The sequence below is a fragment of the Acinetobacter pittii ATCC 19004 = CIP 70.29 genome, from assembly GCF_000369045.1.
Taxonomy (GTDB): Bacteria; Pseudomonadota; Gammaproteobacteria; order Pseudomonadales; family Moraxellaceae; genus Acinetobacter; species Acinetobacter pittii.
In genome coordinates this window covers 1-57,671 of the sequence record NZ_KB849790.1, presented here as the reverse complement: position 1 = coordinate 57,671, position 57,671 = coordinate 1, and the positions used below count along the sequence as shown (strand labels likewise).

48 protein-coding genes are annotated in these 57,671 nt (G+C 37.5%); 12 read left to right on the top strand and 36 right to left on the bottom strand.

Features of this window, described 5'->3' with window-relative positions:
- Positions 1–3: 3 nt before the first annotated feature.
- On the bottom strand, positions 4–1,593 hold the full coding sequence (locus F928_RS12850) for a phospholipase D family protein (protein ID WP_019767813.1): 1,590 nt from the start codon (positions 1,591–1,593) through the stop codon (positions 4–6).
- 188 nt (positions 1,594–1,781) lie between these two features.
- Here F928_RS12850 and F928_RS12845 point away from each other — a divergent pair, with 188 nt between their 5' ends.
- From F928_RS12845 to F928_RS12835, 3 genes are all read left to right on the top strand, one after another.
- A complete protein-coding gene (locus F928_RS12845; RefSeq protein WP_080632707.1) occupies positions 1,782–2,216 on the top strand; it encodes a GFA family protein in 435 nt (144 codons plus the stop codon).
- Positions 2,217–2,404: 188 nt separating this feature from the next.
- The gene (locus tag F928_RS12840) at positions 2,405–2,860 is read left to right on the top strand and encodes a hypothetical protein (RefSeq protein WP_005076007.1); all 456 of its coding nucleotides are present in this window, start codon (positions 2,405–2,407) and stop codon (positions 2,858–2,860) included.
- An 832-nt stretch (positions 2,861–3,692) separates the two neighbouring features.
- Complete coding sequence (locus tag F928_RS12835) at positions 3,693–3,998, top strand: hypothetical protein (protein ID WP_002113703.1); 306 nt, start codon at positions 3,693–3,695, stop codon at positions 3,996–3,998.
- Positions 3,999–4,063: 65 nt separating this feature from the next.
- Here F928_RS12835 and F928_RS12830 read toward each other — a convergent pair whose 3' ends face one another.
- Positions 4,064–5,221 carry a catalase family protein gene (locus tag F928_RS12830; protein ID WP_005075999.1) on the bottom strand — a complete coding sequence of 386 codons (1,158 nt, stop codon included), beginning with the start codon at positions 5,219–5,221 and terminating at the stop codon, positions 4,064–4,066.
- A 183-nt stretch (positions 5,222–5,404) separates the two neighbouring features.
- Here F928_RS12830 and F928_RS12825 point away from each other — a divergent pair, with 183 nt between their 5' ends.
- Both F928_RS12825 and adhC read left to right on the top strand, forming a co-directional pair.
- Positions 5,405–7,276: a non-contractile tail sheath protein gene (locus tag F928_RS12825; RefSeq protein WP_005075997.1), complete on the top strand. Its 1,872-nt coding sequence runs from the start codon at positions 5,405–5,407 to the stop codon at positions 7,274–7,276.
- Positions 7,277–7,502: 226 nt separating this feature from the next.
- Positions 7,503–8,612: an S-(hydroxymethyl)glutathione dehydrogenase/class III alcohol dehydrogenase gene (gene adhC, locus F928_RS12820; protein ID WP_002113559.1), complete on the top strand. Its 1,110-nt coding sequence runs from the start codon at positions 7,503–7,505 to the stop codon at positions 8,610–8,612.
- Between the two features lie 57 nt (positions 8,613–8,669).
- Here adhC and F928_RS12815 read toward each other — a convergent pair whose 3' ends face one another.
- The 6 genes from F928_RS12815 to F928_RS12790 all read right to left on the bottom strand — a co-directional run bounded on the left by F928_RS12815 (position 8,670) and on the right by F928_RS12790 (position 15,509).
- Positions 8,670–9,641 (bottom strand): DUF4882 family protein, encoded by a 972-nt coding sequence (locus F928_RS12815; RefSeq protein WP_002113831.1) that lies wholly within the window; start codon positions 9,639–9,641, stop codon positions 8,670–8,672.
- Positions 9,642–9,745: 104 nt separating this feature from the next.
- Positions 9,746–10,768 (bottom strand): fimbrial protein, encoded by a 1,023-nt coding sequence (locus tag F928_RS12810; protein ID WP_002113594.1) that lies wholly within the window; start codon positions 10,766–10,768, stop codon positions 9,746–9,748.
- A complete protein-coding gene (locus F928_RS12805; protein ID WP_005075993.1) occupies positions 10,765–13,326 on the bottom strand; it encodes a fimbria/pilus outer membrane usher protein in 2,562 nt (853 codons plus the stop codon). Before F928_RS12805 ends, F928_RS12810 begins: the two co-directional genes overlap by 4 nt.
- Before the next feature lie 55 nt (positions 13,327–13,381).
- Positions 13,382–14,116, bottom strand: coding sequence for a fimbrial biogenesis chaperone (locus F928_RS12800; RefSeq protein ID WP_002113601.1), 735 nt, complete (start codon positions 14,114–14,116; stop codon positions 13,382–13,384).
- Between the two features lie 87 nt (positions 14,117–14,203).
- The gene (gene pilin / locus F928_RS12795) at positions 14,204–14,737 is read right to left on the bottom strand and encodes a fimbrial protein (RefSeq protein WP_002113678.1); all 534 of its coding nucleotides are present in this window, start codon (positions 14,735–14,737) and stop codon (positions 14,204–14,206) included.
- Between the two features lie 481 nt (positions 14,738–15,218).
- A complete protein-coding gene (locus tag F928_RS12790) occupies positions 15,219–15,509 on the bottom strand; it encodes a hypothetical protein (RefSeq protein ID WP_005069200.1) in 291 nt (96 codons plus the stop codon).
- A gap of 1,448 nt (positions 15,510–16,957) precedes the next feature.
- On the opposite strand from F928_RS12790, the gene adeT1 reads away from it, so the two are divergent.
- Entirely contained in the window at positions 16,958–17,953 is a 996-nt protein-coding gene (adeT1, locus tag F928_RS12785; RefSeq protein WP_005075989.1) for a putative multidrug efflux protein AdeT1, read from the top strand.
- A 167-nt stretch (positions 17,954–18,120) separates the two neighbouring features.
- Here the strand turns inward: adeT1 and F928_RS12780 are convergent, their stop codons facing one another.
- The 4 genes from F928_RS12780 to F928_RS12765 form a co-directional block, all read right to left on the bottom strand.
- Complete coding sequence (locus F928_RS12780) at positions 18,121–18,402, bottom strand: hypothetical protein (protein WP_005075987.1); 282 nt, start codon at positions 18,400–18,402, stop codon at positions 18,121–18,123.
- A 117-nt stretch (positions 18,403–18,519) separates the two neighbouring features.
- Positions 18,520–18,915, bottom strand: a complete 396-nt coding sequence (locus F928_RS12775; protein WP_005075985.1) for a hypothetical protein — start codon at positions 18,913–18,915, stop codon at positions 18,520–18,522.
- Positions 18,916–19,157: 242 nt separating this feature from the next.
- Positions 19,158–19,496: a helix-turn-helix domain-containing protein gene (locus tag F928_RS12770; protein ID WP_005075983.1), complete on the bottom strand. Its 339-nt coding sequence runs from the start codon at positions 19,494–19,496 to the stop codon at positions 19,158–19,160.
- A gap of 700 nt (positions 19,497–20,196) precedes the next feature.
- Complete coding sequence (locus F928_RS12765) at positions 20,197–20,745, bottom strand: TetR/AcrR family transcriptional regulator (protein WP_005075979.1); 549 nt, start codon at positions 20,743–20,745, stop codon at positions 20,197–20,199.
- Positions 20,746–21,552: 807 nt separating this feature from the next.
- Here F928_RS12765 and F928_RS12755 point away from each other — a divergent pair.
- On the top strand, positions 21,553–21,993 hold the full coding sequence (locus F928_RS12755) for an HD domain-containing protein (protein ID WP_005075975.1): 441 nt from the start codon (positions 21,553–21,555) through the stop codon (positions 21,991–21,993).
- Positions 21,994–22,027: 34 nt separating this feature from the next.
- On the opposite strand, the gene F928_RS12750 is transcribed toward F928_RS12755, so the two are convergent.
- From F928_RS12750 to F928_RS12690, 14 genes are all read right to left on the bottom strand, one after another.
- Entirely contained in the window at positions 22,028–22,672 is a 645-nt protein-coding gene (locus tag F928_RS12750; RefSeq protein ID WP_005075973.1) for a hypothetical protein, read from the bottom strand.
- Positions 22,673–22,683: 11 nt separating this feature from the next.
- Positions 22,684–23,655: a 5'/3'-nucleotidase SurE gene (gene surE / locus F928_RS12745; RefSeq protein ID WP_080632705.1), complete on the bottom strand. Its 972-nt coding sequence runs from the start codon at positions 23,653–23,655 to the stop codon at positions 22,684–22,686.
- A 232-nt stretch (positions 23,656–23,887) separates the two neighbouring features.
- On the bottom strand, positions 23,888–25,054 hold the full coding sequence (locus F928_RS12740; protein ID WP_005075969.1) for a hypothetical protein: 1,167 nt from the start codon (positions 25,052–25,054) through the stop codon (positions 23,888–23,890).
- The gene (locus F928_RS12735; protein ID WP_005075968.1) at positions 25,047–26,375 is read right to left on the bottom strand and encodes a TolC family protein; all 1,329 of its coding nucleotides are present in this window, start codon (positions 26,373–26,375) and stop codon (positions 25,047–25,049) included. The genes F928_RS12740 and F928_RS12735 overlap by 8 nt, the downstream gene beginning before the upstream one ends.
- Positions 26,372–27,958 carry a GH3 family acyl-acid amido synthetase gene (locus F928_RS12730; RefSeq protein ID WP_005075966.1) on the bottom strand — a complete coding sequence of 529 codons (1,587 nt, stop codon included), beginning with the start codon at positions 27,956–27,958 and terminating at the stop codon, positions 26,372–26,374. Before F928_RS12730 ends, F928_RS12735 begins: the two co-directional genes overlap by 4 nt.
- A complete protein-coding gene (locus F928_RS12725) occupies positions 27,955–28,743 on the bottom strand; it encodes a hypothetical protein (RefSeq protein WP_171057750.1) in 789 nt (262 codons plus the stop codon). Before F928_RS12725 ends, F928_RS12730 begins: the two co-directional genes overlap by 4 nt.
- A gap of 187 nt (positions 28,744–28,930) precedes the next feature.
- Positions 28,931–30,478, bottom strand: coding sequence for a DHA2 family efflux MFS transporter permease subunit (emrY, locus tag F928_RS12720; protein ID WP_005075961.1), 1,548 nt, complete (start codon positions 30,476–30,478; stop codon positions 28,931–28,933).
- 24 nt (positions 30,479–30,502) lie between these two features.
- Positions 30,503–31,564, bottom strand: coding sequence for an HlyD family secretion protein (locus F928_RS12715; protein ID WP_005075959.1), 1,062 nt, complete (start codon positions 31,562–31,564; stop codon positions 30,503–30,505).
- A gap of 730 nt (positions 31,565–32,294) precedes the next feature.
- Positions 32,295–32,417, bottom strand: coding sequence for a hypothetical protein (locus tag F928_RS22700; protein WP_000737387.1), 123 nt, complete (start codon positions 32,415–32,417; stop codon positions 32,295–32,297).
- A 168-nt stretch (positions 32,418–32,585) separates the two neighbouring features.
- Positions 32,586–33,980, bottom strand: a complete 1,395-nt coding sequence (locus F928_RS12710; protein ID WP_005075958.1) for a methylenetetrahydrofolate reductase C-terminal domain-containing protein — start codon at positions 33,978–33,980, stop codon at positions 32,586–32,588.
- A gap of 72 nt (positions 33,981–34,052) precedes the next feature.
- The gene (locus tag F928_RS12705) at positions 34,053–34,820 is read right to left on the bottom strand and encodes an ADPR responsive transcriptional repressor NtrR (RefSeq protein ID WP_005075956.1); all 768 of its coding nucleotides are present in this window, start codon (positions 34,818–34,820) and stop codon (positions 34,053–34,055) included.
- 60 nt (positions 34,821–34,880) lie between these two features.
- On the bottom strand, positions 34,881–36,374 hold the full coding sequence (locus F928_RS12700; RefSeq protein WP_005075954.1) for a nicotinate phosphoribosyltransferase: 1,494 nt from the start codon (positions 36,372–36,374) through the stop codon (positions 34,881–34,883).
- Between the two features lie 11 nt (positions 36,375–36,385).
- On the bottom strand, positions 36,386–37,270 hold the full coding sequence (locus F928_RS12695; RefSeq protein ID WP_005075952.1) for a phosphoribosyltransferase family protein: 885 nt from the start codon (positions 37,268–37,270) through the stop codon (positions 36,386–36,388).
- Positions 37,271–37,451: 181 nt separating this feature from the next.
- Entirely contained in the window at positions 37,452–38,255 is an 804-nt protein-coding gene (locus tag F928_RS12690; RefSeq protein WP_005075950.1) for a sulfite exporter TauE/SafE family protein, read from the bottom strand.
- A 97-nt stretch (positions 38,256–38,352) separates the two neighbouring features.
- Here F928_RS12690 and F928_RS12685 point away from each other — a divergent pair, with 97 nt between their 5' ends.
- On the top strand, positions 38,353–39,141 hold the full coding sequence (locus F928_RS12685; RefSeq protein ID WP_005075946.1) for an AraC family transcriptional regulator: 789 nt from the start codon (positions 38,353–38,355) through the stop codon (positions 39,139–39,141).
- Here F928_RS12685 and F928_RS12680 read toward each other — a convergent pair.
- From F928_RS12680 to F928_RS12665, 4 genes are read right to left on the bottom strand one after another with little or no spacing between them, the layout of a single operon-like run.
- Entirely contained in the window at positions 39,136–39,627 is a 492-nt protein-coding gene (locus F928_RS12680; protein WP_005075944.1) for a GNAT family N-acetyltransferase, read from the bottom strand. The genes F928_RS12685 and F928_RS12680 overlap by 6 nt on opposite strands.
- The gene (locus tag F928_RS12675; RefSeq protein WP_000614440.1) at positions 39,624–40,388 is read right to left on the bottom strand and encodes an ABC transporter ATP-binding protein; all 765 of its coding nucleotides are present in this window, start codon (positions 40,386–40,388) and stop codon (positions 39,624–39,626) included. The genes F928_RS12680 and F928_RS12675 overlap by 4 nt, the downstream gene beginning before the upstream one ends.
- The gene (locus F928_RS12670; protein WP_005075941.1) at positions 40,385–41,395 is read right to left on the bottom strand and encodes a FecCD family ABC transporter permease; all 1,011 of its coding nucleotides are present in this window, start codon (positions 41,393–41,395) and stop codon (positions 40,385–40,387) included. Before F928_RS12670 ends, F928_RS12675 begins: the two co-directional genes overlap by 4 nt.
- A 2-nt stretch (positions 41,396–41,397) precedes the next feature.
- The gene (locus F928_RS12665; protein ID WP_005075938.1) at positions 41,398–42,417 is read right to left on the bottom strand and encodes an ABC transporter substrate-binding protein; all 1,020 of its coding nucleotides are present in this window, start codon (positions 42,415–42,417) and stop codon (positions 41,398–41,400) included.
- A 323-nt stretch (positions 42,418–42,740) separates the two neighbouring features.
- On the opposite strand from F928_RS12665, the gene F928_RS12660 reads away from it, so the two are divergent.
- Positions 42,741–44,084 carry a PepSY-associated TM helix domain-containing protein gene (locus tag F928_RS12660; RefSeq protein ID WP_005075934.1) on the top strand — a complete coding sequence of 448 codons (1,344 nt, stop codon included), beginning with the start codon at positions 42,741–42,743 and terminating at the stop codon, positions 44,082–44,084.
- Between the two features lie 141 nt (positions 44,085–44,225).
- Here the strand turns inward: F928_RS12660 and F928_RS12655 are convergent, their stop codons facing one another.
- Positions 44,226–44,846, bottom strand: coding sequence for a TetR/AcrR family transcriptional regulator (locus F928_RS12655; RefSeq protein WP_002113753.1), 621 nt, complete (start codon positions 44,844–44,846; stop codon positions 44,226–44,228).
- A 166-nt stretch (positions 44,847–45,012) separates the two neighbouring features.
- Here F928_RS12655 and yhcA point away from each other — a divergent pair, with 166 nt between their 5' ends.
- Together yhcA and F928_RS12645 are read left to right on the top strand one after the other, a co-directional pair.
- A complete protein-coding gene (gene yhcA, locus F928_RS12650; protein WP_005075930.1) occupies positions 45,013–46,590 on the top strand; it encodes an MFS transporter in 1,578 nt (525 codons plus the stop codon).
- On the top strand, positions 46,587–47,672 hold the full coding sequence (locus F928_RS12645) for an HlyD family secretion protein (RefSeq protein WP_002113815.1): 1,086 nt from the start codon (positions 46,587–46,589) through the stop codon (positions 47,670–47,672). The genes yhcA and F928_RS12645 overlap by 4 nt, the downstream gene beginning before the upstream one ends.
- Before the next feature lie 57 nt (positions 47,673–47,729).
- Here F928_RS12645 and F928_RS12640 read toward each other — a convergent pair whose 3' ends face one another.
- From F928_RS12640 to aptA, 3 genes are all read right to left on the bottom strand, one after another.
- Positions 47,730–49,121: an amino acid permease gene (locus F928_RS12640; protein ID WP_005075928.1), complete on the bottom strand. Its 1,392-nt coding sequence runs from the start codon at positions 49,119–49,121 to the stop codon at positions 47,730–47,732.
- A 104-nt stretch (positions 49,122–49,225) separates the two neighbouring features.
- Entirely contained in the window at positions 49,226–50,794 is a 1,569-nt protein-coding gene (locus F928_RS12635) for a CoA-acylating methylmalonate-semialdehyde dehydrogenase (protein WP_005075925.1), read from the bottom strand.
- A 108-nt stretch (positions 50,795–50,902) separates the two neighbouring features.
- Positions 50,903–52,285, bottom strand: coding sequence for an omega-aminotransferase AptA (gene aptA / locus F928_RS12630; protein WP_023187880.1), 1,383 nt, complete (start codon positions 52,283–52,285; stop codon positions 50,903–50,905).
- A gap of 97 nt (positions 52,286–52,382) precedes the next feature.
- Between aptA and F928_RS12625 the strand changes: the two genes are divergently transcribed.
- Positions 52,383–53,300, top strand: a complete 918-nt coding sequence (locus tag F928_RS12625) for a LysR family transcriptional regulator (protein ID WP_002113672.1) — start codon at positions 52,383–52,385, stop codon at positions 53,298–53,300.
- Between the two features lie 155 nt (positions 53,301–53,455).
- On the opposite strand, the gene F928_RS12620 is transcribed toward F928_RS12625, so the two are convergent.
- Positions 53,456–53,917: a hypothetical protein gene (locus tag F928_RS12620; protein WP_005075919.1), complete on the bottom strand. Its 462-nt coding sequence runs from the start codon at positions 53,915–53,917 to the stop codon at positions 53,456–53,458.
- A gap of 22 nt (positions 53,918–53,939) precedes the next feature.
- A partial coding sequence (locus F928_RS0103800; protein WP_005075916.1) for a DUF637 domain-containing protein occupies positions 53,940–57,671 on the bottom strand: 3,732 nt, incomplete at its 5' end.

The window sequence follows — 57,671 nt, the reverse complement described above, 5'->3', positions numbered from 1 at the left end:
CTGTTACATCATCCATTCAACTGGTAAATATGAAACAGCTTTAATCATGGTACGTTGGAAAAGGCTCGTATCTGGGTCTTTTTCATATTCAACAATCTTTCCATCCGACTGATAATCTAACCAAACAATTTTGCCTTCACTATTTAACTTAAGCTGGTAAGCAACTTGAGGTAAGTGCTGATCGAGCATGACCGAAATTTGCGCTTGTAATTGACTCGACTCAATAACCAGACCGACCTCAGTATTTAAGTAAGTCGAACGAGGATCAAAGTTAAACGAACCAATAAATACTTTACCGTCTACATCAAAAAACTTGGCATGTAAGCTCGATTTATTTTTACCTTTAGCAGGAATCACACTTCCAGTCACCACTTCATACCAAGTTCTGCGTCTGCGTTCTAAAAAGGGCTTAAACTCAAATAGTTCTACACCACTTTTAAGCATCTCGACTCGATATTGACTATAAAAGGCATGCACAATTGCTACATCATTTGCAGCAAAAGAGTTGGTTAAAACCCTAACTTTAACACCTTGCACCTTGAGTTGTTTTAAATAATAAGTGCCTTGTTGAGTAGGAACAAAATAAGCAGAAGCTAATTCGATATGCTGCTTTGGTTCACCCATAATCTTTAGGACTTGCCCATAAAGCATTTCTTCTTTAGCGGCCAGTCCTAAGATTTTTTTAGGTGAATCAGCAACAAAATATGCTTTTGACCACTGGATTGGATAGTGCTCTAAAAGTTCTTTTAAATAGCTTTGAGCATCGTAAAGCTTATCTTCAGTTTGAGTATGATTTTCACTTTCATGAATTAAATCATGGTAGTGCTGCCTTAGTGTTTGCAAATGGTGGACAGCACATGTTCCTACCAGCTCAGTAGCATTTTGACTTAAATCGCTTTCCCAAAAATCATTAAAGACAGACTGTGCATGTTGTACGGTATGTCCATAAAATAAAATATCTAGATCTGTAAACTGAAATTTACTACTTGCATCAAAATACTCACTACTAATATTTCGACCGCCTGTTACCGCAATCACGCCATCTGCAATAATTAACTTATTATGCATGCGATGATTTACTTTTTTGAACCGAAAAATATAGTCTAAAATTCTTAAATATCTAAACTTATATGGATTAAATAATCGAATTTCAAAATTGGGGTGGTGGAGAAGGCTTCTAAGAACTCCATCCAGCTTTACTCCATTTTGATCATCAATAAGTAAGCGGATTTTTACGCCACGATCTGCCGCCGTTAGTAACTCGTGCAGCATTAAGTTTCCAACAAAATCATTGGTCCAAATATAATATTGTAAATCGATTTTTTCTTTTGCATTTCTAATCAGATACATACGAGAAGCGATACTAATAAAGGCATCATCTAATGCCACAAAAGCAGTCAGTCCTTGTTCTGTTTTTTTTGTAGCTTGCTCATCATTCAACCAATTAAAGCTATTCGTCACTATATCATTCTCATCAGGGTCGTATGTACCGTTATACGAAGGTGTATGTGTAAAGCCCCAAGCATTTAATGCCATACTACTATACTGCTGATAAATTTGATTAATCATGTAAGCTTTTAAAGTCGCATCCAAGATAAGCACATCACAGCATTTTTATATTCAATTTATATGTCAAAATTCATATTAAACGTTATAAATACATTCTGCCAAGCCTCAACGCTAGCAATTCTTTATTTTTATAGAGATATATCTATTTAAAAATATAAAGTTAAATTTAACCCTTTTATGCCTAATGCTATATTCAACATTATTTTTTAAGGATGCTTGAGATGAGTCACGTGGGTTCTTGTCTGTGCCATGAAGTCAAATTTTCAGTTACTAAGAAAATAAACACGGTCTATCACTGCCACTGTAGTCTCTGCCGTAAACAAACTGGAACGGGGGCAAATGCAGCAACATTAGTAAATAAGGATAAATTTGAATGGTTATCAGGTTTAGAACTTGTCCGCACCTATAAAAAAGAAACAGGCTTCACATCTTCATTTTGCAGTCAATGTGGATCACCACTACCAAACTTAGTAGGCACTACTGATTTTATGTGGATTCCATTAGGTTTATTAGACAAAGATATTGTTGTGCTAAAAAAGCTTAATTTTTGTATCGTTTCAAAGTCAAATTGGGTAAACACAGTAGATGCAGATGAATCTTACGATGAACTTCCAACTCTGAATGAACTAAACATATTGTTTGACTAAAGAATTTTTTAAAAATGAGACTTAGTCTGCATTAAATTTAATTTTTTCGGATGGTTATGCTTGCAGGTTTCACAAAAACACTCTAATTACAATTGGCAGTACAACAATTACATTAGAAAACATGATATCTATCATACTTCCTTAAAGGGCTGAGTGAGTAGCTTAATAATAAAAGGGAGAAAATAGAGATGCCACAATATTTAATCATCGCTGAGAATGTATATAAAAAGATTGAGGACAAAAATTTATTTTCAGAAAGCTCGGCAGAACACTTAAATCAATTAGTTGGTGTAATTCGTAATGAAATTAAAGGCACCAAATTTAAACTTAAATACAATTTTATAGATTTTGAGGAATGCCTAACTAAGCCCTTAGAGGAGTGTGCCATTAAGTTAGACATGAGCCTTATGCCTAACTATAAAAATAAAGATGAATATATACTCTGGCTTGCAGGTTTTATTGAAAGAATTACAACTAGAGGTGAGGCAAAGCTTCCACCAATCTCAAAATTTATTCCTCCAGACTATAAGTTTAATTATGAGGAACCACCCAAAGTATCATCTTCTACACAAGATGGTGGAGAGATGATCATTAATTATTTCAAATCAGATGCCTTTAATAAAATTATAAGCCAAGAAAAATAAGTACATAAAAAATATAGAAGTGATCGTCCACTACACTTCTATATCTCGCTGTAAATTCAGCAACCGCCTACTGGGGCGGTTTTTTAATTTTATCCACCTTATTCATAAAAAATATATTGTTATAACTTTTCACAAAAGTTTGCATAACGCACAGAATCTGTCTCATTGGCCTAAAAACAGATACAACCTTCAATGTTAATTTTAAATTTACTTAATTATCGTTTGGAGATAAGTATGTTCAAGGCTATGTTTTTCTTTAGTGCTGGTGCTGTTTTCGGATACTGCTGTAAACACAAGGAGGATAAAGCTAAAGAAGAAAACTCATCAAAATAAGCGAAGTGCATTCATAAAGAACTTACTAATGAGTTGGTTTTTTATAAGGAGGTGTCTATGCTCCACAACCTTAGACAAGTTTTTTGTATTCATGTCTGGGAATATGACTTTGATATTACTCATGACGAAATTAAAGAATGCAGAAAATGTGGGAAAATTCATAAAATCAAGAATTTCCCAAAATTGACTTAAGATGTAAAATTTTAATTTTAGTCTTAAGTGAATATTAAAAATTAAATAGGCTTAATATATTTAATATTGAGCCTATTTAATATAAAACTTAATTAATTATCCTTAAATAAGGTTAAAGAATACCTACCAATTTAATCAGAATAAAATTCCAAATAAATCACATTTTAAAACAATAAAATAGTTATACTGCACATAACTTATCAATTAAAATTAAAAACATAGAAACAATTTAATAAAAATTAAAAAATTATTTTTATAACTTTCAACTTATACTTATATTTTACAAATAATTAATAAGGAGATAGAAATGCCAAAATATTTACTATTAGCAGAAAAAATTAATAAAAATATTAAAAGTTCTTATTCAAACAATCATTTTAGAAATTTAAATAATCTTATTGTAGAAATAAAAAAAGCTATTGCAGGCACTGAACTAAAGTTTTTATATAACTTTGTGAACTTCGAAGGTGTTGTTATTAGTGTAAAAAATGAACTTCCTATTAAGCTAGATATGAGTTTGATTCCAAAGCATAAAAGCGAAGATGACTTCATTTTATGGTTGGCAGATTTTATTGATCGAATCACTATCGATACAAGCAAAAATCTCCCTTAAAAGAAACAATTGCAAACTCTCATCTTTAGAAAAATTTTTACACCAAACTACAATGGCTAAAGTATTTAAGGTTCTTGTCTAAGAGCTGAATTCATATCATGTCGAACTCTGCTGATGTTTTCATAAATGACTTTACGCATTCGGTTTACTGCGCCTAATGGTTTATGCTCAGGTAGGGCATGCCACGGTGTAAAAGACAGATTCTCACAAAACTTATTTTGCTCGGGTGTGTCAAAGTTCTGCTTGGGAATATGAATAGTTGCTACTTGATAAAAAGGAGCTGCTTTTTCATCCCATTCTGTCATTGAGTCTTCTACCAACATTTGATTTGAAGTTCGTGGTTGAATAAGAAATTCCATACAAGCATCTGTACTTTGCAAAGTTTTCTTTAAAGCTTCTCTTAAAAAATCATGACTAGGATTCTTAGGTAGATTGTTTGGCTGCATTGAACAAGCACGTACTGAATATTTAACTGCTTGTCGATCATTGCCAAGCCCTAACTGATAGGGAACCATAGACCAATAACGTGCGTATAATGGATTTGCAATTTGTGAATTACGTGCTCCAAGAGCATTCATTGTTCCCTTAAAACCTAATGCAAATGGAATGTGAAGTTTTCTGACCATATTATGGCTATTCACATCATTCATGAAAGAAAGATATCGTTTAGCATCATTCGCAAAAAAGACTGGATGATTAATCATAATAAAATCTTGAGTGGTTGCTTGCTTTTCACTTTCTAAAATTTTCTGTCCAGACACACCTAAAATTTTTATTGCGATGCCACGTGCATCTTTTTTAATGTCGGTATTAGAGGCGTCATTTGAAGCATTAGAAAAACGAATCCATGCTTGATAACTTCGATCTGGAATAAACATTCCTTTAGCAAACTGGACAGGTATATTTTTTGAGACATGAAAATCGGCACGAACACAACCATGCGCCTTAGGATGTGCATCACGTAAAGCATTTCCAGCCGTGTACTGTTCCCGAATTGACTTTTCAATGACTTGAGCTATGTTTTGAGCGAGCAACTCTTCGTTAGGCTGTATCTTTTCTCCTAATGCTGTGTCGATCTCTGGATAAGCGTTACTTTCCGAAAAGGTCTTTGCGGGTGACGTTGTGTTGGAATATAAAGTTTCAGTACAACCTGATAATGCAAATACAAGAGGAGTAAATAAAAACAAACCTTTAAAATTTATAGGCTGTATAAAAGTTGCCATTTATTAACTCCTCAGTGTAAAAATATTTTAGAATAATAATAAGATTTCATGTTTAATTTTATTTTGAACTTGATGATAAATATAAACTGTAAATAATTTAAACGTCATTGTTACTTATCTGAACAATAAAATAGGAATTATTATTTAATATAAAACTTCTTAATACATTAAGAGAATGTAGACATGATAACTAATTCACAAAATGTACAAAATAATACTAATACATCACCTCGCCCAATCACTCAGAATACACTTATTGATCGGTTTAGCCCTATTTATTGGAGAATAGATGGCCCGCAAACGATGTCTTTCGCCATTACGAACTATGGAAATGGTTTTGAAGCATCTTTTAGATCACGTATGACAAATGATTTGGTAGGAATTACTTGGGATTCTTATGACACTAAAGATCATAAATTTTTAGCGTATCAAACCAAATATAGCTATGCAGGGGTAGTTTGGGATTTTGATATTGAATTATCTGCTTCTATGCCAGTGCTGAACAATCCAAGTTTAACGCCCACTTTAACGGTGTACTATAATGAAAATGGCGTAAATAAAATTGCATATATTGTCCTATTTAATTACGCAAATAATCCTTCCTCGCGAACGGCGCATATTCGTATTAATTGGGATACAGTAAAAGCAGGCTTCTCTGCTACAGATAGCTTTCCGGTAACCAATATTCAGCGAATCTCATTTTCTGGCTTTACCAGTGACTATAATGGTCAAACCGCTATACCTTTAAGTCAACCAAAAGATGGCTACATTCGCCTCACTAACTCCGTTGTAACTGGAACAAATGCAAAGTTAAATTTGAGCCGTGTAGTTGTGCCACAGCACAATTATGGCATCTGCACCAGCTATGATGATCACTATGACTTAAACCCGCAGCGCCTAGTCAACAATATGGTCGCTTTGGGATACCAGGGTTTTGTTAACCACTATTGTGGGATGTCGCATTATCCAGAAATGGCATGGAAAAGCGATATTAATAAATGGCAAATACCTGATACGTTGGTGACAGGCGAGGCGGTCGTTAACTCATGCACCCGTAAATGGCACGAGAAATATGCTCAGGCTTTGCATAGTGCCAGTTTGCAACCCATCTTTGGGGTAAGCTTTGAAATGTATTCCTTGGGCGCCAATGAATATTGGGCACAGCGTGACTGGAACAGTAATTTAGGTAAAACAGGCTACCAACCACCGAGCTATTTTTTTAGTTTAAGTCATCAGAATGCTTTGGCATATCTACATAAAGTCTTTATTGAGTTTGCAGATGCAATGGTAGTGGGTGGATGCGATGTAAATATGCAGATTGGTGAACCTTGGTGGTGGTATAACACTGACACCAATCTACCTTGTGTGTATGACTACCCAACAAAATTGGCTTTTAATGCGGATACAGGATTATATGCACCAGATTTGGGTACTATTTATGAGGCAATGAATAAAACAGGAACGCCATATGATGAGTTTAAAACATGGCTTAGAAATAAATTAGGTCAAACCTGTCAAAATATTCGTACCGTGATCAAAGCAAAATATTCTACTGCCAAAGTTAGTCCTCTTATTTTCTTTCCTTCCATTCAGTCCCCAATTCAGACATTAGCTACTTATATTAACTATCCAAGCCAACATTATTCATATCCTAATTTTGATTACATGATGACAGAAGCTTATGACTGGTTGCTAGAAGCTCGCTTAGACTTGGCACATCAGGCAGTTTCCCAAATACCTATACAAGGGTTAGGCTATCCTGCCAATAAAGTCATTTATTTATCTGGTTTTGTTCCCGATGCCTCTATTGCTTATATCTATGGTTTTGATAAAACCAAGCCATATCGAACACCCATTTGGCAACGAATTTTTGGTGACATGAAAAACAATGTTTCTTTAGGGTTAATGAAGCAATTTATCTGGGCATATCCACAAGTTATGTATGATTCAATTACGATTGATACCACTCAAGCTCCAAATGGCTTCTTTGTTGAAAATACGCTTTATTCTCCAATTAGTGATAACACACCATATCCACCAGATATTTACCTATAAGTAAAAAAGCTGCTTATAAGATAATGATTTGATAAGAAACCTCTTCAAGTAAGAGGTTTTCTTCTTTTTTAAATGTAGGCTTGCTTAGATGTATCTGACTGGCTATGCTGTGATGGATTGTCATGAAAGCCAATTTTAATTTAAGCAAAATTAAGCTCTTGTATTAGAGATATATAATCTATTTTGCTCGACTATAAATACCGAATGATTTAAAGGAAACCCAAAGATGAAATCTCGTGCAGCTGTCGCCTTTGCCCCAGGAAAACCTTTAGAAATTGTTGAAGTTGATGTTGCACCACCTCAAGCGGGTGAAGTTTTAATAAAAATTACCCATACAGGGGTATGTCATACCGATGCTTTTACATTATCTGGCGATGACCCAGAGGGTGTTTTTCCTGCCATCTTAGGTCATGAAGGCGCAGGTGTTGTGGTTGAAGTGGGTGAGGGCGTAACAAGCGTTAAACCTGGTGACCATGTGATTCCACTTTATACGGCTGAATGTAAAGAGTGTTTATTCTGTAAATCTGGAAAAACCAACTTATGTGTTGCGGTACGTGCTACTCAAGGTAAAGGTGTAATGCCGGATGGAACCACACGTTTTTCATATAACGGCGAACCGATTTACCATTACATGGGTTGTTCAACCTTTAGTGAATATACGGTAGTTGCAGAAGTCTCTTTGGCTAAAATCAATCCTGAAGCGAATCACGAACAAGTTTGTTTACTTGGATGTGGTGTGACAACTGGTATTGGCGCCGTGCATAACACAGCAAAAGTACAAGAAGGTGATTCTGTTGCCGTATTTGGTTTAGGCGGTATTGGTTTAGCTGTTGTACAAGGTGCACGCCAAGCGAAAGCAGGACGCATTATTGTCGTAGATACAAACCCAGATAAATTTGAACTTGCTAAACAGTTTGGTGCTACCGATTTCTTAAATCCAAAAGATTATGACCAACCTATTCAGCAAGTGATTGTAGAAATGACAGGTTGGGGCGTAGATCATTCATTTGAATGTATTGGTAACGTCAAGGTTATGCGTTCGGCTCTAGAGTGTGCACATCGTGGTTGGGGACAATCCGTTATTATTGGTGTTGCTGGTGCAGGTCAAGAAATTTCGACTCGTCCATTCCAGCTAGTGACAGGCCGTAAATGGTTAGGTACTGCTTTTGGTGGGGTAAAAGGCCGCTCACAACTTCCTAAAATGGTCGAAGATGCTATGAAAGGTGAGATTCAACTTGAACCTTTTGTAACGCATACAATGCCTCTACAAGACATTAATACCGCTTTTGATTTAATGCACGAAGGTAAATCAATTCGTACTGTCATTCATTTCTAAATAAAAGAAAAAAAGGGCTGTGATTCAGCCCTTTTTTACCACTTATAGTTTTATATCTTAAATAGCATTACCACACATGTCTGTTGTGCCCTGAGGATAGTTAAACTGTAATGCATTACGGTCAGTAATGAGTTCACTAGACAACTCTTGCCCAAATAACTGATTAGAATATATTGATAAACCACTTACTACATTAAAACTTATATTTTCAAGTGGAGCAGGTAAAGTAGATTTATAACCTTGATCAACACCATTTACAATAAAACCGACCTGCCCATTATTCTGGTTAATATATATTCCTAATCGTTGATATTCCTGTGTATTATTTGTCATGTTCTGGCTTTTGTAGTAGGAATGATCAGGCCCACTATTATCGCTAAGACGATAATTTACAGAATAAATTAACATAGGAGGGTTTTCACCAAAATCTGGATCATAACTTCCCATATCAAACCCATAGCTTGATCTAACTGTATAACCATTATTTGTCACGCCCGTAAAATAAATACTAGACATATACGTATTGTTTTCAAATCCTGAATTAACAAGTTTTATTGTTGGTATTTTAAGTTCTATTTCTAATGCGATAATACCAGTATGAGGAAGTGTGAAATCTCCAATGTCATTAGACGAATTAAGACTAGCTTTACTTCTAGCTACATAATCTATGTAGCCATACTCACTTTCTGGCCTAGGTTCTACTTTAAGACTAAATTTTTGGCCTGCTATCGATGGGAATATCTTCAGAGGAACATATCCAGGATTTTCATTACTCCATAGATCGAAATCTGCTTGAGTCGCGTCAAAATTGTATTTGCAGACTGGAGCAGAAGAGTTAAGGGAGGTAGTTTGAGCTAAGAGGGTTTGAGACGCTAATTTTTCATTCTTTGTAGTCGATGAAATGCTTTTAGATGATACTTTTTGGCTAGCCTGATTAGGCGTTACTGTATTGGTATTATCAGAAGATACCTCATACATTGCCCAACATAATGTAATTGCACTAACAGCAACTATACCTATTTTTTTCATAAATATTCCTATTAAGTTAAGTATTAAATTCTTTGAAAGTAGTGATAAAGTAAAATTTATTATTAATATTTAAAATTATTGGGTTTAAAAACTATTGAATATGATTAATCATATTCAATAGTTACAGTAGCCATTGCACGGACCTTACCAGCAGTCACATTTGTTGCTGTTTGATAGTAGCGGGCAGTCATCGGTACGTTATATTGAATTGTCTGGTTAGAAGACAATGTACCTAGGGCTAATTTGTCACCTTTTTTGATGACTTGATTCTTATTTTGATAGTTCCAGAGTAACTGTACACCTACGCCGTTTGCTTTTTCAGATGTCGGAGCAGTATTTGCGAGTACCTGAGTGTTTGTTCCGTCTTGGGTAAAGTCATAAGTTAAACTAATGAGGTTTTTCTCTTCGTAGCCAGTAGGGTTGATACCACCATTACATAAGATGTTCATATCAAAGGTTTGTTCGCCTTGAGTAGAACCAACGCCTTTGAACCCAGCTTTTGTAACGGTTGGAAGCTGTACAACTTTATTAATATTACCCTGGATTTCACATGAAGAAGAAGCAATGGTAATCGCATTACCATTAACAGTACTGGTTAAAAAAGGGCGGTTCATATAACCACTTACATAGTATCGACTATATAAGCCAGGAACTAACGTGCCCGAACCAGTCTGTTCAGCTGTTTTCACAATTTCGACAACAAAATATCCCGAAGCAAGAAAATAACTCGTACCTGGTGTCACACTACGACTATATGGATAATACCCTGAAAAGTTAGTTGCATTTTCAGCTTCACGATATAAGCGAATACCAATCCCAGGAATATTTGTAGAATAAATACTGTTACCGAGTGAGCTTAAAGGGTAACTTTGAGTTAATACCGCTGTAATACTATCACTATATGACGTGCATTTGGCTGTTGAAGCCTGTCCAGTTGAGTTGATTGGAAAAGTTGCTTTTCTTAGAACCTTTCCAACAGGATCACTTGGTCGAACAACAACTCGTCCAACAGCCATTGATATATCAACTGTGCTGAATCCAGAACTGAGTGTACAGTAAGCATTGGCTTCACCATATACACCAAGACCAGCCGTAAATAAAAAACCTGTTAATAATATTCTTTTCATTTGCAGACAGCCTCAGTTATTACCATGCTTTGTTGCTTGTTTTGCAACTGATTACTGATGTTGTACTCAACCGAACAACGCTCATTGCTTTCGTCGCCCCATTTCACATAGAGACTATCTTGAGCAAGTGGGGTACGTAAGTAAATCATACTACCTTGTGCAACAATACCTACAGCTTCATCTTTTTGGTTAAAGACTTGAGCTCCAAATGGTAAACTGTTGCCATCAGCAGTTTTACTATTAATGTAGACTGCATAACCTGTCTTGGTCGTAAAATCTACTTTCGCAATTGCACCAGCAAAAGGTGCGATACGTTGACTTGTTTCTTCAAGCTCTACTTGGCTCGACATCTCTTGTGGGTCAAGCGTAATATCGTTTAGGCGATAAGGTGTAACATACGGGATAACCGCATAACCAGCCTTATTTACGCTTAAACCAACGGTATTATTAACTTTTGCCCCAGCTGCATCAGGTGCATGTACAAGTACCATTGTTTGACCTTGCTCAGGTCCAAATAAAATACCATCTGAATGTGCAACTACACTACCACTTAAGCTAACCATTGCTTGTTGGTAAGAATCAGCAATACTATAAGAGCCGCCAACAGTTGCATAGTTCGTACGATAACGTCCATTAGCGTTAAATGTTGGATTTGCATAGTCTTGATGTGAAACAGAGGCACCATAACTAAAGCGATCACCAACCATCCCACTTGCGCCAACAGTACGGCTGTCTTCAGAAGCAGTAACGTTGACGTTGACTGAATTCTTTTTAAAGTTAATTGGGAATGAAAGCGTCATTAAATATTCAGTATCATGCGTCGCATCATTTGAACCGTACTCAACCTTACGGTTAATCGCAGATAAACCATAAGTTAAACCATGGTAGTTATTGCTATAACCAATTTGGTACTGTTTAGTACTTTCGCTACGGTTCCAATAGTCAACCCACGAACCCACTACATAGAAGTTACCCCAACCTTCAGGAAGTCCTTGGTTTAAAGTAATTTGGAATTCACTACGCTGGTGGCCCGCAGCCGCATAAGTGTTTACGCCTTTTTCTTCTAAATCGCGAATAAGTAGAGCATCACGTAATTTATAAAAGTTTTCTGTCGAGTAACGATATGCAGCAAGGGTTAAGTTTGTGTTAGTCGGAGAAATTAACTTACTATAACTTAAACGGAAACTTTGCCCAGATTGTGATGACTGTTTTTCAAAATCAGCTTCAGAGTGGGTCACATCTAATGCAACAGCACCAATTGGTGTAGCAAAAGCAGCACCTAACAATACAGCAGCATAATTTTCTGTAGCTTGTATGCCTGTATAACCTGTTAGGTAGTTGTTAATACCTTGTTGGTATTTACCCTGAACTACCCAAGGATTAAGGTCAATATCTTGATCTCGGAACTGACCTACAGTTAAAGAATAACGGTTTACACCTGGACGCAACATTTGTACAACTGAAGCATATGGAACCGAAAATTTTTGTACTTGACCATTTGCTTCAATAATAGAAACTTCAATTTCACCACCAAAACCAGTAGGGTAAAGGTCATTAATCTCAAAGTTACCTGGTGCAACCGTTGTTTGATAGATAAGTTGGCCTTGTTGACGAACTTCAACTTTTGCATTGGTTTTTGCGTTACCACGAATACGAGGCGCATAACCCAACATACTATTTGGTAGCATTCGGTCATCACTTGAGAAATCGATACCACGATAACCAATAGAGTCAAATACTTCGCCGTTTGTAAAACTATCACCTAGCGTTAAAACACCACGGTATTTAGGGAAGGCTCTTTGTAAGTATGTACTTGTTTCTTGATAATCTGATTTAGATTGATTTTCAGCAGGGGTATCTTGCCACTGCCACTGGCCATTATGACGTAATTGCCAACCAGCAATATTTAAACCAGCTGTAACGCCCATAAATGCGTTTGTTGTTTCACTTTGATCATTCGACTGATTAAATGTTTTATAAGCACTACCACTATAAGACAGAAAACCAGCATTGATACCGCGATCCCATACGCTTGGGTCGACATAGCCTTGCGCATTTTTTTGCAAAGCAACTTGCGGAATAGAAATATCTACACGTAAACGAGAGGTATCAAACTCATAGAATGCATTTTCAACCCACTCTTCAATTTTATAACAACTATTATTTTCTTTTTGAAGTGTAGTGTGTTTAGACAAAACGTCTTGTTTAACGCCGTACTCAAGCAGGTTCATCCCTGTAAAACAGGTTACTGCATTTTTATTAGGGTCTAAGGCTTTAAAGACCATACGACGTTTACCAAACCATTGACCGTTTACATATACGTCAACGTTATATTCGCCTGGTAAAACAGGGTTTCCATATTTAAAACGAGAAATATCAACTTTCTGAGCATCCCCAATTAAAAAAGCAGAATCAAATTCAGCCTCTACTGGAGCACTCGTAGTTGTTTCTTCAGCATGCACGAATACAGGCATTGTCATTGTGACAACACCAGAAGCCAAGTAGTAACAAATATGGCGTTTTAATAATTTATAAGATTCTTGCCTTTTTTTTGGCATAGCTAAGTCCGCCTACACATATAGGTGCTTAAATTTATTAAAAAGATAAATCTGATTACTGAAGTTTTATCGGGTGCTCAACGCGACCACCGTAGTCATTGACGTTAATAAAACTCATATCTTGAAGGTTGCCATTCTTAAGCTGAACTGACGCTTCAGAGAAAGGCTTAATCATTAGCCCCTGAGGTAATAAATCAACCTTTTTATCACCTGCCTTTTGGTAAACAGAAGTCATTGTGATATGAAAAGGGGTAGGATTCTTTACCGTTAAGCTTTGACCAGATTTAATCCATTGAAGCTTATCTGATGCTAAATTCGCATCTTCTTTAATCGATGAAGGACGATAGAAGAATTTAATACGTGAACGAATTGCAAGTTGTAAGAAATTATCAGGCGTCGTATCTTCACTTTTTGAAGTAGGTCTTGGTGGAATATCTAAAATATTCAACCACAGAACTGTTTCTTGCTTCTGATTTAACTGAGAAGCATTTGGTAAAGCTGTAATACGAAGAGTCTGACTTTTCGTTGCTTCAACACGAGAAATAGGAGGAGCAATCATAAAAGGAACTTTTGATTGGTCCGGTGTACTTTTTGGGTCACCTTCATCAATCCAAGCTTGGACAAGTGCTGGCTTTGAACCGTTATTGCTAACTTGTAGCGTAACTTCTCTAGCATCTGACGGGTAAATTACACGAGTGCCATGAATTACAATTTCTGCTTGAGTAGCAGGTGCAATAACTGCTGAAGCAAATGCTAAACCTAACAAAAAATTATAACTGTTCAATTTCATTTTCGAGTTCTCAACCAAGAAAGATTCAGGAAAGCGTTACACAAAACAGGGTTTCCATGCGGACATAGAAACCCCGCTACCAATTAATTATTGATAGATAATTGTGTATTGAACAGAAGTAGTTACTTTACCAGCAGTAGAAGCGCCAGTTGCATAGTATTCAGCGTAGTAGTTAAGGTCAGCACCTGCGCCATCAGCTACGTCAACCCATTGAGAGTTAGCTTGAGCACCGTTTGCACCCGCAGCAAGTACTGGGATGAAGTTGTTGTTGCTACCTAAAAGTTGAACGTTAACGTTTTTAGCACCAGTAGCGTCTTGGTTAAGTAAACGACCAGTATTAAAGTCAACAGTTGCACCTGGTTCGAAGTAAGTAGCTACTTTACCTTGTGAACAGTTAGCTAGGTTGATTTGGAAAGGAGTACGACCAGCAACATCCCCAGCAACAGCTAAAGTTTGTTTAGAAACAGTTGGAAGAGTAACTGTGAAGTCTTTACCAGCAGGGGTAACGATGTCACAAGTTTTGTCTGTAACTAAACCATTAATTGTAATTGTACCATCAGCAGCTTGAGCATTAGCAATCCCTACAACCGAAAGAGCAGCGATCAAAGCAAGTTTTTTCATAGTGTTTTCTCAAAAGTCTGGATAAAAGTTTATTTCCTTACTTTTCCAGTGTTTGACATCTTGAAAAGTAATGCGGCGATCTTAACACTTATTAAACAAAATGCAAACTATATCACATTATTTTTTCATAATTTTAATTCAATCACATTTATTATTTGAGATGTATAGCCGCTATCAATAGCCTATACCATTGTTTATGAACATTTTTTTGTTTTATAAAAAAGAAAAGCTATGAAAAGAAGCAAGTTACATAAGAACACGATGTAAATAAAAAAAGAATTAAACAAATTATGTGAAAAATAAGTTTAAATTCTTAGAATACAATTATATAGAATAAATTATGCATATGTATATAGAAAAAAATATACAAATAGTCATTTTTTATGAAAAAAGAGTGACTCATCAATCAATTTATCAAAATATGCGATGAATTCGGCAAATCACTCTTTCATCAAACTTACTGCAAAAATAAGTTTGGATATTAATGGTAATTAATAAGCACGACTTTGTGGTTAGAACTTATGCTCTCAATGCTTGTGTCCATTTTCTCAGTATGTTGAGCTAATTTAAAAAGACTATCTTTATTTAAATATTCACTATCAAGTTTAATATTTAAATTATTTACCTCAACACATTCTATCTCGCTATGTTCTCTTGAACATGTATCTTCAACAATATTTCCTCTTATCATTATTGTGTTACTTGCATAACAAAATAGTGGGGAAGAGGAAAGCACCATCAAAACAAGAAGTTTAAATATATTATTTTTCATTTTATATACCTATTTATAAAATAGTTTATATATATTTGATACCTTATTTTTAATTTAAAAACAATCATTAAGCTTTAAATAATAAAAAATCATTAATTTATACGTGATATAAATCACATTAAATACTTTAAATAATGTAATAGTTACAATTTCTAAAAATTTATTAATAATAAAACCACCAAAACAATATTAAGTTATTGTTATTTGTAGAAATTTAAAAAATAATGATTAATAAAAAAACAGACTGCAAATTAAAACAGCATGATATACATTAAAATATTTAATAAAAATATAATTCATTTTTTAATTTATAATTTATATTTCAAAATTATTACTGAGAAATAAAATATAGATTTCAATAAAAATGTGACTAAATATACATTACTCAACCAATCTGTAATTAAATTTGCTTTATATTGCGGATTTGAGCATATCAGAGTTAATAAATTAGAATTTAGCATAGACTTTAAAGATTTTAGGAAAATGTTCTAGCGAGATATAGTTTTAATTTCTAGGAGCTCTAGGTAGAGAAAAAGCTCAATAAAAATCAAACAAGCGATTATTAGCCAAACCTAATCATAATTTCTATTTAATTAGATTTTATAAATCCTATTTATTATCTATCAATAGCAACGTCAGAAGATGCTAGTGCTGAATTTAACTAGAATAAAAATTCATTCCACATAGCTAAAAGTACCGCAATAGCTAGAAAGAAATAAGCACTACAAACAAATGAAAGATAGCTACCAAGCTATGGGGCAATATTGAATTATACAACTGTTCGTATAATGTATATTATGTTAAATAGAAGATTTGGAAACGTACGATATATCAGACTTCGCTTCACTATGTTGTTGTTGCTTCACTACTAATTCTTTACTGTGATGAATACTTAGCTTGGTTAACTGTATGTGTTGTTCTAGCAAATTACTAAACGCCTAAGCTGGTTCTATTGGATGCTTATGTATTAAACCCTATTTCTAATCTTAACCAGAATAATTTTCTAGACAACTTCCTGTAAGTTGTCATTACACTTTTATATTTACCCTAGTGAGCTGAGCTACTTACAAGATGTATTTGCGACTACTGGCTGCTATAGAGATTTCTTTTTCTAAATCTCCTTCTAATCCTCAAAATTTTTAGCCTATTAAATTAAAAACTGAAACTCAAATTATTATGTATGCTATTGAAATTTAAATAAAATATTTAAAAAAAATCTTTTACATGCTTGAAAAAAAGGTATAGTACGTGTATACAGCTGTTCTTTAAATTTAGCTCACTGGTAGATCTCAATTCATATACAACATAGCCATACAATTAAAAAAAATAAGGTGCTAATTAAGGCTACCTTTTGACCTTTTCTCTTTAAATTCTTATTGAAATGTCATATCTAATCTAAGCAAGATTCATAAAATAATTTTTATAATTTAAATAATGGATAATTAAATATGGATCGTTTTAAAACTATTTTACTCATTGCAAGCACATGTTTAACAACAACTATTTATGCAAAACAACAAGTCGTTTGTGTGTATGACCCCATTGGTAAATCGGGAGATGCTTTCGCTTTAGCCAAAGACTATGCACTTGAAGCTAAAAACTGGGGAGCTGATCTATCTTTAAAAGCATATGTAGATGAACGCATTGCGGCTGAAGATTTAAAAGTCGGTAAGTGTGATGGCGCTATTATTAGTGGTTTACGTGGCCGTCAGTTTAATAAATACACAGGATCTTTAGATGCGGTCGGCGCATTAACAAATATGAAAACGGCAATTAATGCCTATAAGCTGTTGTCTTCACCAATGGCCGCAAAAAACATGGTGGTCGGTCCTTATGAAATTGCAGGTTTAGGCACAATTGGACCTGCATATTTATTTGTAAATGATAGAAGTATAAATACTCTCGCGAAGGCTGCCGGTAAAAAAATTGGGGTATTTAAATACGATGAGGCGCAACCAAAGCTTGTCCAACATGTTGGAGGTCAGGCTGTATCGGTAGACGTCACCAATGCTGGTGCGAAGTTTAATAACCATGAAATTGATATTGTGCCCGCTCCTATTGTGGCATTTAAACCTTTTGAACTACACAAAGGTTTAGGTGAGAAAGGAGCAATTGTTCGTTTTCCTTTAACTCAAATTTCAGCAAACTTCATTATTCGTAAAGATCAGTTTCCAGCAGGTTTTGGGCAAAAGTCGCGAACTTGGGTAGCCAGCCAATTAAATAGAACCTTTGGCATTATTGCTAAATATGAAAGTGATATTCCTTCAAAATATTGGATGGATATTCCTAAAAATGAGCAATTAAATTATATGAAAATGATGCGCGAGGCACGTATACAGCTAACCAAGGCGGGTATTTATGACCCTAAAATGATGAACTTTTTGAAAAAAGTAAGATGTAAAGAAAACCCAAGTAATTTTGAATGTGCGTTAAATGATGAATAAATACTGAGGCAGAAGAGGCGAATTTGGATAGGTAAATTCTAAATAGCCTTACAATTTGGAAAACTTAGGATTTTTCTTAATGTATTAAATAAATATTTTATAAAATTTATTTATTTTTATCATTAGGACCCACCAGTAGTGATAATGGGGGTCCTTTTTTATATTTATTATATATCTATTACTAAAGTACCCAACGTATCAACAATTATACTATCTTGAGTAGCAATAACGTGATTATTTCTTATCAAAATACCATTACAAGCTACTAAGCGAACCGTATTGTAAAATTGTCCATGAGAATCATAAACAATTGTAGATATCTGAAAATTTTGAGATAGCGGCTCATTTGTTGAGGATGAAAGGGTTTGATAAATTCCGCTATCATTAGGAATATCTGAGACAAGAATTGGAAGTTTTTGCCCATTTTCTAATAAAACATTTATATACATATATTTATCTCGGTTATCCTGAAGTCACATAACTTCACTGTATGTTTGGATAGTATATCAAAAAGCAAAGTATTGTATTTGATAAGTTATTATTTATTCTTAATGGAATTTTTTTAATCATCGACGCACACCTCTTTCTCTTAGCAGAGTGCTGATCTCCTGAAGTGTTAATAGCTGACGTTTTTCAAAATCAGTAGGAGTATCCGATGCTTGAAGCGTTTTTATTCCAACAATCACTCCTGCCATTCCTATTACTAATGACGCTATATCAATAGCTCCTTGGATCCAATACCAACAAGAAGCAATAAATAATAAAAATATTGCTAAACCCAAAAATCTAAAATTAGTTCTATTTTTCCGCGAACGCTCATCTGCAAGTAAAGCCTTTCGATGAGATTCTTCTTGTATTAACTCCTCAGGTGTACAATGAATAAGCAATTTATATTTAGTATTATTGGAGTTATCATTAATTTGAACATCTCCATGTATATCACCAGAATTAAAGTCTCTCAAAATATACTCCTTCGTATCAAAAATGCTATGTCTGTTGTGTAGTTGTATCAGTAGCAGTTAAATAAATTTGTTGAATATATTTCTACTTATATTAAAAATTAGAGATTATTCATTTTGAATCAATTTCCTTAGCTTATTAAAAGAATAATTCAATAAAAGTTATTCTCTATTTTTAAATTAATTGTTATTAAATATATTCTAGATAGGTAAAAAGCATCTTATGATGCTTTTTACCTGAATTACTACTTACGTTTACGGTGCCACTCGATAAACTGCTGCACTCTCGGATGGGTTAAAACATCTTGCAAGTTCATAATATAATACTTGCAATAGTGAACATCCTTCCCTGTCTCTGTCCGATAAGGGATTTTATGTGCTTCAATTAACCACCCATCTTGCCTTAGTTCACAAATACGAGCAGCCGAGCTAACACAGTCAAGCTTATGTCCCATTTGCCTATTGGTTGGCTGATCACCAGACAATAAAAACATTAAGATTTCAGCTTTATTTGTTCCAAGTTTCGGAAGTTTACCGATAATTGGAGTCATTTTTGGCATATCGCCAAAGTCTAAAAATTCCATGATGGAATCCTCTTATAAAAGAGAGACTTTGAGCAGTAATGTCATCCTTATGACACTAAACTAGCATTTAATATAGCTAAGGCATTCCAATTTGATCTGCTTTTCGCTATAATCACGCGGCTTTTTGAACGACCATCTTAAACGAAATTCAGCTTGACTAAATTTCAAATAGGATGTAATTCTAAATTTCAACACTTCGTTTAATGCTTTTAAGAGTGACATTTCTAATCTCCGTCTCTTACTTAAAGGTTGATGTGTTCTAGATATTGAAGAAAGGAACTAGGCTGCCACCTAGTTCTTTTCTATATCTAGTGCACTTCTAACTGTCCAACCACTAAATGTTGGGCATTGATCTAATTTTATTACAAAAATTATTTCAGTGGAAGTTAATTGCGTCTAAATATGTCGCACTTGCTCTCTAAGACACTTTATAGTTTTTACATACTAAGAGCTAAAAACATCAAAACTCTGCGAAATATGAGAAAATATGCAGAAATAAAGGGTAAAAAGCGGTAGATTCTCGTTTTTTTGTTCTAAAAATAGCCAGCATGCTGTCTATATTTTAATTGATAATTTATGTAACAAAAAATTTCAATATTAATTTTGAGTACTAAATCACATTGCTTGCACATTATGTGGAGTAGTAAATCATTCTGTAATCATATAACTTAAATAAGATGAGGAAAGCTTAAAAGCCACCTCACCCCATCCCCCTTAAAAACACCTCAACCACGCTCTCATCAACTTCATTCAAACTTAAACGCTGAATAATGGCGCCTTCGATTAGATATAAAAACAGTTTGGCATCAGTAAAAGAAACATCGGGATTAAGTGCTCTAAGCAGGCTATATATTTCGTTGATGAACCATGTTCTATATCGCACGGCAGTTATATACGCTTTTGGATGGGTCAGTTTTGTTTCAAAAATGGCTTTAAATAATAAGTAATACAACCCGTCTAGGTCTGTGTGTAAAAGATAGAGCTTTTTGAGTTTATCGACTGCGTTTGTGTCGCGGTCATATTCAACCACTGAAACTACTTTCTCTTTTAGGCGCTCTTTTTGCACAATCAGGCAGATTTCAATCAACCGTTCTTTAGAGTGAAAGTAGTTATAAAAAGTCGCCTTGGTCACTTCACACTCTTTCACAAGTCTATCGATGCCGACCAGATGAAATCCGTTGTAGTGAAATAACTCAATTGATTTATTTACGACTTGTACTGCACGTGTTGGGAGAACTATTTTTGGCATATTTTTACCGTTATAAAAATTATTGTTGTATATAAATGAGATATAAAAACTGCTGCCTTTGGGGAGAAAAAAGGCATAGCAAAGCCGTAAAGACTGTGCCCAGCACATCTCAAGGTTTAATTGTCTAAGTTTTAAGTAATAACGAGCTAAAGCCTGAAAAAGCCTTACGGCAATCAAGCTGCGTTAAGTGTTTTAAGCTGTGTTGTTATAGCTTTTGGCAAGGGTTGCCAAGAAATGATGGATGCGCAAAGCCAACTCCTTATTTATGGAGTTCTGCCAGAACATATTATGGTGGCAGAACGGAAGAGGGTTAGCAGACTGGTTTCGACTCCAGCACACCCGAGGGTGTCCCTCTCCCGTCCTACCGCTACGGGAGGGAACTGGGAGTGCGCGCACAAAACTATTCCTCAGAAGAAATAATCCTGATGCGGTCGAAATAAACGGTCTGCTAAAACCGACTGGCAATGTAGGCCAGCCCGCAAATGGTAATCTCCAATATTTGAAGTGTCAATGTGAAATTGGCTAGAAATTATTTAAATAATTATTGTTTTTCATTTAATTACATAATTAAGGAAATTCTTAAGTAATATTTTTAATCTACCCTTATATCATTAAGTTAAAGTTTAAAATTTCAAAAACTTAAAGCCTGAATTGTCCTACCTCAACTAAAAATGAATAAATAAAAAAGAGTAACTACTGTTATTAACAGATGTTTTTATGAGTAGCTATTCAGTATAAAATTATGAATTAAGCGACCTATCTCACACATTAGGCCGTGTCATATACTTAAAGTGATAAGAGCAAAAAATGACTCAAAATAAAGTTGAACTCGCAGAGAAATTGTCAAAAGAATCGCATCAAGGTCAAAAGTATGGTCCTCATGATTACTTTGATTATCATATTAAAGGTGTGGTCAATTCATTAATTGAGCACCAATTTTCACAAGTCTATATTGTTACAGCCCTTCTACACGATAGCGTTGAAGACACTCCTCTTACCCTAGCCAAAATCGAAAGTTTATTTGGAAAAGAAGTCCGTGATGCGGTTGATGCATTAACTAAACGGGAAAGTGAAACACGCGAAGAATATTTAATTCGTTGTAGTTCGAATCCGATCGCTCGAGTCGTGAAACTTCATGATGCAGCTTTTAATGCACATAACTCACATAAGGAAAATAATCAATCACGAGTAGATTATTACCTTCAAACCATGTTAATTGTTTCAACGTCGCAAGATAGGTTGGAATGAAAGACAACGAAATGAATCCGTTGCCTTTTTATTTTTAAGATTGTGCAAATGCCCAAATATCTTTTGATGCAACTGTGTCAGATACGAGTCTAAAACTCATAGGTTCTAAGTCTTCATCTACAATCACAAAACCTTTCGAGTTATTTTTTAGCGCATCACACTTATTATCGGTCAGTTGATAGTTTGCAGTATTGGCTAATGCATTTTCAGTAATAACACCTGTAAACACACAATTTGGGTCTTTCGAGACAATTTTGCCTTGTGCATTCACTTCGGCATTGACCGTTGTTCCATCTGGAAAAGATAAATCGTAATTGCCGACCAATTGATTCAGCGTAATTTTCTGATCATCAATTTTTTCATAATGTGCTAATTCAACGGTCATCGCTTGGTTAGACTGGTTGCTTTGCCAAGCTTTGGTTTTTGCGTCATAGCTCATCACAATTTTGGCACGGTTTTCGTCATCATCTAAAACCAATAATTTAGAACCATCTGCACCAGAATAGTATTTGCCCGCCATAAGTAACTCTTGATCAGTTTCAGTACTAATAATATAAGTACCGACATCTAAGCTCGGAGCTAAGGCAGGTTTTTCAGTCGAGACTTGGTCATCATGATCATTGTCATTACAAGCGGCTAAGCCAAGCCCAAGGAGTAAAACCAACAAACAACGTTTCATGGTCTTTCTCCTTACTTGTTAAATAAGCTTTTTAAACGGATTTTAAGCCATTCTTGAGCTGCTGGTCGTTGGTCATAAGCAACTTGCATTGCAGTTACAGCAATTTTGCTTTGCATGACGGCGCTTTCATCCGACATTTGAGCTGCGGTTGGAGCCGATGGTGCCACATCAATTCCTAAGCCAAACTGGTTATTGCCTTTATTGTCTTTGGTTACTTGGAACTTCAATTTATATAAGTCATACGTTCCAATTTTTGAAAAAGCAAAAGGTGTGCTGCTTGTTAAATTTTTTGGGAAATTAACATTTAGCGTGATGCCTTTTGGCAACAACTGGCCCTTGCCTGCCTTAGCTTGTAATTCTTTTAATAACACTACGGTTTGTTTTGCCACAATCGCAGAGTTAGGGTTGTTTAAAGTCTTATCATCTACCGTATTTGTATCTGCGCTTAAAGCAATAGACGGAATGCCACGCCCAGCCGAAAACTGTACATTGCCAATCGTGCCAGAGTGCACAACGACTTTTCCGACATTTTGTCCTTCATTCGGGCCAGATAAAACTAAGTCCGGCGCTTTACCCCAACGCTTTGGCGCAACCACGTCTAGTCCATAAACTGTTGCCATGACTGGTGTGCCATGCGTGTAGTTCCAGTCTCCATTGGTATAACCCGCTTTGGTAAAAGTCCCCGCAGCAGGTGCGCCAATGGGTGCAGCGCCGTTGTGACAACCGTTTTCAGCCGCAATTTGCTTATCATTATCCGCGGTAATTGTTGTTGAGCTGTACATCACAATTGCGCCACCGCGACCACTTTGTGGTGAACACGGTACAGACACAAGCACGTTATGACCATTTGCTTTTAATTCGTCATAAAGCGCTTTGACATTGCTGGTTAGGCCGTCATCGTTAACCAATAAAATATTTAGTGCAAAAGCTGGAGTTGTACACAACGACAGAATAAGGCCGCCCAATAAACTTTTTTTCATCACTTAACTACCATGTTCTTAAATTTCGATTTGTATAGTAGTTGCGCTATATGTACGTTTAGTGACTACGCATCAATAAAAATTAAAATAATTTTCCATTAAAAATTAAATAATTATATTATAAATTATTGCTAAGTTTTCTTTTATAAACTGATCTTCAACTTCATCACTCGTATTCAAAATGACAAAACCCACTTCCGCGGGCTTCATTCAAAGTATCACTTCAAGCTTTAAATTAAATACGTCCAACCTCTAAATATGGAATCAGGTTTTTATCAAAATTTGGTCGTGGATCGCCTTCATAACTAATAAAACCATGCATTCCTGTTAAGCGTTCGCCTTTATAAAACTGGTTTAACTGATAGCGCGGGTCTTTGTGTGAAAGCGTAAAACTCACCACACCAACGCCCTGCTGTTTTGACTTGTTATAGGCATCTTCGAGCATTTTATGATGCAAAGCCAAATCTTCGGGATGACACATAAGCGTATGTAACACATGGTACTGAATCGAGTCACCCAGCTTAGGCAAGCGCATGCCTTTAGTAATTGGAGTCAGCAAGTTATAAACGGGTCTAAGCACAGCTATGGCCGAGCTATAATTTAGAATCTTAGTTTGCTTAATACTATGCTGATCCCACAAGCCAAACATGCCCACTAGTTTTTCACCTTTAAAGTAAAGTGAAAAGTCCGAGAGTTTTATTCCTGAAAAGTACTGATGACCTTGAGCCAGTTCTTCAAAGTTATAGGCAGGTATAAAGTTATAAAACTCTGCCATGTTGGCAATAAACTGATTCATGGCTTTCACATGCCTAGCTTCAGCTACACATGTACGGATTTCTTGAATGTCGTCACTCTGCTGAGAACTCTGCTTTAAAAAAGCCGTGATTTTCCGTTTTGCGCCAGTGCTCGTCAGGCTAAGTGTCTCTATAAGCCCTTCATCATAATAATCAGGCATTCCCGTTTTGCCCGTTTGGATGGCAGCCCGCGCGGCATGGTTATCATCAAAAATAATCATTTGGCTATAGTTCGGTTCATGCATGGTTTGTTTTACATGCTTTGCCAAAACCTTTACCAGTGATTTACCACGGTAGTTGTGATCTACCCGTAAATCACCCGCATAACGTAAGTTTTGAATGTTCCGATCGACATAACACGGGCGGTAACCATTGCTATAACAAGCGACATTTTTTTGACTCTCGGTATCTTCAATCACGACATGTAGTTTATGTCTATACACAATATCAGACGCTCTAAAATAACTCGGTTCGCGCTGAAAGCTAATTTGTATGCCTTTAGTGGTCATGGGTACGGCGATTAAATCTCGTAAAGTCTGATCATCTGCCAAAGTTGCTTCACGAGTAATGAGCGTATTGTCAGCAAGTGGTGGATTTGTTTTATTCATTATTCACCTGTTGTGCGGTCTGCATAGGAACCAAGTTATTTAAGCGTCCCATTTGGTCGAGTAGCTGATAGACAAATACCACTTCGTCTTGGTCATTCACGGTTTTTTGGGTTTGTACATCGAGTAGCTTTTGCTCGGTATTGAGCAAATCAAATGTCGTTTTGGTGCCGACATCAAACTCTTTACGTGTGTAGACAAAGGCAATAGATGCAGCCTCTATGGCATTTGCCAGAGCTTCTTTATTTTGTTGAATGGTTTGAAGCTGTGCATAGGTCGTGCGTGTACGCTTATTCAAATCCAGTTCAAGACTTCGTATTTTCTGATGAGCCAAATCGATATCGGCCTGTGCTTTTTTAACGTTGGCGCGATTTAAACCATCGTCATAGAGCGGTACATTGAGCTGCACCCCAACCATGTAGTTATTACTTTCAGAACCAATATAGCTTGCTTCATCTTGTTTTCCGGCACGGCTAGTGAGCATGACCGTTGGCCACAGTTCACGCTTAGTTAAAGCATATTGTTTCTCGGCAGCCTGCTTTTCGTATTTACTACGCATTAACGCTGGATGGTTTTTGGTTTGCGCCAAAATTTCATCTAAGCTCGCGGGAATAGCGGGTAGCTGTTTAATCGCAACAAGGTTATCAGGTGTTGTACCCGTTACTTGGTAAAACTGTGCTTCACTTACAGTTAAGTTAGATTGAGCTTGTGTGATATCGGCTTGGCCTTGAGCAACTTGCGCCAAAACCTGAGCCAAGTCCGCACGGGTAATCATACCTACATCAAAACGGCGCTTTGATTCATATAAAGACCGTTGCAGATTTGCCATGGTCTTTTGTCTGAGTTCTAAAATCGCTTTCTTTTTTAATACGTCGGTATAGACCATCACGGTATTTAAAATGGTTTCAGATCGTTGATCTGACAAACCTTGGTTTTGTGCAGAAAGCTGACTTTCGGCAACATCTATTCCCAAACGGTGTCGACCAGACGTATAAATCGGATAATCTGCCTGTAATTGCAAACTTCGACCTTTACGGTTTCCTTCGGTTGGAAACAGGACGTGTGAAGGCGTATCTATTCTTTCATAGTCAAGTTGCCCGACTAAATTGACTTTAAGTCCATCACGCTGTTTGGCTTGCTCGAGCATAGCGGTGGACTGGTTCACGCTTAAACGGCTGACTTCAAGCTGACTTTCATGTCTTAAACTAGCTGACAAAGCCTCGTCTAAAGTCATGGCTTGTGTGTTCGACACCAACAACACGCCTAAATACAAGGCGTGTCGAAGTGTTAAAAACCGAGAGTTAAATTGCTTCATCCCTTTCATAGTTGTTCCAAACTATTCAGGGTGACTTTTTTGAGTGGCTCAGGCTTGATATTACCTTCGATAATGCCATCAAACATGACTAGTTTCTTGTACGCATTCCAACCATTATTGGCCTGACGAATTTGAGGCTGGTCGAGCTGCCCCAAGTTTCGTGCAAGTTCGTAGTGGAAGTTTTGACGCAAGATACTATCGATATATTCATTACTAATGCTGTGATGAATATCACCTTCAAAAAGCACGCAGTAAAATGGTTTAACCTGTTGCTGCGTATCAATCGCCAGTAAAGAAATCGCCTTCGATTCCGTTTCATTTAACTGTGACAATAATTGCTGAGCAGTTTCAGGTGCGAGTTTTTCACCAACCAGATCTACACCAAAACGGCGACCTTGGAACTCAAAACATGGAATTTGTTCTATAAAGCCAGTAACGAGTAAGCAATCATCTAGACAATAACGCAGCAAGCCATTACCAGAAGTAATCAGTGGGCTGACCACATCACCTTGTTTAAGTTGCCACGACGGAATGATTTGCCCTTGTTTCTCACCCTCTAAATATTCAAATTCATAGAAATGACTTTGGTATGCGAGTGGGTATTGGTCGTTGTAGGGAATGGTCACTACACCTTCCGTCGCCCATAGTCCTTTGCCTTCAAACTGAACACTGGGTAATTTTTCTTTTAATTTTTCGGCCCAAGCTTTTGAACCTGCGGTGTCCCAACTCGAAACCAGACTTAACTTTGGCCAGAGCTTTTTAAAGTCGATCTCTGTGCCGTTTGAACTTGCAATTAAGGCTTGAGCACTTTCAGAGCTACGCGGTGCAGTGACTTCTTTTAATGAAGCCTGACGGTTACCCCATGAACCACTTTGTAAAACCTCAATCACGTCTTGTTGTAGTGACTCCAAACGTTCCAGCAATTGCAGCGCAAAAGTTGGACTCCACACCGAAATCATGGCTAAGTTACGGTTTGCGACCAAATAGCAAATGGTGGCAAACAGTGCATCGTCGGCATTGGCTGCAAAAGCAACGTTACTTGGAACAGCTTGGGTAAACTTAGACAATATACGTTTACCTACACCAAGTAGCGCACTATCATCATTTAGGTTTTTGTCTTTTAAAACTTCACGCTGACTTTCAGGTAACCATGACACCGACCAGTAATGTGTGCCCGAACTCAACTGTGGACATTTACGGTATAAACTCGCCATCCACGGCGCAATCGCATGATCAAGTTCATCTAAAAACAGCTTGGTATATGGAATAAACTTGATTTGTTCACTCGAACCACTAGTCGGCTGAAAACGAACCAGTTTACTGCTCGAGAGTGAAAGCTTTTGTTCACGGTAACGCTGAATGTCCTCTCTCCATGCGCCGTAACGTGTCGCAGGAAATGCTTTTACAAACTGCTCATAATTTTGGACCTTTTTATCTTTGGCAAAGGTAGAGGTCTGTAATATCGAATGCAAAATTTGACGTTGCGTGGTCTCTAAGGCATTAAATTGTTTTTGAAAATTACGGTCAGTTGCATCACACCATTTTTTTAAAATAAGATGCGAACCCAAAGTTAGCCATTCATTAGATTTCATTGGATGGCCTCTCTACGTTTTGTTTTATGTGTTACGCAAGCTTCAAATCTTCCCTTACTTGTAGGTTTGGTCATTAGTTTCACTGGGAAACGGGCTATGTCTTTCCAGCCAAGACGACCAATACACGGTAGTTCTGTGCCAGCTTTCCATGTCGGATTTTTTTGTTCAAAGAAATGAATATTTGGGTTTTTCTCTCTCATTTCGGCAGTAATTGGTGCAACTTCACCTTTTAATGGCTGATAATCATCGCCAAAATTTAAAAGGCCCGCTTCACGGTCATAGTATTCGCCAAAGAATTTTTCACAGTAGTGCTCAACGACTTCCGAAAGGTGTTGGTTTTCATCTTTAATATTTGGGTAGTACACATAGTAGTTATTGGCAAGTAAGAGATAGGTCTTATAGCCCTTAGAAATGAGGAGCCAATAGAGTTCGTTAAAAGGATATTTGATTCTAAGCTTAATCATGAGCTTGAGCATGGTACTTTGCAGACTACGCGTACCCCAAAACTTCTTCAAAATGACCGTATCACCGCTAAATAACACGGTGTAGTCCTTACCGTTTAAGTAGAAATGCTGCACCACCACAGTCGAGAAACCCACAATCTCATCTGTTTCCGAATCAAAAATTAAGATCGCACCGCTTTTATTTTGGAAATCATCTACGAAAATAGAAAATCTCGTATTTTCATAATACTGTTCGTAAATGGAATACATCACTTTTAATCGCTCAGTATCGATTTGCTCTTTTTCAAAATATTGACCATAAGTCGTGTTTTTCAGGTTCAATTTTGAAATTAGTTTATACGTTGTATTAATCATAATCCTTTAACCTTCCACCTCTAATTTGTGAGTTCCCCGATCTCATCAACCGATTTTAGAAAACTCAGATCAATGTTCTTTTTCTATGAAGGGATACGTTTTGATATGCCCTATTGTTTTTCATTCTTTGAAAGCTGCCTTTATTTTTAAAAATCTACATATTCATTTTCTTCCCCCGATCCATAAAGATGGTTAAAAATGCGGTCACAAACATGATGATTGCGAGCATGCGTAATAGATCATTAAAGCTAGAGGTCAGTGCCTGAAAATGAATGTCGCGATAAATCACACTCAGCGCGATTTGCTGAGCATTTGCACCGACTTCCTGATATTGCGCCGTGAGTTGGTCGAGTCTTTCTGTAAAAATCCAGTTTTGCGGTGTCATCCCCTGATTAATCTGGGTGACATGAAGCGCAGTGAGCCAATCTAACGATGAGTTAATGAGAGCTAGTCCAACCGCGCCGCCAATATTACGCATCAGGTTATAAATACCGCTGGCATCGGCCACTTTGCTGAGAGGCAAAGTACTCATGGCTAAATGTGACACTACAATCAGGCAGATCATGAGACCAATACCACGGTAAATTTGCGGCCAAAACATAAAGTCGTAATCGCTATGAATGCTGAGGTGCGAATTGAGCCAAACGCCAAATCCAGCCAAAATCATTCCAACAAATACAGTTTTTCGGGTATCAAAATTGGGAATGAGCCAAGCAAGAAACGGCGCAAAGCAGAACATGACAATACCTGTCACCATCATGACGTGACCAATTTGGCTACTGTTCATTTCACGGACTTGCCCAAGAAACACGGGAATCATGTAACCCAAGCCATAGAGCGCCATGCCAATCACAAAAGTCGTGATAGCACTTAAGGTAAAGTTTTTGTTTTTAAATACGGACAAATCGAGCAAAGGCTTAGGTTGGGTAAAACTTCTAGAGAAGAAAATCATGCCGCCCACAATGCAGATCATAAACGCAATCCGAACGCCTGTGTCTGCAAGCCAGTCATGCCGTGCGCCTTCATCAAGGAAATATTCAAGCCCACCCAAAAACATCGCCATACCGACCAAACTAAACCAGTCCATACTTTTGATGAGTGAATAGTTGGCACGGTCGATATTGGGGCCTGAGTAAATGACCGTAGCAATGATGATGCCCGGAATAATATTGATCAGGAACATCCAGTGCCATGAGAAGTTATTGGTGAGCCAACCGCCAATGGTGGGGCCAATCGCTGGCCCCAAAGTACTGATCATTCCAAACATCACCAAAGGCAATGAACGTTTTGGTTCTGGAAAAAGTAAGTACAACGCCGTCATGGAAGTCGGAATCATGCCGCCGCCCATAAAACCTTGAATGCCACGGAACACTAATAAACTTTCTAAGTTCCATGCCAAAGCACAAAGTAAAGAACTGATCGTAAACCCAATTGCACAGATGGTGTAATACACCCGTGTTGAAAGCACCCGCGAGACAATACTCGACATGGGAATTGCAATAATCTCGGCAATTAAATAAACCGTTTGCACCCAAGTGACTTCATAACGACTTGCACTCATACCAGCTTGAACTTCGTTTAGAGAACTCGCCACAATCTGAATATCAAGAATCGCCATGAAGTTGCCAAAAATCATGGCAGCAAAAATTGCCCATGCAGTTTTTGCTGGGAATCTCCACTCGGCCTCAAGGTGCTTATTCATTGGTTATTACCTAAAATTTTATTATTAAGTTCTTAGGTCAACGGTGGCACTCACCGACATTCCGGGTTTTATCAAATCAATATGTGGGCTTGAATCTATGGCAATACGCACAGGAATACGCTGAACAACCTTGTTAAAGTTGCCTGCGGCATTGTCTGGTGGCATAAGTGAGAAAGTCGCGCCTGAAGCTGGTGAAAAGCTCTCAATTTTTCCGGTATAGGTCAGGCTTGGGTAGGCATCAAGTTTTAATTTAACTTTCTGACCAATATGCATTTTTTCAATTTGGGTTTCTTTGAAGTTGGCTTGTACATACAAGCTATTTTCAGGAATGATCGCCATTAAGCGGGTTTGCGGAGAAACACGTGAGCCTTTCTGGATTGCAAGGCTACCGATTTTACCGTTTACAGGACTGACCACTTTTGATGAAGCCAAATCGACCTGATACAGGTTTAAGTTTGCATTTGCACTTTGAATATCTGCTAGAAGCTGTGCTCGACTCGCTTGTAAACTCCCCAACTGAGCTTCTGCCGCATTTACGGCGGCTTGCGCTTTGCTGAGTTGAGCTTGAGCCGTTAAATATTGAGACTGAACCCCTTCAAAGTTTTGTCGGGTAATCACCCCATCTTTTAATAAATCTTGATAACGCTCAAACTCTTTTCTTAAACGAGTTAAATCAGCTTGTGCTGCCACTACACCACTATTAGCTTCAATAATTGAAGACTTGGCAGACTTTTCATTTTGTTGTTGTACGCCCAGTGCGGCTTCTTTTAAACTGACCACAGAACGGGCTTGGTCATAACGAGCTTGATAATCACGATGGTCTAATACCGCTAAAGTTTCCCCTTTTTTTACTACCTGATTATCGTTAATTAATAACTCCATTACTTCGCCCGAAATCTTTGGCATCACCCAAGTGACATCGGCTTGCACATAAGCATTATCTGTAGATTGATAGAAACGATATACAAAAAAATAATATAATATGCCAGCAAATAAAAATAACAGTAGGACACTAAAAACACCCCAGGTTATTTTCTTTCGGCTTTGGAAATTAGTATCAGTTTCTAGCTGAGCTACGTTATCCATATTCATTCCGCTTATTTGTAATATTCGATTTTTTATTTAAGCCAATAAAATTATTGGTTTCTTTTTTACGTAACTTTTCACTTGGTTTTATTCAATGAATCGTGACAGCGTAAAATTTGGTGCAAATTATGGTTCTTAAGTGAATTAAATATCATTGACCTATTTGCCAGATATTTTTTCTATTTATGTCAATAAAACATATTATATAAACTATATTAAAAAATTATGTAATTCTAATTTGTGGAGATTTTTGGTTAAAAAAATCTCAAAAAAACAAAGATAAGTATTTGTTAATAAATAATTTATAAGAATAGTAACAAATAGAGATATATGTTTGAATAGAGTGATTTATTTCACTAATATTAAGAATAAGTTTTATTATGTAATCATTAAGTATTATTAATTAAAACAATATTTAATTTAAAAATGAGTTAACAATCAAAGTTGTTATACTTATAAATATAAAATATATATAAGTTATAAATATTATATTTTTCAAAAATAACAATATCCATAAAACAAATAAACGATATTTTTGATAAATAAGCCATCCTGATAACTAAAATAACTTATATTTTCCAGATAAAAATAATTTCAAACTCTTTATTTAAAAGTCGAACAAACCTTTAAAAATAGTGGTTTAAGTGATCTTTTACTTATATAAACCCTTAAAAATTTCTTCTAAAGTTATTTCAAATGAAAACCCACTCATTGAGTGGGCTTTTTATTACTAACCGTTTTGCCTGAGGTGATCTTGGAACTCTTGGTCGTGTATTTTGTTGTAATTAACAGGGTCGTAAACGCATCCAGTTAAAACAACAATTACAGTAAGTACAGCAACCAATTTTTTCATTGAGACAGCCTTTCCTTTAACGCAAAAGATTTGCTTTAAGTATACTCCTCGATAGCCGTTTTGATTGGACATAATTAAGGCAAACAATTGTTATTTTTAAATTATCGCCGTGCTTTAGCATATCATTTGATTTTTTTAGCATGATCAAATCAACGGTTAATACAAAACTTAAGCCTCAGTCGCTAAATACCAATTTTTCCAAGAACTGGTTCCTCTGGTTTCAAGAGGCACAGTTGGAATCAATTTCTCTTTTAATATTTCAGTTTGTTCAACTGCTTTTGCAAGTCTTGCTTTAACGGAATGAATACATTCACGGTCACCAAATTCACAGCGGTCTAAAGTTGTACCGCCACAAGGCCCATTGGCTAAACCTTTTGGACACGTTTCAGGGCAAATATATAAGGTATCACTTAAACGACACTGGCCACAGCTTTCACAGCCCACTAGGCTATGTTTACTCAGCACTTCTGTTTTAAGTAAGAGTTTGACGATCAAAGCGTTTTCCCAAAAAGATGCTTTGAAAATAAAACGTCCGACGCCTTTAGCGATTTTTGATCCAAACATTGCTTCATGCATAACATGTAGCTGACGATATTTAATTAATTGTTTAGAGGTTGGTTGACGTGAAAAACGCGAAATTTCAGGCGAAAACTCTTTGCCTGACGTGACTTGCCAAAGTGAATTCCAAAGCTCTTCTAAAGCTTTAAGCTCCAAATGTCTGTATTGCTCAATGTAGCTCTCAAGTAGCATTTGCTCTTCTGGCTTATGGCAAGCGGATAAGTGAATTCCAGAAAATCCTACATGTTTACATATTAAAATCTGTAAAGCACAGCGCAAATAAACACGGTCTGTATGCCCTGCCTGTTTTTCATCTGCCAAGACTTTTAACATGTGTGGCGTAATTACAATACCAGCGACTTTATGCTTCACCATAAAATTGGCTCGGCCTAAAGTCAGAGGCATTACACAAGCCAGTATTTGCTGCGAATAATTGTTCTTTGTTAAAAATGATTTGGCTTGTTTTAAGGCTTCAATGTCATAACCTAATTGGGTAATGATAAAATCAGCGCCTGCTTTAATCTTCTTATGCAGTTTTAAGTACTGTGCATCCCGCTCAGCTTCGACATATTTAAATGGGTTAAAAGCAACCCCAATACGAAACCCGCCGTGTTGCTTAGCAGCCATTACCGCGTTTACCGACTCTAGGTAACGACTACGCGGCTGTCCATCTCGCCCATTATGGTGTTCTTTGAGTTTATCGCCTGTAAGCAATAACAAGTTTTGAATATTGGCTGCTTGAGCTTGTTCTAAAAAGCGCTCAAAGTCTTGTATGTCTCGGGCCTTACCTGAAAAGTGTAAGACTTTCTCTATTGAGTCAGGATAACTTTTGCTGGCTTCAAGCGGCGCAATATCATGATCTGAATGTACACGATCTGCCAATGTCATTGCAGCCGGATATCCTGCAAACTCATGTCTTACAGGATAAATTTCATGCAGTGAAGTGAGATACTCCACCAACACAAAGAACTGATTTTGTTGGAAGCAGGGAGAAACGTGTGACATAGGCAAAGTGCTTATCAAAACATGACATCAATCATAAGCGCGGCATTATAAATCAAAGTGCATCAAGATGCGCTAGTCAGAAAGCTCATTGTTTTGCTTATCTTCACCCTCTTTATTTCTAGGTAATTCGAGTGAGCGAGGAAATATAAAATCGAAAGAATCGAGTGCATAGCGATAAAGCTGAGCTGGTCGTTTGCCCACAATTTTACTTTGGTTAGTTTCTTCAACTGCACCTGCCTCTATCATACGGCGTCTAAACGCTTTTTTATCTAACGATTGGCCAAGAATAATTTCATAAATAGTTTGTAGCTCAGTTAGCGTAAATAACTCGGGCATTAGACTGGCTGGCAATGCGGTATAGCGGGTTTTATTGGTTAAGCGCTCTAATGCCAAGTTAAGCAACTCATTATGATCAAACGCTAATGCTAAATCTTGTGCTTTTGTTACAGGCACCCATTCGCTGTACTCAGCCAAAGCTTGGTGTTGATAGGCATTAAAATCAATTAAAGCAAAATACAAAATGGTTACTGCCCAGCCACGCGGGTCACGTTTGGCATTGCCCACAGAGGCAACTTGTTCCAAGTAAGGTGAACTAATTCCTGTTTTTTCGACCAGCTTACGATAAGCCGTGGCCATCAAATCTTGGTCATGGGTTAAATCAGCAAAACCGCCGGGTAAAGCCCACTGGTCTTTGGCTGGAAAGTTTGGGCGCTTAATGAGTAGTACCTGCAACTGACCATTAAATACCGAGAAAATAGCCATATCGACCGTGAGTAAAGGTGCGTCATAATCTCGGCGATCATAACTGGCAAGGAATTCTTGTTCAGTTTGAATAGTCACGTTCAGCCTCTCAATAAAAATGATGAGCCGATACTCATGCAACGGCTCATCTAAACTCAGTTATGCGATGGATAAACGCTCACGTATTTGATCCAAAGTACACTCATATTGAAGTTTACCATTTTCAAAGACAGTTTTTAGTGCTCCGCCTTGTTCTTGTTCGGCTGTTTGCTCATCAAACAAGGTAAAACCATTTTCACTTTCTTCAATGCGTAATAGACCTTTCGCAGATTTTTTCACACCTGAGTCAGTAATTGGGTCTTTAAACAACTCTCGGCCTACACCATTTACCTGCCCCCAAGTCGCTTTAACAGCAAACCCAAAGGTGTCGCGAGTTAAGTAGTTATAGGTAAAGCTACCTATACCAAACACCAAGTTGTTTGAAGCAAAGCCTTTGGCTTCAAGTCCTTCTAAAATACGCTGTGCGCGATCTAGGGTAATTGAGTCACCGTAAATTAAACCGACACGCTCATTCAATACTTTATAGCCTTGGTCTGTGGTTGTACCGCCAAACACTTCCCATAAACATTCAACCGCGCCTTTATAAGCTGGGCTGCCGACTTCGGCGTCTGGGTCACCACAAATAATTTTGACAGGATCACCAGAGTCAGGACGGAAAACTAATTTAGCCAAACCTAAAGCATTCGGTTGTCTTGCCAAAATTTCAGATTTTAAAGCCACTGTAAACTCGGTAATCACTCGCCAAAAGTCCCAAGTATCAGACACAATACTGACAACACCCGACGGATAAAGCTCACAGATTAAACGCTTAAATGTTTCTAGCTCACTGTCTTCTGTACCCATACACATCACACTGTGTTCGGTCGCTGGTACAGATACCCCAACAACACCTGTTGCATTGTAATATTCTTCGGCATAGTCGATTGAAGCAACCGAGTCTGTTCCAATAAAACTGGTTAAGTGACCCACACCAGACTGAGCAGCATCATAAACTCCACTCATGCCACGGCTACTAAAATCGTGTCCTTGCACAGGCACAAAATCGAGTGGTGCGCCAGTTTTTACGGCATATTGTGTTAATAAGCGTTTGTATTCATAGGCAATTGTGGCCGTAGTACAGCTTTTCCAAAGCTCAGCACTTAATACGGTTTCAATATAGTTAGTTAACCAAAAGAAACGCGGGTCAGTGTTAATCACGGTAAGTACAGGTACACGCATATTGACGCGGCTACCTTCTGGCAATGCTTTAATGCGCAATGGTAAATAACCCAAGTCGTGTAACGCTTCAATGTGATCAACAGGTACAGCACCTTCACCTAATGAGCTATCCATACGGCGTTTATATGCTGCCACTACCTTGTCTTTAGGTTGTTTGAAAAAGCCTTCATTCCATGTATCGATTAAAAAGTGTTTGATAAAACCCTGAAGTCCAAAGAACACAACTTTATCGTCGAAGTCAGGTAACATCTTGGCGAGCCGAGATGAACGCGGCGTAAAGTTTGCGTATACGTACTCTGTACCTGCTGGATACTGACGTCTGTGATCGGCTTTATAAAAATCGATAGCGTTTAATGGATTAAGTTTAATCGTCATCTTTGTTCTCTTTATTCTGCTGCAAAAGCAATTACTGAAATTTTGTCTGATGGTTGTTGTGAAAAGCTGTCCGAGGTAAATAGCTGGTCAAGCAGCCCATCAAAAACCTCTATTCCTTTACTAAAAATACCGTGGGTCACATATAGAACGACCTTAGTGCAATTGAGACGACGCAGTTCTTTGGCAATACCAATAAAGGTTGCACCGCCGTCACAAATATCATCGGTAATGACCGCTGTGAGGCCTGATAAATCAGTCGCATGTACATGTGTACCCAAAATTTTGCCAGTCACTGGGTCACGTTTTTTATCACACTGAACAATAGTGATGGGTTGTTTGCGCTCGCCATTAGAAGCATCTGCAACCATTTGTGTACGTGCTTTCGCGCCTTTGTCTGGGCAAATCAGCACTGTTTTTTCATCTTTTAATAATGTGCTTAGCGCTTCACTCTTTGCGATGATGTCGACTGAACTGATGTTTACAACTTCACTAAAAGAAGTATTGGCAGCAAGTAATGCTGTTGTTACTTCACTATGGCAGTCCCAAACAGTCACCTTGCCTTGTTTGCCCGCTTTTTTGTCTGCATTGATGTTGAGTAACTTGGTCATCACATCAAGTGAGAACGCTTGGCCTACTGCACAAATACGGTCCTGACGTGCATATGGAAAATACGGAATTTCTAGGTCAATGGTTAAACCCTGAGTCAACAATATATTTTCAAGTAGTAAATAGTCCATCACATCGTAACTTGAGGCCATCTTTGCACGGACCAATACCTTGCCAGATAGTGAACCTAAGGTTGTCTCATCAATTTGAACATGACGCTCGCCACCAGAAAACTGCGTGAATTTCACTGGAATCTCATTTCTTGCCGCATCTAAAAGCTGGATAGCCATATCATCCTCTTTTTGTCTGATGACCTTCGATGAATATATAGTGGCATAAAGCCACTATATATTGCAAGTCTAATTTTCAAACTTTTTTCAAAGCCCTTTAAGACATAAAATTTACAGTTTTAGAGCATTTAGTGATTCGATATTTCAGAGAAATTATTCTTCAATTAATTGAAATAAAAAATTAATTTACAAAAAGCATGACTAGTAGAACTATTATTAAAAGTAATGGATACAACTTTGCACGCCATAAATCAGGTAGTTTTGAAATAAATTTTTCTGAAAAATATAGCCCGATCCATGTTCCAGTCACCAAGAATAAAGCGGCTTTAAACCAGATTAGACCGATAAATCCGTTGGGTGTAGATTGCCAAAGTGACAATACACAATAGGTCAGTGTTGCAGTTAAAGACAAAGGCAGCGTGAGAATGTTTGCAATAGCCGCAGCCTCTGCCATAGAACTACCCCGCCGCCGTAATAAAGGAACCGTCATTACACTGCCACCTACACCTAAAAGTGCCGCAACCCAACCAATAATTCCCCCTTTAATGAGTTCGCTGTTCTGACCATAGTTTTGCTTTTGCACTGATACCACCATAAATCCTGGTCGGTAATAACAATCAATAATGGTTATGAATACATAACCCATAAATATCCAGCGAAGCCAATTTCCATTAAATAATGAGGCCATTACTGCACCGACAATTCCACCAAATGCGATACCACCCCATAAAAAGCGGATTTTTTGCCAATCTATCGGCCCAGAACGATAGTGTCGGAAGGTTGCAAAACTTGCCGAACACAGCTTGACAAAAGCTGATGTAGCTACGGCGATTTGCATGGCATGTATGCCGATATTACTTTCATTACTCCACTTTTGAATAATGACTGTATAAAGCAAAGGTACAGCAACAAATCCGCCGCCAAAACCAAATAACCAAGTGGTTATGCCTGAAAGTAATCCAAATAGAAATAGCTCATATAGCATGATTATCTTCCTCACGTTTATAGAGGAATGATATAAAATAGCCCTATGGCAAACTAACGTAGAAAAGCCATCTTTTTATTTTTTTAAGCCAAAAAATATGCGTAATATTCCAATTAACGAGGTAGACCATCTACCGCAAGCGGTTCTAGCGTTAGGATCAGATTATCCTGCTGATACCTTGTTAGATACGCATAGTCATCGTCGTGCTCAGTTCTTATATGCACCCGAAGGCCTCATGAAAGTTGAAACTGAAGATGGACAATGGCTCGTGTTACCGTATAGCGGTGTATGGATACCTGCAGGTAAACCACATCGGGTATGGCTATCTAAAGTCAGTACTTATAGTTTGTATATAGAAGCGGGCCATGCACCAAGACAAGCAAACTATTGCGAGGTTATACAAGTCTCGCCTTTGTTACATCAACTGCTCATTCAGGCTAATCAGCTACCTATTGACTACCAGCATTCAGGCCGTGACGGCGCTCTTATCGATTTATTGTTATATGAGTTAGAAGCTGCACCAGCCCTACCTCTATTTATTCCATTGCCTCACAACACATTATTATCTAAACAATGTGCTGAGTTTATGGAGCATCCCGATATTCATAGCAGCCCTAAGGATTGGGCACATGTCCATAATAAAAGTGAACGAACTTTTCATCGTTGGTTTAAGTCAGAAACGGGCATGTCATTTCAGGCTTGGCGTAATCGAGTCTGCATCATCTATGCTTTAAATGCGTTAAAAGAAAATATCTCAATTACGGAAATTGCCTTTAGTTTGGGCTATGAGCACTCGGCAGCATTTACTGCAATGTTCAGTAAAATTATGGGTCATCCACCTACCCATTTTCAAAAAAGATTTCATACGCATAATAAAGCGCTATAAAGATTTACTCATGTGAATGGTGTCATAGGTATCGATCCATTCCCGTTGAATAACCTCAAAACCTTGTAGAGTCCAAAACTCTTCAGCCGCCGGCAAAAAAGGATGAGTATGCAAATACAAAATAGTAATTTCATTCTTTTGTGCATGGCTAAACAACATGTTGCATAGCTGAGTTGCGATGCCCTTACGGCGGTATTCAGGCAATACAAACAACTTAACGACTTCTACCGTATTAGACGGCAAATTTAAATCAAAACGATGGTCATAAGCTCGATATGCAATGGTGCCAATAATGCGGTTTTGATCTTTTACCGTAATAAAGCAGCCCAATGGATCATGAACATAATATTGCTCAAAATTTTGTAAATCTTTGGGAACTTGCCCATGATAAATTTCTGGGAATAAAAGCTGTCTAGTATAAAGCACAAACTCTACCGCTGACTCATAATCAGTTTTTCCCACTAGCTGATAATTCAACATATTCATAGCCAAGAATGATCAGGTATCACAATCGTTTTGTCTTGAATCATGGCTTCATGGAACTCAACATCGTAGACACTTTTTAAAAACTTCGGATCAGTTATTCGTGTTTTAGACTCAGGCTTAACCACCTCATGTTGGCGCATAAAAAACAGATGATCTGCAAATAAAAAAGCTAAATTGGGATCATGCATAATCGCAATCACCGTAAAATTTTGCCGCGACAACTGACGCAATTTTTTCATTAAATAAGACTGATAATAAACATCGAGATGGTTGGTTGGTTCATCGAGCAAAATAACTTTTGGGGCTTGCACTAAAATACGGGCAATCATGACCAATTGCCGTTCACCACCCGATAACTCGGTATAAGGACGGTCACGCAAATGCTCGATGTCTAAATCAAGCAAAGCTTGGTCTACACGTTCCCAGTCTGACTTTGAAGGCCTATATCTGCTAAAAGCGGCACGTCCTGTAATCACTACATCTTTAACCAGAAATGGAAATACGGTTTTATGAAACTGCGGTAAAAAACCGAGTAATGCAGCACGATCTTTCCCTTTAAAGTCCGATAGTGGTTTTCCAGAGTAACGAATCAAGCCATCTTTTACAGGTTCTAGGCCCGCCATCAATTTAAACAGTGTCGATTTCCCACAGCCATTACGCCCTAAAATCACTGAAAACTGATTTTCGGGAAACTCTAGATGAATATTTTTAAGAACCTGTTTGTGCCCATAGGCATAATTTAACTGATCAATTTGAATCATGCCCAATGAGTCCTCTGTGTTTTCATTAATAATAAGAAAAATGGCGCGCCAAGTAGCATGGTAAAAATACCAATCGGTATTTCAAACGTAAGTAAAACCCGAGAAAAGTTATCAATCAACAGTAAAAAACTACCGCCCAACACCATATTGGCAGGAATACTATAGCGGTGATCTGGCCCAACCAACATTCTCACAATATGCGGCATAAAGAGCCCATATAGACTAATAATGCCTGCAGCGGCTACAGAAGTTGACGTACATACTGTGACTAGAGCAATTAAAAGCAGTTGTTCCCATCTTGGGTTAACACCCACAGCCTGCGCTTCTTCAGCACCAAGTGCCATCAAGTTTAATCGCCAACGCATAGCAAATAATCCGGCGAGGCCAATACAAATTGGTAGCACGGCGTATTGAACTTTTTGCCAAGAAGCCTGATGTAAGTTGCCCATGGTCCATTGCACAATGGCTTGCAGTTTAAATGGATCGCTTAGGTATTGAATAACCGTAAGACCTGCCAAAAACAGCCCCGAAACAATCATGCCCGATAAAATTACCATCACTAAAGACGTCTGGCTTTCATGTTTTTGATGCGCAAATAAATACGTTAAGCCAACAGCACAAACGCCAAAAACAAAGGCGGATAGATTTGGCGAAAGCCAACTTAAAGAAAGTGCTAAAGCTGCACCAAACGCCGCACCAGATGAAATACCGAGTACATACGAGTCAACCAATGGATTACGAAACAAGGCCTGCAAGCCATTACCTGCGGTTGCTAATGCAGCTCCCACCATAAAGGTCAGTAAAATTCTGGGTAATCTGACATTGACCAGAATGTTTTGCATCAGCCTAAATTGTTCTGCATCAAAATATGGTGTACCAAAAACTGCTTGTACACCCCACAGCAAATAGTCCCATGCACTCAAGGTCTGAGTTGGCCCAATAAGCAGCGAGATAAAAATCATGAGGAAAGGTAAAGGGTAAAACCAATAATACTTCAGTTTTTCCATATTTATTGCACCAACGCTTTTGCAAGGTGCTCACCATACAACTTAGTTAAAATACGCTGTTGTAAAGCACTTACGGGTAAATCGGACTGTTCGGGATAAATACTATGATTCAAATAAATCGCCGTAATAATGATTTTGATGGTATGGGGGTTATATATAAATGCAGGACTCAAATTAAATACCTTTCGGTTTTGTATAGCGCTTAAACCTTGTAATTCTTTTCGTTCATAAATCAGTTTAGGATTGGTATTCCAAAGCACAATATTGTCGGGGTTCCATTCAATTAAAGTCTCTGGATTTACATTGGGTTGATTCGTATTGGTCTGAATAATGTTGTAAGCACCCGCCAGCTCAATAAAATCATTGGTAATCGACTGACGTCCCGAGGTAGAAAAAATTCGCCCTCCTGACCATGCATAGTAAATCGATTGCTTATTTGGCTGACGTGCAGTTTTGGCTGCGACCTCCGCCACAATTTCATCAGAAAAACTTAAAATTTCCTGAGCACGCTTTTGGGCGCCGCTCAAAACGGCAATTTCAGATAACTCTTCTTTCACTTGCTGGTAGGTACTAGACTCCATCACATATACAGCAATGCCAAACTGCCGCAACAGTTCAGTTGTTTGAGTCTGCCCGCTCCCTACAATCACCAGATCAGGTTTTAACAACACAAGGCTTTCAATATTGGTTGCATTTGCCCCTTGTGAAGGCGTCGCAAGCTGCTTATTGGCGATACGCTTATCTATTTTTGAATAGGCATTAAATAATAAAGGTTGGATGTATACTTCGGCCGGTATGCCAATCACTTTATGACCTTGCCCTAGCATATATAAGCCATCTAAACCCGACTCAAACAAAGAAACAATTCTTTGGGCGGGTTTGGCTACACAGACTTTTGTATTTGTACTATCAAAGACACATATCGAATGGGCTGCTAACTTTTCTTGCGCTTTACCACTTTGTTCAGATGAAGAACATCCACATAGAATGAGTAAAGTGAGTAATGAAGCGAATAACTTCATTACGGCATGCCTTGCACAAATACAGTGCAAAATAAAAAGACGTGCCTATTTGGTGCATTTTTCATGTGAAAAAAACACCATAAGTTAGCAAGACGGTTTGAGTCATGGTTAATACAGCGGTCAAATTAAACGTAATAGCTAAGATATTAAAGAGTAAGCAAAAAAAACGCCAAATTTACCAAGTAATAAAAACTATTTAATTATTAGGCCAAAAGTTTACAAGGTGGCTAATCAAATAATTTAATAGTGGTTACCACTCAATCAACATTAAAATAAATAAATCGTTATAATCCAGCCTAAAATCTGATAGACATTATCTTCCGATGCTGACCCAATCATCTTTCTGGCGTAGTCTTTACCGCTTAATTCATATTTATGCCGGTATTTTTATTGCACCATTTATCTTGTTCGCAGCAATCACTGGTTTACTCTATGCTATTACACCACAACTTGAACAAGCCATTTATAAAGATGTTTTATATGTTAAGCCACTGAATCAAACACCACATAAGCTGAGCCAGCAAATTGAAGCTGCAAAGCAAGTAATGCCAAAGTCTGCACAGGTGATTGAAGTTAGGCCAGCTCCTAGCTCTGATCAGACAACACGTGTAATTTTTTCAGACCCTATCCACGATTTTACAAGTGAAGCCGTTTTTATTGATCCTTTTACACTTAAAGCCAAAGGCCATCTAGCGGTTTATGGTACCAGTGGGGTTCTGCCATTTCGAACTACGCTCGACCAGTTACATAGCAATTTATTGCTAGGAAAATGGGGCCGCTTTTATAGTGAACTGGCAGCAAGTTGGTTAGCTATTTTGACTTTAACCGGGCTATATAATTGGTGGAAACGGCGTCAAAATCTTAAAATTAGGCAGACACAAAAAAATAGATTATTAAGATGGCATAGCTCGCTGGGCTTAAGTTTATTTCCACTTTTATTATTAATTGCTATTACGGGTCTTACGTGGTCCGAGTGGGCTGGCGATAATATTCGAGTTGCTCGTCAGTGGCTTAACTGGCAAACCCCAACATTAGCAACTTCCCTTCAAACAGATAATTTACCTACAGTGATGCATCATGAACATCACGAGATGCCTCATAGTGAAAATCTTAATTTAAATATTGTCTCGACTGAGTACGATACTGCTCTTTCAATCGCCAGAGCACATGGTATTGATGCAGCACAAATACAAATCAAACCACCAACCAGTGGAAATCAAGCTTGGACTGTAGCCGAAATTCAGCGCAAATGGCCAACTCAAGCAGACAGTATCGCCATTGATATGGAACAACACAAAGTTATCGATCAACTTGCGTTTAAAGACTACTCTTTAGTGGCAAAACTCACTCGTTGGGGAGTTGATGCGCATATTGGGGTTTTATTTGGCTGGATAAATCAATTGGTACTGGCTCTTTATGCTTTCGCACTCTGTATTATGATTATTTACGGATATAGTGCTGCGTTTAAAAACTCGAATTTAAAACTCATGACAACTCACTTTGTTGGTCAAAGTCTATTAATTTGGAACCGTGCAACTGGCTCACAAAAAATATGGTTAATATTGGTGGGAATCGTGTTAGGGCTAAGCTTACCTGTTTTTGGTTTTAGTATTTTATTTACGCTGTTTATCTTTGCTATGCGTAAATATATTCCGTCTAAATCGTAAATCTTGCTAAAAAGGAGTTCGGTTTCAACTCAACTCCTTTTTTAACTAAAAATTTTAAAGCAAAGATTTTACTAAGCTTTAAATCACTCGAGAATAAAATAATTTTTAAAGTATTTTTTTTTAGATCATCGAATAAAGAAACTAACTCTGACAATACTTAATATTTTTTAAAAATAAATCAACAGCGTATTCAACCCAAGTACTAATTTCATTCTCTGATATTAAATAATCAGGATGTGTCAAACATTTTAGATGAGCATCACTTCTTAATAGCGATAAAAATATATTCGCAGCAACTTCTGAAGAAGAACTTAATTCAATTTCGCCCTGTTTAACGGATTTTTCTAGATATCCTGCAATGATATTTGCTAGACGCTGTGGACCCAATTCAAAGAATTTTTCAGATAACTCTGGGAACCTTACCGCTTCTGCAATACAGACCCTAAAAAAAGCCAAGCCTGAATGCGATAATATAAAACACAGATAGGTCTTCCCAATTTCAGTTAGTGCTGATCGTAAATTATCGGCTTTTGTCTCAACTAAAATAATTTGTTTTTGCATGTTGGTACATTGACGTTCAATCACCGCTGCAAACATCGCTTCTTTATTCTTATAGCAACCATACATCGTTGCTTTTGAAACCCCTGCTTCCTTTTGAATCATGTCTGTCGTTGTGCCACTAAAGCCGTGGATCAAAAAAAACTTTGTTGCTGCATCCAGAATTTTTTGATCTTTTTCATGAGCTTTCGTTAAACCAGACATATTGACCTTATAAAAATTTTAGCGATTTCGTTCTAAGTGTAACTCATCGAAAAGTTCAAAATCGAGAATTGACGGAAATTTAATTAAAGAGTAGAGTACCGATCGGTACAGTACAGTAAATATCTACTCCGTGCAATGAATTGATGTTTAAGATTTAAGGTAAAAGATGAATACAAAGCCACTCATCGGTTTAGCAGGTGCAATATTTGCTGCAATGACTGTTGAATTTAATAACCGAATTACCAGCATTACTTTAGTCGACATTCGAGGTGCAATGGGCATTAGTGTCGACTCGGGTTATTGGGTTAATAGTATTTACGCAAGTGCGATGATTATTGGAATGATCCTGTCTACGAGTTGGGCAGTCATTTTTTCTATGCGCAGAGTTCTTCTTTTTGCTATAGGACTTTGCCTTTTTTCTAGCGTTTTAATTCCTTTTAGTCCAAATATCGAAATCTTTTATCTATTACGTGGTTTACAAGGGCTCGCCAATGGTTTAACGATTCCTTTGCTCATGGCCTGTGCGCTTAGATTTTTAGGACCTGACATTCGGCTATGGGGATTAGCCTGCTATGCATTAACTGCGACGTTCTTTCCCAACTTAAGTGCTGCACTCTCAGCTTTTTACTTAGATGTAATTGGATGGAAAATGATATTTTTCCAAACTATTCCGTTTTGTGCGCTAAGCGCTGCACTGGTTTATTTTGGTATTCCCCAAGATCCATTGAATTATTCAAGAATAAAAACTTACGATTGGATGGGTGCCATTTTAGCGATTATTAGCTTAGCCAGCCTGAGCACCATGTTATTGCATGGCAACCATTTAGATTGGTTCCATTCTCAATTAATTTGTGTATTAGCCTTAATTAGTGCAATAACTTTACCTTGGTTTTTCATACATGAATGGCGTTATCCGTCACCATTGATTAAACCGCAAATGCTCGAAATCCGAAATTTTGCTTATGCTGTTTTCGCACTCTTTTGCTTTGTCATTATTGGTATGTCCACAAGCACATTACCACTCAATTACTTAAGTGCTGTACATGGCTATAAACCCACTCAGACCATGTGGATTGGCTTACAAATTGCGGCACTGCAATTTATCTATATTCCTATTGTTGTGAAGCTTTTAAATCAAGCTTGGGTGGATAGCCGATATGTACACGGATTTGGTTTACTTCTGGTCATTGCGGGTTGTCTAGGTGCAAGTCAACTTGATACCACATGGAATCAAGACCAATTTTATTTTTGGCATGCAATCTCATGTCTGGGGCAAACCTGTGTCGTGCTCTCGCTCTTAATGATGGGTACAAACAGTGTTCACCCAACCATGGCAATTTATGCATCCCCTATGATTAATACCCCGCGTGCTATTAGCGGTGTACTAGGTGTGTGTATTTTGGACTGGGTCAATCGAGTTCGCGGTGAATACCATTCAACACGACTGATTGAAAATACTGCTCAACATGTTTTCCAAAATATTCAAGGCCCTGTTATTAACCCACTTACTCCACCTGTGCTGAGTGCAGATGGTACCGAACGTGTTTCCGGTGGTTTATCTGCCTTAAATTCTGCGATTCAGGCACAGCAATCAGTTTTGGTCATTAGTGATCAATATCTGATTTTAGCGGGACTTACTGCAATTTTATTCATCGTGATGTTGATTTTGCCAGTTCGAACTTATCCGCCACGTATTGCTCTCATTAAGTTAATGAATAGTCATAACTCAGGAAAATCTTTATGAGTACTCTCGAAGCCCAAGACACCACCCATACCGAACCACCCAAGTTAACCAAGGTGCAATTTCTCAAAAAGCATTGGGTTATGGCTATTGCGTTTATTATTGTCTTAGCATCTATTTTATGGGTTTTAAAACTTATATTTTTACCCTCTTCGGTTGTTGAAACAGACGATGCACGTGTAGATGTAGAGTACTCAACAATTGCCCCAAAAGTATCGGGCAATATTGAGGAAATTTACATTAAAGATCACCAGACCGTAAAAAAAGGCCAACTTTTAGCGCGGATTGATGCACGTGATTATCAAGCTGCTTTGGCTGAGGCTGAATCTAATTATGCAAAAGCGCAAGCTGACCTGAGTGAAGCAATGCTCGCAGTGGATAGACAACCCACTATCATTCGAGAAACTGAAGCACAGCTGAGAAAAGTAGAAGCTGGAATTAAACTCACCAAAGATAATACGGCTCGTTATGAGCAATTACAGGCACTTGGAGCGGAGTCTAGATTAATTACACAGCAATCTAAGACTACTTTGACTGAACAATATGCTGACTTAGACAGCAGTAAAGAAAAAGTGATTGATGCACAGTATCAGCTCAATCAATACAAGATTCAGGTACAAGCCAAACAAGCAGCCCTTAAACAAGCCCAAGCGGCGCTTGATAAAGCAAAACTGAATTTGAGCTATACAGAGGTTCGTGCACCTATTGATGGCATGATTGGTCAAAAGTCAGCTAATGTAGGTAACTTTGTGAGTGCTGGTAATCCACTCATGGTGGTTGTTCCTTTAGATCAGGTTTATGTAGAAGCCAACTTCCGTGAAATTGAGTTAAAAAAGATCAAGATCGGACAACCAGTTAATGTCTATGTAGATGCTTATAATGTTGAATTAAAAGGTGTGGTAGATAGCTTCTCTCCTTCAACTGGCGCATTTTTTTCTCCAATCTCGGCGACCAATGCAACAGGTAACTTTACCAAGATTGTTCAGCGCCTTCCTTTACGAATTAAGCTTATTGAAAATCAAAAAGACGTTAAATTATTACGCCCAGGTTTATCGGTTTTAGTCTCTATTGATACGACTAAATAGTTCGTCTAGATCTTGGAATATGAGAAAAAAAGAGACCATTTATGGTCTCTTTTTTAATTAATCTAAATTCATGGCAACCGCTCTGGTTGCTTTACGCTTTCGCGTGACGAACAACCCACAAACAACCACAAGCGAAGTTACCCCTAAAGATAAAGTGGTTTCATAACTATATGCTGGCGAGAAGAACATGTAAGCCAATACACTTAAAATAATAATAATGACAAACCAAGTCAGCCATGGGAATAACCACATTTTAAATGGAATTTCCGCTCCAGCTGCTTCTAACTTATGTCTTAAACGTAGTTGTGAGAATGCAATAACTAAGTACACCAGTAAAGCAATTGACCCTGTGCTTGAAAGCAATAAGCCAAATACTTTTCCGGGGAATACATAGTTAATGACACAACACACTAAACCAATAAAAGTTGAAGAAAACACTGCAATTGCAGGTACACCCGCATAATTGATTTTAGTTACTGCTTGTGGCGCTTCACTACGAGTGCCCAAACGAAATAGCATACGAGAGGACGTATAAATTGCGGCATTCATACAACTTGCAACAGCAATAAATACAACCGTATCAATGATGAGTTTAGTACCCGGTACGTTCAAGCTCATTAAAACGTATTGGAATGTCCCATACTTCTGTAAATCTGGTGAACGCCAATCGACAAGTGAAACAGCAATAAACATTGAGACCACAAAGAAAAGGATAATACGGTACAACACTAAATTGGTAGCGCGTCTGATTTTCTGTTTAGGATTTGATGATTCCGCTGCTGCAATTGAGACAATTTCTACTCCAAAGAATGAAAATGCCGTAATTAAAATTGCCGATAAAATGCCTCCCATACCATGCGGCATAAAACCAGCGTTGTTATATAAATTGGCAACGCCGCTAACATTTTTAGCTAAAGGCCAAATACCTGAAATTGCCAAAATACCAATAATAATGAAACCAATAATGGCCACTACTTTAACTAGAGAAAACCAGAACTCAAACTCACCAAAACTTTTGGTACTAAAAAAGTTGGCCAAGCTTAAGAACACAATAAAACAGAACGCATAGATAGAAACTGAAACGTTCGGAAACCATGAATGTAAAATTTCAGCACCTGCAATCGCTTCTACTGGAATCGCAAGCACCCAAAACCACCAATATAACCAACCAATGGTAAAGCCTGCCCAAGGGCCAATCGCTTTACGAGCATATGTAGAAAATGAACCAGTGTCTGGTTCTAAAACGGCCATCTCACCTAACATTCGCATGACCAGAAATACCATAATGCTGGTAATCAGGTATGCAAGAATCACCGCTGGGCCTGCCTTGGCAATTGCAGAAGATGAACCGACAAATAAACCTGCACCAATAACACCGCCAATACTAATCATTGTGATATGGCGATTTGAAAGTCCTTCGCCTAATTTTTTTGTTGTATCATTATTCATATTTCAATCCTTAAAAATATATCTATAAAAACAATCTATTACATGTTTAAAATCCTACGGTAATGAAAAAGGGAAAACTTAATGTTTTCCCCTTGTTGCAATAATTAATTTAAAGTTGGCATTGAAAATTGTTTTGCTTCACGGACCTGAGCAGATGGCCAACGTTGCGTAATAGTTTTACGGCGTGTGTAAAAACGGACACCATCTGGACCATAAGCATGTAAATCACCGAATAATGAACGCTTCCAACCACCAAAGCTATGGTAAGCAACAGGTACCGGTAAGGGCACATTTATACCCACCATACCAACTTGAATATGACTGCTAAAATAACGTGCTGCTTCCCCATCACGGGTATAGATACAAGTACCGTTACCATATTCGTGTTCATTAATGAGTTGCATGGCTTCTTGCATAGTATTCACACGCATAACTTGCAACACAGGACCAAAAATCTCTTGCTGGTAGCTGGTCATGTTCGGCGTGACTTGATCAATTAAAGTTGGTCCAACAAAGAAACCTTTTTCGTAACCTGTCGGTTTTGCATCACGACCATCTACCACAATTTTTGCGCCTTGTTGTTCTGCACTTTGAATATAGGCTTGTACCTTGTCTTTATGTGCTTGGGTAATAAGTGGCCCAAAGTCGTTGCTTGCATCTGCATAGTTGCCGAACTTCAATTTTTTCATTTCTTGAGTCAGCTTATCAATGACTACATCGGCAACTTCATCACCAATGGCTACTGCTACTGACAATGCCATACAACGTTCACCTGAAGAACCAAAAGCTGCGCCTAACAATGAAGTTACTACGTTATCAATATCGGCATCAGGCATAATAATCGCGTGGTTTTTTGCCCCACCTAATGCTTGGCAACGTTTGCCCGTGGATGTTGCAGTACGGTAAATATATTCAGCAATTGGTGTTGAACCCACAAAGCTAACCGCCTGAATACGAGGATGATGCAATAAGGCATCTACCGCTTCTTTGTCACCATTCACCACATTAAACACGCCGTCAGGTAAACCCGCCTGCTTTAATAATTCTGCAAGGTATAAAACCACAGAAGGCGCTTTTTCAGAAGGTTTTAAAATAAAACAATTACCGCAAACCAGTGCCATTGGGAACATCCACAACGCCACCATAGCTGGGAAGTTAAACGGTGTAATACCAGCCACAACACCTAACGGTTGGAACTCGCTCCATGAGTCAATATCTGGACCGACATTTTTTGAATATTCCCCTTTTAAAAGCTCTGGTGCGCCGCAAGCATATTCAACATTTTCAATACCACGTTGCAACTCACCTTGAGCATCATGAGAAATTTTACCGTGCTCTTGCCCAATCAAAGCGCAAATCTTTTCAGCATTTTGTTCTAATAGTTGTTTGAACTTAAACATGACACGCGCACGTTTAATGACTGGTGTATCGCGCCATGCAGGAAATGCTTGCTCGGCTACCTGAACTGCTTCATTTACCGTTTGAGCATCTGCAATTTCGACTTCTTTACTAATTTCACCCGTCGCAGGATTGTAAACTGGCTGTTTTCTTGCCGTTTTAGATACAATTCTTCCTTGAATGAAATGCCCTAGCACTTTTTTGGCTTGTTCACTATGCGTACTATTTTCAGTTGAAACTTCCTCATAGCTAAAATCTTCTAGGCCATTTGTCATTGTTGTTACTCCTTACTACAATTAATTTTCAGATCAAACTGTATTTTTCATTTAGTTTTTAAAGAACATCTATAGACGCTACCGATGCTCTTAAAATGTCTATAAGCCTTAATTCACTTGATAAAGCGCATCGCCCACGGCATTCATTAAGCGGTCAATATCTGCTTCTGTACTGTTAAACATTGGGCCGAACTGAAGCGTGTCGCCTCCAAAGCGAACATAGAACCCTTCTTTCCAAAGTTTCATACCAAGCTCAAAACCTCGGATGGTGGCATCGCCATCACGCGGAGCTAACTGCAACGCACCAATCAAACCACAATTACGAATATCTAAAATGTGCGGTGCGCCTTTTAAGCCATGCAGCATTTTTTCAAAAGTTGGTGCTAACGCCGCAGATTGAGCCAACAGGTTTTTCTTTTCTAAAACATCAAGCGCAGCTAAAGCAGCCGCACAAGCAACCGGATGCGCCGAATAGGTATAACCGTGAGTAAATTCAATGGCATGTTCCGGTAAGTCTTGTTGCATAAAGGCAGAGTAAATTTCATGGCTTGCCACCACTCCACCTAAAGGAATGGCACCATTAGTCACCTGTTTCGCAAAGTTCAAAATATCTGGTGTTACCCCAAAGTACTCTGCTCCCGTCCAAGTTCCTAAACGGCCAAAACCTGTAATCACCTCATCAAAAATTAACAAGATGTCATGCTGATCACAGATCTCTCTTAAACGTTGTAAATAGCTCGTTGGCGGTACAATACAACCCGCCGAACCAGAAATAGGCTCCACAATTACGGCTGCAATATTTGAAGCATCATGTAGCTCAATTAACTTAAGCATTTCATTGGCAAGTTCTACCCCACCTGTTTCTGCACAGCCTTTGGTAAAAGTTAAATTTGGTTGCAAGGTATGCGGTAAATGGTCTACATCCATAAGCTGACCAAACATTTTACGGTTGCCACCAATACCGCCTAAGCTTGTTCCCGCAACGTTTACACCATGATAGCCACGGGCACGACCAATCAATTTAGTCTTGCTTGGTTTACCTTTAATGCGCCAATAGGCACGTGCCATTTTAATAGCGGTATCTGCCGACTCTGAACCCGAGTTGGTAAAGAAAACGTGTTGTAGTTTTTCAGGCATATGCTGAACAATTTTATCTGCCAACTTAAAAGACAACGGATGACCAAACTGAAAAGCTGGTGAGTAGTCAAGCTGACCTAATTGTGCACTTACCGCCTGTTGAATTTCAGGCAAGGTATGACCAGCACCACAAGTCCATAGGCCTGAGAGTGAGTCGTAAATTTCACGGCCCGAATCATCAATTAGGTATGATCCTTTTGCGCCCACAATCATGCGCGGATCTTTAGCAAAGTTCCGATTTGCAGAGAAAGGCATCCAGTGTGCCTGATAATTTATGTGCATATTATTATTAGTTTGAACCGCATCCAGAGTATGCTCTGAGTCACTGAATTTATCCGTATCAAACATAACCATTCCTGTTTATTTTCAAATTATGGTTTGAGTGTACATAGCGTGATAAGTTTGATAAATTCAAATTATCTTGAGTTTAGATTTAAAAAAACAAAACTAAATGAAACCCAAAAAATTAAATCAAGTCACTGATTTTGATATTAAATTACTTAAAATATTTAAAACGGTTTGCGACTGTCATAGTTTTACATCTGCAGAAAGCATTCTTGGCATTAGCCGTTCTGCCATCAGTTTGCATATGAGTGATTTAGAAAATCGTTTAGGCATTCGGCTATGTCAGCGAGGCCGTGCCGGATTTGCCCTGACCGATGAAGGACGGGAAATTTTAGAATATATAGAAGTGCTTACGGCAGCCATTGAAGACTTCCGCTCCAAAGTTAACCAAATGCATAATCGTCTTAAGGGTGAGTTTAATATCGGCATTATTAACAATCTTGTGACGATGCCTAGAGGCTATATCACCAATACCTTGACACAACTTGCAGAGGAACATGCTGAGGTTATTATTAATATTAGTATGAGTACTTTGTCAGATATTGAATGCCGTGTGCTCGATAACCGTTTACATGCAGGTGTTATTCCACTTGTTACGCCTTTGTCTGGTCTAGACTATTTCGATTTATATAGTGAAAGTTCATTTTTGTACTGTGGCAAAAATCATCCGTTGTTTAGCCAGTGCAGCAATATGAATCTAGATGAGTTGAAAACATGGCAAGCGGTTCTCCCTAATTATGCTATTACACCAGAAGCGGCAAAGTTGCATCAGCTTTTAGACTGTAAAGCGACAGCAAGTGACCGTGAAGGCATCGCATTTCTGATTTTAACTGGAAAATTCTTGGGTTTTTTACCCGACCATTACGCAAAAAAATGGGTTGAAGATGGTTTTATGCAAGCTGTTTCAAAGGAGAAAATGTATTACAGTACCCCTATATGCTTAATTACTCATAAGGGTAAAAACCACAATAATATTTTAAAAACTTTCATGGAAATGCTTGAGAAGCGGATTGTTGCGGGTTAAAATTTATTGACAATTAATTAGATAATAAAATAGTAAATTTAAACTAATTATTTTAGATTATATTAAAAACTATAATAAATTATAAAAACCAGTTATCCTTGCAACTGGTTTTTTATAAAATAATTTATTAGTTAAATTTTTTTTATTAAAAGCTACTACTCAAAACTTGCTTTTGAATCTAATGACAATTCACCATGTTGATAAATATCTTTAAAAAGATTTAATAATAATTCTAGATCTTGATTAACATACTTTGCTTTCCATTCATCTTCATGGGGTTCAAAAATGTAAATCTCATCAGGATTTTTAGCATTTTTATTCACAAGACGCAAATAAGTACCTTCCGGATAATTCTCATTTTCACTAATACTACATCCAAACAAATAACCGTATTTAGAATCACAAACCATACTATAACTATCTATATCGCTATATGCTAACCGTCCATATTCTTCAGAACAATCAGCATCCGTTTTATGAATAATGACACTACCTCCAAATGAAAAAACATTTTTGACTATATTTGATAATTTTTCCCACCCCATTTCTTTTATATCAATTCGCTTCTCAGAAAAAAAAGGATTTCTTAAAACATAACTACAAACATATAAAATCATTAGCAACCTCTATAAAATAACATTAATGACCAAAAATTGGCGATACTACAATTTTAGTTGTAGCAATATTAGTTTTAGCATCAATAACTTTATAATAAGTAGTAGTGCTACCACTTGTTGTATCATGAATAATCAATTTGGCTAGTCCAGAACGTTCATACATAGTTTTCATCACTTGCCCACAATGGTCACATACTTCCTTTCCTCTAACAAGCACCTGCATAGTTTCTCCTTTTGTTAAACCAGCATCGTATGCTCTTTGAATTAAGGCAATTTCCGCATGTGCATTTTTCATTGTTAAATTAGGGTTACTTGGATCTATTTTTGCATTTCCAGCAGCAAGAGTTGGTGTATTTGTTCGATTAACTTCTGGTCTAGCAGTTTGATTGGTATCGAACATATGCTTACCACCTATATTTGATTCAGCTGTAACAGTGATAGGTGCTTTAGCGCCAGGTAATGTCTTACCAAATTTAATATCAACTTTTTGTAACTCTGCAAGCTCTTCTGCTAAACGCCCAGCAGACTTAGTTCCATCCTCACCAATTTTTAATATTTTAGCGACTTTTGAAAGTTTACCAACTGGCAAAATTTCTACATAATTAGTAGGAATAACTAAGTCACTAACAACAATAACGATCTCACCTAAGGCAGATTTTGTTTCTATATTTAAATAACTACTACTTGAATTAGCCCAAGTTGTTACTGAATCATCTAATTGGTTTTTAAATTTTTTAGCAGCTTCTATATCACCTTTTTTATATGCATTAATTAAGCCATCTAAAGCAGCTTTAGACTTATCATCCAAATATTTACGTGTAGCTTCAAGTTTTAATAATGCTTTATCCTTAAAAGCATTATTTTGAATTGCTATAGTTGCACTATTTGCAGCTGTATTAACATCATACCCAGCATAAGCGGAAATTGTACCAGCAATTAACTTACTATAAGCTTCAATTTTAGCTTTCTCTTCTGCTGAAACGAATGTTGGATTTCGGCCATGAAGCATTTCTTGTGCAATAATTTCGCCAACACCAGCACCAATCGCTCCAGCTTCGCAGCTCTGTTTTGTAGCAGCTGCCGCTGCACATCCAACTGCTGCATGAGCAATTTTATGTAAAATATAGTTTACATCTTCCAGACCTTTGAGATTTTGAGCTAATTCGCCTTGTAATGCTCCAGCTAAACCTGCTAGTAATGCAACCTGTAAATTATCTCCGAGATCTCCCCCTTTAATCGCAGTTTGTACTAAAGTTGATCCTACTGATGATGCAAAATTATTAGCTAATCGGTCTGGTAGAAGAGTACTATCTGGTTTTAAATTTAAAGCAGAACCAACTTGGCTCATTAAGCCAGCAGTGACTACTGATGCTGCTAAATTCTTAATAGAATCTTTACTTCCTAAATCTTTTAGTGTTTTACCAATATCTCCGCCGTTATTAATCAATCCTACACTTGCTTGAGCTGCCAGACTGGTGATTGCTGCATTTGCCATGGCACCTAGAGCTGAGGGAACGATTGCTCCTGCTGCTGTTGTAGTAACGCCAGCAGCACCGAGCATGCTTGCGCCAAGTCCAACAGTAGTACCGCTTGCAGCAGCCCCTCCTGCTGCACCAGCTGCCGCTGCCGTACCCGAACCCGAACCCATCGTAACAATTGTTACAATGATGACAATAATTGCTGCCCCAGCACCTGTTAAACCTTGTGATTTATAGTCCCAATCCTTTTGAGTTAATAGTACTGTTTGCCAATCAACATCTTTTCGGTTAACTAATTCTTTGAGATATGCATTACCTGGCTGATTTGCCAATTTTAGAATTTCATTACGCAATTCAACTTTATTAACGTCTTTTTCACTAATTGGAACTTGCACACTCAAACCACCTGCCGCTTTAAAAGTAGGTAAAACTGGACCATTAAAACTCGGTAACTGAGCAGTTTCAGTGATAGAGCCTTTATCCTGCATTGATTGCCAAACAACACTATTACTCTCTTTTTTTAGAGTTTCTGTGACAGTAGTCGAGGCGCTCTCCAAAGTAATAGTCCCACCCGCTTGGATTTCTGCTCCTTCTAGATAGTTGAATACAGTTCCTTTTAAACGAGTATCAAATCCAGACTTGGTTCCGATATAATCGGCATTTAATTCTGCAGGTAATTCTGATTTCACATTCCTCGTATTCGTGGTATGTGACTTATTCAGTTTGACACCAAGAAATGAACTTTTTTTACTGATATCTGTTGTATTGAGTGATACATCATCAGCAGTTAAAAAGTTTAGATCACCTCCTGCCTGAATATTAATTTTTCCATCAATCGCGGTTAGTTGACTTGAATACATATCAATACTAGTACGATTCTGACCACTCATAGCAGGCGTATTCTTTGCTTGACTCTTAATATTAATATTTTTTGCATCAATATCGACGGATAAGCCACCACTTTTCTCATCAGTCTGCGTTGTGGTAATCGTTTTCTTTTTGCCATACCATTTACTTTTGGTCTCAGTCTTCTGAGATTTATTAAAACTATTATTAATTGCAACATCAAAAATTATATTTTTATAAGCTTCAATATTTACATCATTTTCTGAGGTAATTGCGACGCCTTGTAAAATTAAATTATCTGTACTCTGCTTGCCTATAACTTTTATAGAAACGCCTTTAGTTCCATTAATAGTTGTAGGACTTACTGGACTAAACCAACGATAATCATTATCAGAAGGGCTTCCTTGTTCATATGAGTCTTGGTTAGCATCAATAATAATACTGCCTTTAATAACACCTTTTTTTACACTGTTTTCAGTAGGGTTATTGTATTTCCCTTGAATATTATATCCCTCACCATCTAAGGCTCCAGCAGCTTCAAGATTGACCTTTCCATCTTTCGCATCCATTGATGAACCACTTATACTTAAACCTTTATTAGATACGAGCTGGATGTTGCCTGTGTTGCTGATAATTTTTGAACCAGAGTGTACTTCTCCATTTACATAACCTACGTTAAATAGTTTTATCATTTCTGAATAAAAATCTTTTTGGTCTCTTAGCGGGCCATATTTTGAAACGTATTCTGGGAATTCCTTAGTCGTCTTTTGAAGAGCCTTTTGAAGCTCTCTGTCCATTTCAGGGCTTCCTTCTATTAATTCTCCCGAACTAATTCTTGCATAGACTTTAAGAGCCTCTTTCATAAAGAATGCAATTATGGCCTCATAGTCACTCGACTTTTGTAATATTTTTATCTCTTCATCTAGCTTTATTATTTTTGCCTTATATTCATCAGTATGTTGATTAGTAATTGTATTTCTAACTCCATCAACCACCAAGTCACCATTTGTCGAGACGATCGAAATATCTTTAGCAGCTTTTAAATTTGAACCTTGTAGCTCAACCTTAGCACCTTCTAAATTGATCCCCCCATTTGCTGTATCCAGCTTAACAACTTGTTCCGATCCATTCCCTGCAGTTCCACCATAGCCTTTTAAAGTTAAAGTGCCAGTTTTAGAAACAAGTTCAATATCACCTACTGCTTTTAAACTATAAACTTTAGGGTCAATGGTTAAGTTAGAATTGGTTTGAATTGTTAAATCACCATTTAAACTATTTAACTTTGTATCATTCTTGAGTAAATCACTTCCGACCGCATTTAAGTTCAATCCAGTCTGGCCTAAAATAAAACCGCCCGCTTCTAATAAAACAGCTCCACCTGTTAAATTTGTATTTTGTAATACTTGGTTTCCTGTAGCCGTTACAGAGGT

Coding starts and splice junctions, on each gene's coding strand:
- F928_RS12665 (WP_005075938.1), bottom strand. CDS start 42,417: ATGAAGTTATTCGCTTCATTACTCACTTTACTCATTCTATGTGGATGT.
- F928_RS12840 (WP_005076007.1), top strand. CDS start 2,405: ATGCCACAATATTTAATCATCGCTGAGAATGTATATAAAAAGATTGAG.
- F928_RS12635 (WP_005075925.1), bottom strand. CDS start 50,794: ATGACAAATGGCCTAGAAGATTTTAGCTATGAGGAAGTTTCAACTGAA.
- F928_RS12810 (WP_002113594.1), bottom strand. CDS start 10,768: ATGAAAAGAATATTATTAACAGGTTTTTTATTTACGGCTGGTCTTGGT.
- F928_RS12645 (WP_002113815.1), top strand. CDS start 46,587: ATGAGTACTCTCGAAGCCCAAGACACCACCCATACCGAACCACCCAAG.
- F928_RS12750 (WP_005075973.1), bottom strand. CDS start 22,672: ATGAAACGTTGTTTGTTGGTTTTACTCCTTGGGCTTGGCTTAGCCGCT.
- F928_RS12790 (WP_005069200.1), bottom strand. CDS start 15,509: ATGAAAAATAATATATTTAAACTTCTTGTTTTGATGGTGCTTTCCTCT.
- F928_RS12680 (WP_005075944.1), bottom strand. CDS start 39,627: ATGAATATGTTGAATTATCAGCTAGTGGGAAAAACTGATTATGAGTCA.
- F928_RS12770 (WP_005075983.1), bottom strand. CDS start 19,496: ATGGAATTTTTAGACTTTGGCGATATGCCAAAAATGACTCCAATTATC.
- adeT1 (WP_005075989.1), top strand. CDS start 16,958: ATGGATCGTTTTAAAACTATTTTACTCATTGCAAGCACATGTTTAACA.
- F928_RS12670 (WP_005075941.1), bottom strand. CDS start 41,395: ATGGAAAAACTGAAGTATTATTGGTTTTACCCTTTACCTTTCCTCATG.
- F928_RS12830 (WP_005075999.1), bottom strand. CDS start 5,221: ATGGCAACTTTTATACAGCCTATAAATTTTAAAGGTTTGTTTTTATTT.
- F928_RS12805 (WP_005075993.1), bottom strand. CDS start 13,326: ATGCCAAAAAAAAGGCAAGAATCTTATAAATTATTAAAACGCCATATT.
- F928_RS12685 (WP_005075946.1), top strand. CDS start 38,353: ATGCGTAATATTCCAATTAACGAGGTAGACCATCTACCGCAAGCGGTT.
- F928_RS22700 (WP_000737387.1), bottom strand. CDS start 32,417: ATGAAAAAATTGGTTGCTGTACTTACTGTAATTGTTGTTTTAACTGGA.
- F928_RS12755 (WP_005075975.1), top strand. CDS start 21,553: ATGACTCAAAATAAAGTTGAACTCGCAGAGAAATTGTCAAAAGAATCG.
- F928_RS12740 (WP_005075969.1), bottom strand. CDS start 25,054: ATGAATAAAACAAATCCACCACTTGCTGACAATACGCTCATTACTCGT.
- F928_RS12800 (WP_002113601.1), bottom strand. CDS start 14,116: ATGAAATTGAACAGTTATAATTTTTTGTTAGGTTTAGCATTTGCTTCA.
- F928_RS12765 (WP_005075979.1), bottom strand. CDS start 20,745: ATGCCAAAAATAGTTCTCCCAACACGTGCAGTACAAGTCGTAAATAAA.
- F928_RS12780 (WP_005075987.1), bottom strand. CDS start 18,402: ATGTATATAAATGTTTTATTAGAAAATGGGCAAAAACTTCCAATTCTT.
- emrY (WP_005075961.1), bottom strand. CDS start 30,478: ATGAATAAGCACCTTGAGGCCGAGTGGAGATTCCCAGCAAAAACTGCA.
- F928_RS12730 (WP_005075966.1), bottom strand. CDS start 27,958: ATGAAATCTAATGAATGGCTAACTTTGGGTTCGCATCTTATTTTAAAA.
- pilin (WP_002113678.1), bottom strand. CDS start 14,737: ATGAAAAAACTTGCTTTGATCGCTGCTCTTTCGGTTGTAGGGATTGCT.
- aptA (WP_023187880.1), bottom strand. CDS start 52,285: ATGGTTATGTTTGATACGGATAAATTCAGTGACTCAGAGCATACTCTG.
- F928_RS12695 (WP_005075952.1), bottom strand. CDS start 37,270: ATGGCTATCCAGCTTTTAGATGCGGCAAGAAATGAGATTCCAGTGAAA.
- F928_RS12835 (WP_002113703.1), top strand. CDS start 3,693: ATGCCAAAATATTTACTATTAGCAGAAAAAATTAATAAAAATATTAAA.
- F928_RS12625 (WP_002113672.1), top strand. CDS start 52,383: ATGAAACCCAAAAAATTAAATCAAGTCACTGATTTTGATATTAAATTA.
- F928_RS12620 (WP_005075919.1), bottom strand. CDS start 53,917: ATGATTTTATATGTTTGTAGTTATGTTTTAAGAAATCCTTTTTTTTCT.
- F928_RS12700 (WP_005075954.1), bottom strand. CDS start 36,374: ATGACGATTAAACTTAATCCATTAAACGCTATCGATTTTTATAAAGCC.
- yhcA (WP_005075930.1), top strand. CDS start 45,013: ATGAATACAAAGCCACTCATCGGTTTAGCAGGTGCAATATTTGCTGCA.
- F928_RS12845 (WP_080632707.1), top strand. CDS start 1,782: ATGCTTGAGATGAGTCACGTGGGTTCTTGTCTGTGCCATGAAGTCAAA.
- F928_RS12825 (WP_005075997.1), top strand. CDS start 5,405: ATGATAACTAATTCACAAAATGTACAAAATAATACTAATACATCACCT.
- F928_RS12815 (WP_002113831.1), bottom strand. CDS start 9,641: ATGAAAAAAATAGGTATAGTTGCTGTTAGTGCAATTACATTATGTTGG.
- F928_RS12640 (WP_005075928.1), bottom strand. CDS start 49,121: ATGAATAATGATACAACAAAAAAATTAGGCGAAGGACTTTCAAATCGC.
- F928_RS12675 (WP_000614440.1), bottom strand. CDS start 40,388: ATGATTCAAATTGATCAGTTAAATTATGCCTATGGGCACAAACAGGTT.
- F928_RS12655 (WP_002113753.1), bottom strand. CDS start 44,846: ATGTCTGGTTTAACGAAAGCTCATGAAAAAGATCAAAAAATTCTGGAT.
- F928_RS12690 (WP_005075950.1), bottom strand. CDS start 38,255: ATGCTATATGAGCTATTTCTATTTGGATTACTTTCAGGCATAACCACT.
- F928_RS12660 (WP_005075934.1), top strand. CDS start 42,741: ATGCTGACCCAATCATCTTTCTGGCGTAGTCTTTACCGCTTAATTCAT.
- F928_RS12710 (WP_005075958.1), bottom strand. CDS start 33,980: ATGTCACACGTTTCTCCCTGCTTCCAACAAAATCAGTTCTTTGTGTTG.
- adhC (WP_002113559.1), top strand. CDS start 7,503: ATGAAATCTCGTGCAGCTGTCGCCTTTGCCCCAGGAAAACCTTTAGAA.
- F928_RS12735 (WP_005075968.1), bottom strand. CDS start 26,375: ATGAAAGGGATGAAGCAATTTAACTCTCGGTTTTTAACACTTCGACAC.
- F928_RS12715 (WP_005075959.1), bottom strand. CDS start 31,564: ATGGATAACGTAGCTCAGCTAGAAACTGATACTAATTTCCAAAGCCGA.